Annotated in this window: 29 protein-coding genes; 14 read left to right on the top strand and 15 right to left on the bottom strand. The window is 70.5% G+C overall.

Annotated features, from left to right (window positions below; all coding sequences use genetic code 11):
- Positions 1–150: 150 nt before the first annotated feature.
- Entirely contained in the window at positions 151–1,047 is an 897-nt protein-coding gene (locus tag AB0I18_RS38460; RefSeq protein WP_363110361.1) for an AraC family transcriptional regulator, read from the bottom strand.
- Between the two features lie 146 nt (positions 1,048–1,193).
- Between AB0I18_RS38460 and tkt the strand changes: the two genes are divergently transcribed.
- Genes tkt through AB0I18_RS38425 form a run of 7 tightly spaced genes read left to right on the top strand, consistent with a single transcriptional unit; the run spans position 1,194 to position 10,204 of the window.
- Positions 1,194–3,269 carry a transketolase gene (gene tkt / locus AB0I18_RS38455; protein ID WP_363110360.1) on the top strand — a complete coding sequence of 692 codons (2,076 nt, stop codon included), beginning with the start codon at positions 1,194–1,196 and terminating at the stop codon, positions 3,267–3,269.
- Positions 3,270–3,288: 19 nt separating this feature from the next.
- The gene (gene tal / locus AB0I18_RS38450; protein ID WP_363110359.1) at positions 3,289–4,434 is read left to right on the top strand and encodes a transaldolase; all 1,146 of its coding nucleotides are present in this window, start codon (positions 3,289–3,291) and stop codon (positions 4,432–4,434) included.
- Positions 4,431–6,143, top strand: coding sequence for a glucose-6-phosphate dehydrogenase (gene zwf, locus AB0I18_RS38445; protein ID WP_363110358.1), 1,713 nt, complete (start codon positions 4,431–4,433; stop codon positions 6,141–6,143). The genes tal and zwf overlap by 4 nt, the downstream gene beginning before the upstream one ends.
- The gene (opcA, locus tag AB0I18_RS38440; RefSeq protein ID WP_363110357.1) at positions 6,140–7,075 is read left to right on the top strand and encodes a glucose-6-phosphate dehydrogenase assembly protein OpcA; all 936 of its coding nucleotides are present in this window, start codon (positions 6,140–6,142) and stop codon (positions 7,073–7,075) included. The genes zwf and opcA overlap by 4 nt, the downstream gene beginning before the upstream one ends.
- Positions 7,068–8,717, top strand: a complete 1,650-nt coding sequence (gene pgi, locus AB0I18_RS38435; RefSeq protein ID WP_363110356.1) for a glucose-6-phosphate isomerase — start codon at positions 7,068–7,070, stop codon at positions 8,715–8,717. The genes opcA and pgi overlap by 8 nt, the downstream gene beginning before the upstream one ends.
- Positions 8,718–8,732: 15 nt before the next feature.
- On the top strand, positions 8,733–9,611 hold the full coding sequence (gene gnd / locus AB0I18_RS38430; protein WP_363110362.1) for a phosphogluconate dehydrogenase (NAD(+)-dependent, decarboxylating): 879 nt from the start codon (positions 8,733–8,735) through the stop codon (positions 9,609–9,611).
- 5 nt (positions 9,612–9,616) lie between these two features.
- Positions 9,617–10,204 carry a histidine phosphatase family protein gene (locus tag AB0I18_RS38425; protein WP_363110355.1) on the top strand — a complete coding sequence of 196 codons (588 nt, stop codon included), beginning with the start codon at positions 9,617–9,619 and terminating at the stop codon, positions 10,202–10,204.
- A 36-nt stretch (positions 10,205–10,240) separates the two neighbouring features.
- Here the strand turns inward: AB0I18_RS38425 and AB0I18_RS38420 are convergent, their stop codons facing one another.
- Entirely contained in the window at positions 10,241–11,554 is a 1,314-nt protein-coding gene (locus AB0I18_RS38420) for a lipase family protein (RefSeq protein WP_363110354.1), read from the bottom strand.
- A 340-nt stretch (positions 11,555–11,894) separates the two neighbouring features.
- Here AB0I18_RS38420 and AB0I18_RS38415 point away from each other — a divergent pair, with 340 nt between their 5' ends.
- Positions 11,895–14,774 carry a peroxidase family protein gene (locus AB0I18_RS38415; protein ID WP_363110353.1) on the top strand — a complete coding sequence of 960 codons (2,880 nt, stop codon included), beginning with the start codon at positions 11,895–11,897 and terminating at the stop codon, positions 14,772–14,774.
- Positions 14,775–14,839: 65 nt separating this feature from the next.
- Here AB0I18_RS38415 and AB0I18_RS38410 read toward each other — a convergent pair whose 3' ends face one another.
- The 4 genes from AB0I18_RS38410 to AB0I18_RS38395 form a co-directional block, all read right to left on the bottom strand.
- Positions 14,840–15,802 carry a hypothetical protein gene (locus AB0I18_RS38410; RefSeq protein WP_363110352.1) on the bottom strand — a complete coding sequence of 321 codons (963 nt, stop codon included), beginning with the start codon at positions 15,800–15,802 and terminating at the stop codon, positions 14,840–14,842.
- A gap of 10 nt (positions 15,803–15,812) precedes the next feature.
- Positions 15,813–17,303: an APC family permease gene (locus tag AB0I18_RS38405; protein ID WP_363110351.1), complete on the bottom strand. Its 1,491-nt coding sequence runs from the start codon at positions 17,301–17,303 to the stop codon at positions 15,813–15,815.
- Positions 17,304–17,546: 243 nt separating this feature from the next.
- Positions 17,547–19,343 (bottom strand): TIM barrel protein, encoded by a 1,797-nt coding sequence (locus AB0I18_RS38400; RefSeq protein WP_363110350.1) that lies wholly within the window; start codon positions 19,341–19,343, stop codon positions 17,547–17,549.
- Positions 19,344–19,677: 334 nt separating this feature from the next.
- Positions 19,678–20,550 carry a shikimate dehydrogenase gene (locus tag AB0I18_RS38395; RefSeq protein WP_363110349.1) on the bottom strand — a complete coding sequence of 291 codons (873 nt, stop codon included), beginning with the start codon at positions 20,548–20,550 and terminating at the stop codon, positions 19,678–19,680.
- Positions 20,551–20,727: 177 nt separating this feature from the next.
- Between AB0I18_RS38395 and AB0I18_RS38390 the strand changes: the two genes are divergently transcribed.
- Positions 20,728–21,393, top strand: a complete 666-nt coding sequence (locus tag AB0I18_RS38390; RefSeq protein WP_363110348.1) for a TetR/AcrR family transcriptional regulator — start codon at positions 20,728–20,730, stop codon at positions 21,391–21,393.
- A gap of 240 nt (positions 21,394–21,633) precedes the next feature.
- Positions 21,634–22,986 carry an MFS transporter gene (locus AB0I18_RS38385; RefSeq protein ID WP_363110347.1) on the top strand — a complete coding sequence of 451 codons (1,353 nt, stop codon included), beginning with the start codon at positions 21,634–21,636 and terminating at the stop codon, positions 22,984–22,986.
- 68 nt (positions 22,987–23,054) lie between these two features.
- On the opposite strand, the gene AB0I18_RS38380 is transcribed toward AB0I18_RS38385, so the two are convergent.
- From AB0I18_RS38380 to AB0I18_RS38360, 5 genes are all read right to left on the bottom strand, one after another.
- On the bottom strand, positions 23,055–24,893 hold the full coding sequence (locus AB0I18_RS38380) for a hypothetical protein (RefSeq protein WP_363110346.1): 1,839 nt from the start codon (positions 24,891–24,893) through the stop codon (positions 23,055–23,057).
- 103 nt (positions 24,894–24,996) lie between these two features.
- Positions 24,997–25,896 (bottom strand): carbohydrate ABC transporter permease, encoded by a 900-nt coding sequence (locus tag AB0I18_RS38375; RefSeq protein WP_363110345.1) that lies wholly within the window; start codon positions 25,894–25,896, stop codon positions 24,997–24,999.
- The gene (locus AB0I18_RS38370; protein WP_363110344.1) at positions 25,893–26,804 is read right to left on the bottom strand and encodes a sugar ABC transporter permease; all 912 of its coding nucleotides are present in this window, start codon (positions 26,802–26,804) and stop codon (positions 25,893–25,895) included. The genes AB0I18_RS38375 and AB0I18_RS38370 overlap by 4 nt, the downstream gene beginning before the upstream one ends.
- A gap of 120 nt (positions 26,805–26,924) precedes the next feature.
- On the bottom strand, positions 26,925–28,247 hold the full coding sequence (locus tag AB0I18_RS38365; RefSeq protein WP_363110343.1) for an extracellular solute-binding protein: 1,323 nt from the start codon (positions 28,245–28,247) through the stop codon (positions 26,925–26,927).
- Positions 28,248–28,521: 274 nt separating this feature from the next.
- A complete protein-coding gene (locus AB0I18_RS38360) occupies positions 28,522–29,643 on the bottom strand; it encodes an ROK family protein (RefSeq protein ID WP_363110342.1) in 1,122 nt (373 codons plus the stop codon).
- Between the two features lie 299 nt (positions 29,644–29,942).
- On the opposite strand from AB0I18_RS38360, the gene AB0I18_RS38355 reads away from it, so the two are divergent.
- Positions 29,943–30,872, top strand: coding sequence for a BadF/BadG/BcrA/BcrD ATPase family protein (locus AB0I18_RS38355; protein WP_363110341.1), 930 nt, complete (start codon positions 29,943–29,945; stop codon positions 30,870–30,872).
- Positions 30,873–31,059: 187 nt separating this feature from the next.
- Positions 31,060–32,976 carry a phosphatase PAP2 family protein gene (locus tag AB0I18_RS38350; RefSeq protein WP_363110340.1) on the top strand — a complete coding sequence of 639 codons (1,917 nt, stop codon included), beginning with the start codon at positions 31,060–31,062 and terminating at the stop codon, positions 32,974–32,976.
- Between the two features lie 36 nt (positions 32,977–33,012).
- Here the strand turns inward: AB0I18_RS38350 and tgmB are convergent, their stop codons facing one another.
- Positions 33,013–34,005, bottom strand: a complete 993-nt coding sequence (tgmB, locus tag AB0I18_RS38345) for an ATP-grasp ribosomal peptide maturase (RefSeq protein ID WP_363110339.1) — start codon at positions 34,003–34,005, stop codon at positions 33,013–33,015.
- Between the two features lie 16 nt (positions 34,006–34,021).
- The gene (tgmA, locus tag AB0I18_RS38340) at positions 34,022–34,213 is read right to left on the bottom strand and encodes a putative ATP-grasp-modified RiPP (protein WP_363110338.1); all 192 of its coding nucleotides are present in this window, start codon (positions 34,211–34,213) and stop codon (positions 34,022–34,024) included.
- Positions 34,214–34,645: 432 nt separating this feature from the next.
- Here tgmA and AB0I18_RS38335 point away from each other — a divergent pair, with 432 nt between their 5' ends.
- A complete protein-coding gene (locus AB0I18_RS38335) occupies positions 34,646–35,872 on the top strand; it encodes a serine hydrolase domain-containing protein (protein ID WP_363110337.1) in 1,227 nt (408 codons plus the stop codon).
- Positions 35,873–35,970: 98 nt separating this feature from the next.
- Positions 35,971–37,689, top strand: a complete 1,719-nt coding sequence (locus AB0I18_RS38330; protein ID WP_363110336.1) for a hypothetical protein — start codon at positions 35,971–35,973, stop codon at positions 37,687–37,689.
- Here the strand turns inward: AB0I18_RS38330 and AB0I18_RS38325 are convergent.
- Together AB0I18_RS38325 and AB0I18_RS38320 are read right to left on the bottom strand one after the other, a co-directional pair.
- A complete protein-coding gene (locus AB0I18_RS38325) occupies positions 37,676–39,790 on the bottom strand; it encodes a tetratricopeptide repeat protein (RefSeq protein ID WP_363110335.1) in 2,115 nt (704 codons plus the stop codon). The genes AB0I18_RS38330 and AB0I18_RS38325 overlap by 14 nt on opposite strands.
- A 157-nt stretch (positions 39,791–39,947) precedes the next feature.
- Positions 39,948–40,961: an ornithine cyclodeaminase family protein gene (locus tag AB0I18_RS38320; RefSeq protein WP_363110334.1), complete on the bottom strand. Its 1,014-nt coding sequence runs from the start codon at positions 40,959–40,961 to the stop codon at positions 39,948–39,950.
- Positions 40,962–41,117 lie beyond the last annotated feature (156 nt).

Below are 41,117 nucleotides of genomic sequence, written 5' to 3'. Positions count from 1 at the left end.
CGGAGATGACGGAACTCTTACGGCTCCCCGGGCGCCGCGTCCGGCATGGGCGGCCCGCCCCTCCAAGGCGGCGCCCCAAAGGGGCGCGGGGAACTGCGCGACCAGCCCCCACCGGCCCGCAGATACATCACAGCTCTTCCAGCGGAGCGCTCAGCGCAACTCCGCCCGGAACCCCACCGGCGTCGCCCCCGTGTGCTGGTGGAAGAACTTGGAGAAGTTGGCCGCGTCCGGAAAGCCCACGGCGGCGCCGATGCGGCCGATCGGCATGTCCGTGTGGGCCAGCAGCCGCTTCGCCTCCAGGACGACCCGTTTGTCGATGAACCCCTTCGGCGTCTCGCCCGTCGCGGCGCGGACCGCGCGGACGAGCGTGCGGCGGGAGTAGCCGAGCGCGTCGGCGTAGGCGCTGACGCTGTGGTTGGTGGCGAAGCCCTTCTCGACCGCCTCGCGGAAGAGGGTGAAGGTGGTGTCGGCCTGTTCGCGTGCCGCGTCGGCGGAGGTGGCCGCGAGGTGGGCGAGCCGGAGCAGGAACGCCGCCAGGGTGTGCCGCAGCACCGAGGTGTGCAGGCTGGGCGGCAGGGTGCCCGTGTCGACGTACTCGCGCTCCAGCTGGGCGAGGGAGTTCTCCAGCGCGGCGAGCTGGGCCGGGCCGGGTCTCAGCAGGGGCGGCAGGTCGTAGCGGTAGAGGCCGGTCGCCTCGACGACGGCTCGGGGCAGGAAGCCGGGCTGCATGATCAGGGCGGTTCCGCGATAGGCCGCCGTCGCGGAGAAGCGGTGGACCTGGCCCGGGCGGATCCACAGGAGCTCGCCGGCGCGGACCTCGTACTCGGTGAAGTCGACCATGTGCCTGACGGGGTCGCCGCGGATCAGCATGACCGCGTGGAAGTCGATGCGGTGGACGCGCTCGATCGGGTCCTCCGCGTGCCAGGTGCGGCCGGGCCCCATCGGGCCGACCTGCATGCCTACGCCCCCGACGCTGAGATCGACGGGGAAGGGGAAGGTCCTGATCCCGTCCCAGCCGTCTTCGTATTGGATGCTTGTGTCCGCCATGTCCCTCTCGCGCCGGCTCGGTCCCGCAGTCGTTGTCCCACTTTCACCAAAGGCTGACACAGGGGCACCTTCCCCAGTAAAAGTCTGACTTTTAAGTTTGAACACGTCCGAGCCTTAACCCCGCTCCTATCGAGGACTTCTTGAAGATGAGCGCGCAGACACCTGACAGCTTTGAGTGGACCGAACTGGACCGTCGTGCCGTCGACACGGCCCGTCTGCTTGCGGCTGACGCCGTGCAGAAGGTCGGCAACGGTCATCCTGGCACCGCGATGGCGCTGGCCCCGGCGGCGTACACCCTCTTTCAGAAGGTGATGCGACACGACCCGGCGGATCCCGAGTGGACCGGCCGCGACCGCTTCGTCCTCTCCCCCGGCCACACCTCGCTGACTCTCTACACCCAGCTCTTCCTCTCCGGGTACGAGCTGGAGCTCGACGACCTCAAGGCGTTCCGTACGCACGGTTCCAAGACGCCCGGTCACCCCGAGTACGGGCACACGGCCGGTGTCGAGACGACGACGGGACCGCTCGGCCAGGGTGTCGCCAACGCGGTGGGCATGGCGATGGCCGCCCGCTACGAGCGCGGTCTGTTCGACCCGGACGCCCCCGAGGGCGAGTCCCCCTTCGACCACACGATCTGGGGAATCGTCTCGGACGGCGACCTGGAGGAGGGCATCTCCGCCGAGGCCTCGTCCCTCGCCGGCCACCAGAAGCTCGGCAACCTGGTCTTCGTCTACGACGACAACCACATCTCCATCGAGGGCGACACCGCAACGGCCTTCTCCGAGGACGTGCTGAAGCGGTACGAGGCGTACGGCTGGCATGTGCAGCGGATCGAGCCCTCGGCCGAGGGCGACATCGACGTCCACGCGCTGTACACCGCCCTCAAGGCGGCTCAGGCCGAGACCGGACGGCCCTCGATCATCGCGATGCGCACGATCATCGCCTGGCCCGCGCCGAACGCCCGGAACACCGAGGCCTCGCACGGCTCGGCGCTCGGCGCTGAGGAGATCGCGGCCACCAAGCGCCTTATGGGCTTCGACCCGGAGAAGACCTTCGAGGTCGCCGACGAGGTCCTGAGCCACGCCCGCGGTGCCCTGGACCGAGGCGCCGACGCGCACGCCGCCTGGGACAAGCGGCTCGCCGAGTGGCGTACGGCCGACCCGGAGCGGGCGAAGCTCTTCGACCGTGTGGTGGCCGGTCAGCTGCCCGAGGGCTGGGAGTCCGCGCTGCCGGCGTTCGAGGCGGGTACGTCCGTCGCCACCCGTGCCGCGTCCGGCAAGGTGCTCCAGGCGCTCGGCGGTGTGCTGCCCGAGCTGTGGGGCGGCTCCGCCGACCTTGCGGGCTCCAACAACACCACCATCGACAAGGCGAGTTCGTTCCTCCCGAAGGGCAACCCGCTGCCGGAGGCCGACCCTTACGGCCGCACGGTCCACTTCGGTATCCGCGAGCACTCGATGGCCGCGGAGATGAACGGCATCGCGCTGCACGGCAACACCCGTATCTACGGCGGCACTTTCCTCGTCTTCTCGGACTACATGCGCAACGCCGTCCGCCTCTCCGCGCTGATGCAGCTCCCCGTGACGTACGTGTGGACGCACGACTCCATCGGGCTCGGTGAGGACGGCCCGACGCACCAGCCGGTCGAGCACCTCGCCTCGCTGCGCGCGATCCCCGGTCTGAACATCGTCCGCCCGGCCGACGCCAACGAGACGGCGATCGCCTGGGCCGAGATCCTCAAGCGGCACGCCACCAACCCGGCCCCGCACGGTCTCGCACTCACCCGCCAGGGCGTGCCGACCTACGAGACCAACTCCGAGGCGGCGAAGGGCGGTTACGTCCTGCGCGACGCGTCCACCGGGACGCCCGACGTGATCCTCATCGCCACCGGCTCCGAAGTGCATCTTGCCGTCGAGGCGCGTGAGCAGCTCGAAGCCGACGGTGTGGGTACGCGTGTCGTGTCGATGCCGTCCGTCGAGTGGTTCGAGGAGCAGTCCGCCGAGTACCGCGCGAGTGTCCTGCCGCCGTCCGTGAAGGCCCGCGTGGCGGTCGAGGCCGGGATCGGTCTGACCTGGTACCGGTACGTCGGAGACGCCGGACGCATCGTCTCCCTGGAGCACTTCGGTGCCTCCGCCGACGCCAAGACGCTGTTCGCCGAGTTCGGTTTCACCCCCGAGAACGTGGCCTCCGCTGCCCGGGAATCCATCGCCGCCGCCCGCGGTTGATCCGATCGCACGAAGGAAGATGATCACTGTGACCGAAGCAATCGCAACCGCGGAAATCCTCAAGCGCCTCTCCGACGAGGGCGTCTCCATCTGGCTGGACGACCTGTCGCGCAAGCGGATCGCGTCCGGCAACCTCGCCGAACTCATCGACACCAAGCACGTGGTGGGCGTCACCACCAACCCCTCCATCTTCCAGGCCGCGATCGGCTCGGGCGAGGGTTACGAGGAGCAGCTGGCCGACCTCGCCGTCCGCGGCGTCACGGTCGACGAGGCCGTACGGATGATGACGACCGCCGACGTCCGCGCCGCCGCCGACATCCTGCGGCCGGTGTACGACGCGACCGGCGGCCGGGACGGCCGGGTCTCCATCGAGGTCGACCCGCGCCTCGCCCACGAGACGGCGGCGACGATCGCCGAGGCCAAGCAGCTCTCCTGGCTGGTCGACCGCCCGAACGTGATGATCAAGATCCCCGCGACGAAGGCCGGCCTCCCGGCGATCACCGAGGTCATCGGCCTCGGCATCAGCGTCAACGTCACGCTGATCTTCTCGCTGGAGCGCTACCGCGAGGTGATGGACGCCTACCTGGCCGGTCTGGAAAAGGCGCAGGCCGCGGGCATCGACCTCGCCACCATCCACTCCGTCGCCTCCTTCTTCGTCTCCCGCGTCGACAGCGAGATCGACAAGCGGCTGACGAAGGTCGGCACGGACGAGGCCCTCGCCCTCAAAGGCAGGGCCGCGCTGGCCAACGCGCGGCTCGCGTACGAGGCGTACGACGAGGTCTTCACGGACGGCCGCTGGACCGCCCTCGGCGGGGCCCGCGCCAACAAGCAGCGCCCGCTGTGGGCCTCGACCGGCGTCAAGGACCCGTCCTACAAGGACACCCTGTACGTCGACGAGCTGGTCGCGCCCGGCACGGTCAACACCATGCCGGAGGGCACGCTGAACGCCACCGCCGACCACGGCGACGTCCGGGGCGACACGGTGACCGGCGGCTACGCCCAGGCCCGCGCCGACCTGGCGGCCGTCGAGCAGCTGGGCATCTCGTACGACGAGGTCGTGCGGCAGCTGGAGGACGAGGGCGTCGCGAAGTTCGAGGCCGCGTGGGGAGAGCTCCTGGACGCGGTAGCGACCTCGCTCAGCAGCAAGGGAGTTGACGGGGAATGAGGAAGATCCGTCCCGAGAAGGCAGCACCGGAGGAAGCAGTCGGCACCACGCCGGACACGCCTGCCACGCCGGTCGCCACCACCGACGCGGCCGAGCGGGCAGAGACGGCCGAGACGGCGGCGGACGCTTCCGCCACCGCGGCCGGCCTCACGCCCGAGACCCTCGCCCAGGTACTGGACCTCGCGTCCGACTGGGAGAACCCGCTGCGTGACCCCCGCGACCGGCGTCTCCCGCGGATCGCCGGCCCGTCCGGCCTGGTCATCTTCGGCGTCACCGGTGACCTGTCCCGCAAGAAGCTGATGCCGGCCGTCTACGACCTGGCCAACCGCGGCATGCTGCCGCCCGGCTTCTCCCTCCTCGGCTTCGCCCGGCGCGACTGGGAGGACCAGGACTTCGCGCAGGTCGTCCACGACTCGGTGCGCGAGCACGCCCGTACGGAGTTCCGCGAGGAGGTCTGGCAGCAGCTCGCCGAGGGCATGCGGTTCATCCCCGGTGCCTTCGACGACGACGCCGCGTTCAAGCAACTCCGCGTGGCCGTCGACGAGTTGGACGCCTCCCGGGGCACCAGTGGCAACTACGCCTTCTATCTCTCCGTACCGCCGAAGTTCTTCCCGACGGTTGTGAAGCAGCTCAAGAAGCACGGGCTCGCGGACGCTCCGGAGGGTTCCTGGCGGCGCGCGGTCATCGAGAAGCCGTTCGGCCGCGACCTCACCACCGCCCGTGAGCTCAACCAGGTCGTGCACGAGGTGTTCGACCCGGACCAGGTGTTCCGCATCGACCACTACCTCGGCAAGGAGACCGTCCAGAACATCCTGGCGCTGCGCTTCGCCAACCAGATGTACGAGCCCATCTGGAACCGGTCGTACGTCGACCACATCCAGATCACCATGGCCGAGGACATCGGCATCGGCGGCCGGGCCGGCTACTACGACGGCATCGGCTCGGCCCGTGACGTCATCCAGAACCACCTCCTCCAGCTGATGGCGCTGACCGCCATGGAGGAGCCCATCGCCTTCGACGCCGACTCGCTGCTCACCGAGAAGCTCAAGGTCCTCAGGTCCGTGAAACTGCCGGAGAACCTGGGCGAGCACACCGTGCGCGGCCAGTACGCGACCGGCTGGCAGGGCGGCGAGAAGGTGATCGGCTACCTCGAAGAGGACGGCATCGATCCCGAGTCGAAGACCGACACCTTCGCGGCGATCAAGCTGGAGGTCGACAACCGCCGCTGGGCGGGCGTCCCCTTCTACCTGCGGACCGGCAAGCGCCTGGGCCGCCGCGTCACCGAGATCGCCGTGGTCTTCCAACGTGCCCCGCACTCCCCCTTCGACTCGACCGCCACCGAGGAGCTCGGCGCGAACGCGATCGTCATCCGGGTGCAGCCGGACGAGGGCATGACGGTGCGCTTCGGATCGAAGGTGCCGGGTACGTCGATGGAGATCCGGGACGTCTCCATGGACTTCGCCTACGGCGAGTCGTTCACGGAGTCCAGCCCGGAGGCGTACGAACGGCTGATCCTGGATGTCCTGCTCGGCGACGCCAATCTCTTCCCCCGTCACCAGGAGGTGGAAGAGTCCTGGAAGATCCTCGACCCGATCGAGGACCACTGGGACACGCACGGCAGGCCCGCGCAGTACGCCTCGGGCAGCTGGGGTCCCGAGGAAGCCGACGAGATGCTCGCACGAGACGGACGGAGCTGGCGCAGGCCATGAAGATCGACCTGACCGACACCACGGCAAGCAAGATCAACAAAGCCCTAGTAGCGGGGCGGCGCGCCATCGGCACCCCCGCCGTGGGCATGGTCCTGACCATGGTCATCGTGACCGACGAGGAGAACGCGTACGACTCGATCAAGGCGGCCGAGGAGGCCTCGCACGAGCACCCCTCGCGCACCCTGGTCGTCATCAAGCGGCACGCCCGGTCCCCCCGGGACCGTACGAAGTCGCACCTGGACGCTGAGGTCCGGGTGGGCGCCGACGCCGGCACCGGTGAGACGGTCGTGCTGCGGCTGTACGGCGAGGTGTCCGAGCACGCCGACTCGGTGGTTCTGCCGCTGCTGCTGCCGGACGCGCCGGTCGTCGTCTGGTGGCCGGTGGACGCCCCCGAGATCCCGGTCAAGGACCCGCTGGGCGCCCTCGCGGCACGCCGGATCACCGACATGTACGCGGTCGAGACCCCCCTCGCCGCCCTGGAGGCCCGCGCCGCCTCGTACGCGCCCGGCGACACCGACCTGGCCTGGACCCGGCTGACTCCGTGGCGTTCCATGCTCGCGGCCGCCCTCGACCAGGCCCGTACGAGGATCATCTCGGCGGCCGTCGAGAGCGAGGCCGAGAACCCGAGCGCCGAGCTGCTGGCCCGCTGGCTGGAGGCCCGCCTCCAGGTGACGGTCGAGCGCGTCGTCACCGCCGGGCCCGTCGTCACCGCCGTCCGTCTCGGCACCGAGAGCGGCGAGATCGTGATCGACCGCCCCGAGGGCCCCCTGGCCACCCTGTCCCTGCCCGGGCAGCCCTCGCGCACCCTGGCACTGAAGGTCCGCAGCACCTCCGAGCTGATCGCCGAGGAGCTGCGCCGCCTCGACGCGGACGAGATGTACGCCGTCGCCCTGCGCGGGGACAGCGACGAAAGGAAGAGCAGCCGTGCCTGACACACCGAGGCTCACCGACCGCCCCGAGTGGGCGGCCCTGGAGGAGCACCGCGCGGAGCGGCTGTCCCGCCCCCGGCTGCGCGCCCTGTTCGCCGACGACCCGGAGCGCGCCGAGCGCTACACCGTACGGGTCGGCGACCTGCGCATCGACTACTCCAAGCACCTGATCACGGACGAGACCCTCGCCCTGCTCCGGGAACTGGCCACCGCCACCGACGTGTTCGGCCTGCGCGACGCCATGTTCCGCGGCGAGCGGATCAACACCACCGAGGACCGCGCCGTCCTGCACACCGCGCTGCGCGCCCCGCGCGACGCGGTCGTCGAGGTCGACGGCGAGAACGTCGTCCCGGCCGTGCACGCCGTGCTCGACAAGATGGCCGACTTCGCCGAGCAGGTCCGCTCGGGCAAGTGGACCGGACACACCGGCAGGCGGATCCGTAATGTCGTCAACATCGGCATCGGCGGCTCGGACCTGGGCCCGGCGATGGCGTACGAGACGCTCAGGGCGTTCACCGACCGCTCCCTGACCGTGCGGTTCGTGTCGAATGTGGACGGGGCCGACCTGCACGAGGCGGTGCGGGATCTGGACCCGGCGGAGACGCTGTTCATCGTCGCCTCCAAGACGTTCACCACCATCGAGACGATCACCAACGCCACCTCGGCGCGGACCTGGCTGCTGGCCGGGCTCGGCGGCGACTCGGACGCCGTGGCCAAGCACTTCGTGGCGCTGTCGACGAACGCCGAGAAGGTCGCGGACTTCGGTATCGACACGGCGAACATGTTCGAGTTCTGGGACTGGGTCGGCGGCCGCTACTCGTTCGACTCGGCCATCGGTCTCTCCCTGATGATCGCGATCGGCCCGGACCGCTTCCGCGAGCTGCTCGACGGGTTCAGGATCGTCGACGAGCACTTCCGCACCGCGCCCGCCGAGTCCAACGCGCCGTTGCTCCTTGGCCTGTTGGGCGTCTGGTACGGCAACTTCTTCGACGCCCAGACGCACGCGGTGCTGCCGTACTCGCATTATCTGGCCAAGTTCACCGCCTACTTGCAGCAGCTGGACATGGAGTCCAACGGCAAGTCCGTGGACCGCGACGGGAACACCGTCGGCTGGGACACAGGACCGGTGGTGTGGGGCACGCCCGGCACCAACGGCCAGCACGCCTACTACCAGCTCATCCACCAGGGCACCAAGACGATCCCGGCCGACCTGATCGGCTTCGTCAACCCGGTCGGCGAGCTGAGTGCCGAACTCAAGGCGCAGCACGACCTGTTGATGGCCAACCTGTTCGCCCAGGGCCAGGCGCTCGCGTTCGGCAAGACGCCGGACGAGGTGCGTGCCGAGGGCGTGCCCGAAGAGCTGGTGCCGCACAAGACGTTCAAGGGCAACCACCCGACGACCACGATCCTGGCCGCCGAGCTGACCCCGTCCGTCCTGGGCCAGCTGATCGCCCTCTACGAGCACAAGGTGTTCGTCCAGGGCGCGATCTGGAACATCGACTCCTTCGACCAGTGGGGCGTCGAACTCGGCAAGGTCCTCGCCAAGCGCGTCGAACCCGCCCTCACCCAGGGCACCGAGGTCCCCGGCCTCGACCCGTCCACCGCCGCCCTCGTGGCCACGTACCGCACTCTCCGGAAGAAGTGAACTGACATGACAGGGATGCAGCTCGGGCTCATCGGCCTCGGCAAGATGGGCGGCAACATGCGCGAGCGGATCCGCCGCGCCGGCCACACCGTCATCGGCTACGACCGCAACCCCGATCTCGCCGACGTCAGCAGCCTCGCCGAACTCGTCGACAAGCTCGAAGCCCCGCGCGTGGTGTGGGTCATGGTCCCCGCCGGCGGCCCCACCCAGGGCGTCGTCGACGAGCTCGCGGACCTGCTGGACGCCGGTGACACCGTCGTCGACGGCGGCAACTCCCGCTGGACCGACGACGAGAAGCACGCGGAGGAGCTGGCCGCCAAGGGCATCGGCTTCGTCGACGCCGGTGTCTCGGGCGGTGTGTGGGGTCTGGAGAACGGCTACGCGCTGATGGTGGGCGGCGACGCCGAGCACATCGCGAAGGTCCAGCCGGTCTTCGACGCGCTCAAGCCCGAGGGTGACGCCGGGTTCGTCCACGCGGGCAAGGTGGGCGCGGGCCACTTCTCCAAGATGGTCCACAACGGTATCGAGTACGCCATGATGCAGGCCTACGCCGAGGGCTGGGAGCTCCTCCAGGCCGTGGACTCCGTGACCGACGTCCGCGAGGTCTTCCGCTCCTGGCAGGAGGGCACGGTCATCCGCTCCTGGCTCCTCGACCTCGCCGTCAACGCCCTCGACCAGGACGAGCACCTGAGCAAGCTGCGCGGCTACGCCGAGGACTCCGGCGAGGGCCGCTGGACCGTCGAGGCCGCCATCGACAACGCCGTGCCGCTGCCCGCGATCACCGCTTCCCTCTTCGCCCGGTTCGCGTCCCGCCAGGACGACTCCCCGCAGATGAAGATGGTCGCCGCCCTGCGCAACCAGTTCGGCGGTCACGCCGTCGAATCCGCGAAGTAGGAGTCATGGGTGACCTCCTGCTGGTCCGCCACGGCGAGACCGAGTGGAGCGTGTCGGGCCAGCACACCAGCTGGACCGACCTGCCCCTCACCCAGCACGGCGAGGAACAGGCCAAGTCCCTCGCCCCGCTGTTCGCCGGCCAGTCCTTCGCGCTCGTCCTCACCAGCCCGCTCGGCCGCGCCGTACGGACCGCCGAACTCGCGGGCCTGAGCGGGGCCGTGGCCGACCCCGATCTGCACGAGTGGGACTACGGCGCGTACGAGGGCGTCACCACCGTCGACATCCACCGCACCCGTGCCGACTGGTACCTGTGGAACGACGGTGTGCCGCCCGGCCCCGACGGGCATCCGGGCGAGTCACCGGCCGAGGTGGGCCGGCGCGCCGACCGCGTGCTGGCCCGCGTGGAACGGTCGCTCGGTGACGGTGACGTGGTCCTCGTGGCCCACTCCCACTTCCTGCGCGTCCTGACCGCCCGCCGGCTCGGCCTCCCCCCGGAGGACGGGCGCCTGTTCCAGCTCGCGACGGCGACGGTGAGCCGGCTCTCCACCGAGCACGGGCGCCCGGTCGTCGCGGAGTGGAACATACGGCCCTGACGACGGCGGCAGCACCGGCAACCGCGGCGGCCCGGGCTACAGCACGTCTCCGAACTCGCTCAACACCCCAGGTGGAGCAAGGGCGTTGACGTAGTGGCCCGGGCCGTGGTCGTCGAAGGAGTACTTGAACGGGATGGTGCGGGTCAGCGCCAGGCGGGTCGCGAAGAACGCCAGGGGCGCCACCACGGCGAGGCCCGCGAGACTGTCCATCTGCGGGTAGTGCAAGCCGGGTTCGGTGTACTCCTGCCAGCCCTCGGGGCGGCGCGGTCGCACCAGCGGCCGCAGCGAGCGCCGGACCGCGTCGGCCGTGCGGACCGTCAACTCGCCGAGGTGCGCGGCCGGTTGGCGCAACGGCTTGTTCATCAGAGTGCGCAGCAGGTCGCCCGGCAGGGTCACCGCTTCGAGCGCCGAGTCGGCGGCGAAGGCCAGGGCCGTGTCCATCGCCCCGCGCGACCTGCGGTAGTGGAACTCCCGGCCGAACGGCGCGTACGGTCCGACCGGCCGGGGCGGCAGGGCCGGTACGACGTCGCGGTCGAAGATGTAGCGGATCACGAGGTCCCGCAGCGGACGCACGCCCACGGGGCCGACCGCCTCCTCGCAGGCCCGGGCGAACTCGGGTCCGCCGACCATGGGCTGCCCGAAGGTGTAGACGGCCCGGAGCTTCTCGGCGATGCGGTGGTAGCGGGGCTCGTGCGCCAGCATCACCCCCATCAGCGCGGCCATCGCGCCGCCGAGGCTGTGGCCGGTGATGTACAGCGCCTCAAGACCGTCGCCCCGGACGCCCTTCTCGCCGGGGACCACCGATTCGCCGCGCAGGGCCCGGTCGAGGGCCTCGATGATGAGGTAGCGGGTGGCGCGGACGTTGCGGTAGAAGCCCGCGTGGACCTCGTACCGCCGCCCCTCCAGTTCGACGGCGAGCATCTCGGGCCGCACGTCGGCGTCGGTCAGGATGCTGATGATGTCCTCGGGCTGGGTGCCCCGGTAGCAGAGGATGGCGACCCTGCGGTCCTTGTCCTGGATGAGGTAGGCGGCCGAGGCGATGTACATGGCGTCCACGCGCTGCTCGAACACCTGGCAGTCGTTCTTCTCCAGGCCGAGCCGCGTCATGATCATGGCGACGGTCTCCGGGGCGCTCCGGAACTGGAATCCGGCGTACGAGTAGGCCGCGCAGGTCGCCATGGTGTGCGGCACGACCCCGTCGGGATCGGGCTGGGTCTTGTCCTCCACGAGCCGTTCCACCAGGTCCGGATAGACCGGGAACCCGGTCAGATCCGGTCCGGCGTCCGTGCCGGTCTTGAGCGGGCGCAGATCGGCGAAGCTCGGCCCCTTGGCATGGTCGTCGTCCCGCATGGACGGCCTCCCCCCAGTGTCCCCCGGATCTCCGCGGCGGGCTGGTGAGCACCACACCACCGCGGCCGCGGGCCGTCAACCGCCGGGGCCGACGCTCCCCGGCCAACCCCGTGGTGCCCCGCTGGGGTTGCTGGGGAGCCGGGGCCCCGCGGGGCGTGCGACGGACCGTGACGGTGAGGGGTGAGCCCCCGCCTGACGTGCGTGGAACCGCTGCATGCCGGAATATTCATAGAAGCGACAAGCAGTCACACATCGGCGCGAACCCCCGCTGTGGGTGCCCTGGGCCGCCGGTAGCGTGCTGGCCCCTGTCCCGTACGCATCCGCACGAAGGAAACGACCGATGACCGAGACCGGGCGACAACACGAGCAGCGGTACGAGCGGTACGAAGGCGGCAGTCCCGAAGCGGAACGGCTGGTGTTCGAGCGGCTGGCCCGGGAGTTGATGGAGGTACAGGTCAAGAACCGGCGGGCCGGCGGCGGTGGGCTCGCCCGCGCCTTCCACGCCAAGGCGCCACTGGGCGTGGAGAACGCCCGGCTGCGGTTCCACGACGATCTGCCCGCCGCCCTGCGCGGCGGTTTCGCCCAGCCGGGCGCCGACTATCCGGTGACCCTGCGGCTGTCGAACGCGAGCGGCATCCGGCAGGGCGACGGAACGGCGGATCTGCGCGGCGCGGCCCTGCGGGTGCGGGTCTCGGAGGAGGAGAGCCACGATCTGCTCGCCACCAGCTATCCGGTCTCGCACGCCCGCGACGCCCGGGAGTTCGTCGCCTTCGCCAAGGCCATGGCGGGCGCCCGCAACCCGCTCCAGAAGGCCTTCGGTCTCTTCGTGAAACTGCCGCTCGCGGTAGGCCTGGAGACCGCGAACCGGATGCGCCGCAACGTCCAGGCGGCGACCCGGCACACCGTCAACTCCCTTGCGGGCGAGACGTACTGGAGCCGTGGAGCGATGCTCTGGGGCGAGGCGGGACCGGTGCGCTATCTGCTGCGCCCGGCCGCCGGCAGCCCGCCGGCGCCCCGACCCGACCGGCGCGACCCCGAGTTCCTGCACCGGGAACTGGCCGCGCGGCTCGCCAGGTCCGACGTCGTCTTCGAGCTGTGCGTCCAGCGGTACGTGGACGAACAGCGCACCCCAGTCGAGGACGCCTCGGTGGAGTGGAAGGACGCGGTGTCGCCGCCGGTCTCGGTGGCCCAGCTCACCGTGCCCGGCCAGGACCTGGACAGCGCGGAGGCCCGTGCGGCCGCCCGGCGGGTCGAGGAGCTCGCCTTCAACCCCTGGTACACGACCGACGACTTCCGACCGCTCGGCAATCTGAACCGGGCGCGCAAGGCCGCGTACCAGGCGGGCAGCGCACACCGCCTCGGCCGGCGCTTCGTCACCGAGGAGCCGCTGCGCAACAGGGTCCTCGGCCGGCCGCTGGGGGCCGCCTTCGGGCTGCTGAACCGGTATGTGCCGTGGCACCGGCTGCCGTTGCAGCTGAGCCTGCTGAACCTGGTGTTCCTGCGGAAGGTGCTGCGCCGACTGAACCTGATCGACACCGAGGTCCGCGAGGCACCGCCCCAGGCGCAGCCCGTACCGGAGCCGATCCCGGAGCGGCTGCACACCGAGCGCTCGTACGACGGGACGTACAACGACCTGTCGGCGCCGGACATGGGCGCCGTGGGTGCCGCGTTCGGCCGGAACCTCGAACCCGACTACCGGCCCGACCAGTTCGACACGCCCAACCCGGTCACGGTCAGCCGTCAACTGCTGTACCGCGAGAGTTTCGTGCCCGCGACCTCGCTCAACGTCCTCGCGGCGGCCTGGATCCAGTTCCAGGTGCACGACTGGGTCAACCACCGCCGCTATCCGGCGGGCGGACCCACCGTCGAGGTTCCGCTGCCGCCCGGCAGCGGCCCGTGGCACAACACGCCGGGCGGGCCCGCGGAGAACGTGATGCGGTTCGCCGAGAACGAGGGCCTTGAGCAGCCCGGCAACCGTCCGCCGATCCTCTTCGGGAACACGGCCTCGCACTGGTGGGACGGTTCCGAGGTGTACGGCGGGGACGAGGCGGCGGCGCGGTTCCTGCGGGAGCCCGACGGAGGCGCCAAACTCCGCCTGGAGGACGGGCACCTGCCCGGCGGACAGAACGGGATTCCGCTCACCGGCTTCAACGACAGCTGGTGGATGGGCCTCAGCGCGATGCACACCCTGTTCGCGCGGGAGCACAACGCGGTCTGTGACGCGCTGCGCGCCGAGTATCCGACAATGAGCGAGGAGCGGATCTACCACACGGCCCGGCTGGTCGTCTCCGCGCTGATCGCGAAGATCCACACGGTGGAGTGGACCCCGGCGATCCTCGCCACGAAGGCCATCGACATCGGGCTGAAGACCAACTGGCAGGGCCCGCCCAGCAATTGGCTGAACCAGCTGGGCCTGTGGCTGTTCGAGGCGCACGCGCTGAAGGGCATCCCCGAGACCCTGCCGGACCACCACGGGACGCCGTACTCGCTGACCGAGGACTTCGTCACCGTCTACCGCATGCACCCGCTGATCCCCGACGACTTCGAGCTGCGCGAGCACCACTTCGGGCAACGGCTCGAAACGGTCGGCTTCCTCGACATCCAGGGCGGCGCGGCCGAGGCGCAGATCCGCAAGACGGGGCTCGCGAACGCGCTGTACTCGTTCGGGATCGCCCACCCCGGCGCGATCACGCTGCACAACTTCCCGCGCGCGCTGCAGCAGTTCGAACGGGACGGCGAGATCATCGACCTGTCGGTGGTCGATCTCGTACGGACCCGGCGGCGCGGTGTGCCGCGCTACAACGACTTCCGCGCGGGCCTGCACAAGGAGCGCATCCGCTCCTTCGAGGAGCTGACGGAGAACGCCGAGAGCCTGGCCCGGCTCAAGGACGTGTACGGCTCGGTCGACGAGATCGACACGGTGGTGGGCCTGCTCGCCGAGAACCCGCCGACGGGCTTCGGCTTCAGCGACACGGCGTTCCGTATCTTCATCCTGATGGCGACCCGGCGGCTGCAGAGCGACCGCTTCCTGACCGTCGACTACCGGCCGGAGATCTACACCCCGCTCGGCATCGACTGGGTCGAGAAGGGCGGCATGAACTCCGTCCTCCTGCGGCACTGCCCGGAACTGGCCGCCCTGCTGCCGCGCGACGCGAGCGCCTTCGCGCCCTGGCGGCCGGTACGGCCGATGGACAACGGGAACACTGACGCAACCGGCTGACGGTTTTGGCGTGATGGGGCCCCGGCGGTCATGCCGCCGGGGCCCGGTTCCGGAAGTACCACGATCTAGACACGGTGCTTCGGGTTGTTGCGCCACTTGAGGATCTGTTTCTCCGGGTCGCCCGTGTAGGACCAGGGCGTCCGGGTGGCGCGGCGGCCCAGCAGCCGGAACAGCACGGCGGCGATGTCCGGCACCTCGGCGAGGCACGCGGCGTGCGTCAGGTAGTTGAGGTGCTGCACCTCTCCGGGTTCGACGGGTCCGTCGGGGCGTGCCGCGATCCAGCGCTGCCAGGTACGCCGTACGTCACTGACCGCTCCCTCGTGCTTCCAGTGCTGGCCGATCCCGACCAGGGCGTTCTGCTGTCCCTTCGCCCCGTCCAGCAGGTAGCGGTACTCCTCCACGCGGGCGAACTGCACCAGCACCGGCAGCGCGGAGCCCTGCGGTGCCACACCGGCCGTGTCCCGGGCGAAGTCGTACATGAGGCCGTGCGTGCCGTGCCAGCGTGACGAGTAGTAGTGCAGCACCTGGAGGTGGCCCTCCACGCTGTAGGGGTCGCGCCCGTGCAACTCGTCCCACCAGCGGCCCAGTTCCTGGCGGCGCACCCCGGCGGGATAGAGCCGGGCGACGGCGATGAGGGAGATCCACGGCGTGGGGTCCTCGGGGTACGCGTCGGCGGCGCGGAGGCAGGCCATCACCGCGGTGTCGATGCGGTTCTGGTGGATGGGGACGCCCCGGCCCGCGGCGATGGCGAGGTTGAAGGCCCGCGCCGTCTCGGTCGCCGCCCACAGCACCAGCGCGTCGGGGCTGCGGGGCTCGGCGGCCAGCCAGGACTCCGCCGTCGAGGTGCTCGCGCAGGTCTGCGCGAGCAGCCGCATCCGGTGGCCCCGCGGGAGCCACTCCGGGCCGGTGGTCCGCAGCAGCTGCCGCAGACCCTGCCAGCGGCCGATGACGATGTCCTGCTTGGCGGAGGTCAGCGGCGCGTCCCCGCAGTCGGGGTCGAATTCGGGGGTGAAACGGTCTCGCGCCATCGGGTCCCTCTCAGAAATCGGTGGGGAGACCCTCGTGGACGCGGGCACGCTCGGCCGCCGCGGCGTCGTAGCCGTCGCGGCCGTCCCGTATGTAGTCCGTCTCGACGACGCGGCTGGCGTCCAGTTTCGCCGGACGGTAGTAGTCGCTGCCCTGCCGCCAGTACCAGAACATGGGGATCAGGCCGACGGCCAGACCGCCGATACCGATCGCGATCGACGCGCCGCTCAGATCGCCGAGCGACTCGACGAAGATCCAGAACATGAACAGGGCGCCGAGGAACGGCCACAGCCCGCCGAAGAAGAAGTTGGACGGGGACTTCAGCAGCGTCTTGCGGTAGGCGACGACCACCGCGATGCCCGCCAGGCCGTAGTAGACGGCGATCTGCAGGCCGATGGCCGCGATGGCATCGGAGAGGATGTCGCCGACCGAGCCGAGGGCGTTGGAGGCCACGAACATGCCGAGGGCCACCACGCCGACCACGGTGATGGCCACCCACGGGGTGTTCCACCTGCGGTGCACCCTGCCCAGGGCGCCCGGCATCGTCCGGTCGCGTCCCATCGCGAACAGCGAGCGCGTGACCTGGATGAGCGTGGTCTCCAGGGTGGCGATGGTGGACAGCATCACGGAGACGATCAGCAGTTTGCCGCCCCAGCCGGGCCAGATCTCCTCGCCGAGGACCGCCAGCACATTGGCCTCGTTCTCCTGGATCTGCTCCGTGGAGAGGATGACGTTCACCGCGATGGTGAAGACCTCGAAGAGCAGGAACACGATGCCCAGGCCGATCAGGCCCGCGAAGCCCGTGGTCCGGCGGCTGTCCTTGGTCTCCTCGCTGAGGTTGGAGGTGACGTCCCAGCCCCAGTAGTAGAAGGCGGCGATGAGGGCGCCGGAGGCGAAGCCGCTCACCCCGTCGAAGTGGCTGAAGCCGAGCCAGGACCAGTCGAAGGGCCGGGCGTTGTCGGTGTGCAGGACGGCGCCGACCGCGAAGACGGCCAGGATGGCGAGCTCGACACCGGACATGAGGAGCTGTGCGCGGACGGTGAGCCGGGCCCCGCCGAGTACGACGAACACCATGACCAGGAACCAGCCGGCGCCGACCGCGGTGGACAGCGCGGTGTTGTCCGCGAGCCCCTCGTCGAAGAGGGAGAGCGTCATCGAACCGGCGGGCACCGAGCCGGCCACCATGAAGATGGTCGCGGAGACCACCAGGGCCCAGCCGCTGATGAAGCCGAGGAACGGGTGGAGCGTGCGGCCGACCCAGGAGTAACTGGCGCCCGCGTTGGTGTCGATCCGGCTGAGATAGCTGAACGCCAGCGCGATGCCCAGCATGGGTATCGCGCAGTACAGGAGGGCCGCGGGGCTGGCCAGACCGACCGCGCCGACGAGAACCGCGGTGGTCGCGGCGATCGAGTACGCCGGGGCACTGCCGGCGACCGCCATGACCACCGTGTCGAACGTGCCGAGGACATTGGCCTGTAGCCCTCTGCCCCTGTTGTTGCTCATGGATGCGCTGCTTTCCGTCCTGCACGAAGCGCGGGCAGGCGTGACCGGCCGCGTCATGTTGTACATGGGGGGTGCGGCCGATGCCGTACAGCCGTGGTGATCGGTGGACGGTCGCTCCGTAGACGGAGTGATGATAGCGGTGACGATTGACGTTTCAATGTCAACTGGCGAACAATGTCCGCCTGTTTGCGACACCGGTGCCAGCGGTGATAGGGCGCGGGCCGGGGGCGGGCCCCTCGTTGTTCAGCGCACCGGTCGCCGTGTGTGCTGCGCCGCCAGCCGCACGGGGGCGTTCTGTGCGCCGTAGCCGCGGTAGCCGGTGTCGCGCTGGACCAGTTCGAAGAAGACGCGGCCGATCGTCTCCGTGTAGCAGTGGCGGAACTCGCCGTGCGCGTCCCGGTCGTAGAGGATGCCGAGTTCGCGGTAGGTCGCCAACTCCTCTTCGGCGAACCCGTACTTGGCCGCGAGGTCGTCGTAGTAGTTGGCGGGCATCGGCAGCAGACGGCCGCCGGCCTCCCGGAACCGGCGGGCCGCCGTGACTACATCCTCCGTCGCCAGGGCGATGTGCTGGGCGCGGCCGCCCTCGTCGACGCTCGGGGCGGGTCCGACACCGAGGGCGATGCGGACGCTGCCGTCGGCGTTGGTGACGGCCCGGCTGCGCAGCAGGCCGTACGGATCCGCGACGTCCACGCTCTCCTGGGCGCCGAGTCCGAGGACGCTGCGGTGGAACAGGGCCGCCTCGTCGAACTGGTGCCAGGGCTGGGTGAGGGCCAGGTGGTCGATGCGGTGAACACCTCCGCCGGTGGGCGACTTGTGTGCGACGGGTTCGAAGTCACCCGTCCAGCTCGGGAGTTCGGGCCGGTCGGTGGCGCAGAAGAACAGTTCCGTGCCGTCGGGCGCGGCGACCGCGTCGAGCGGGGCGTCCTCGGGGGCGCGGCGGCGCGGCAGTACGGGGGCGAGCAGGGACTCGGCGCGCCGGGCCGCGCCGGCCGGGTCCGGGGACTCCAGCCCAACGGCGGCGAGCTGGGTGCCGTCGCGGCGGGCGGCCGGACCGGTGTTGAGCAGCACCCGGGCCTCGCCCTGCTGCCACAGGTCGACCGACTTGCTGCGGTGCCGGGCGGTGCGGGCGAAGCCGAGCGCTTCGAGCATCTCCGACAGCGGTTCGACGTCGGGGGTGACCAGTTCGGCGAAGGCGATTCCGGTCGGCACGACGGGGGCGGGCGGCTCGGTGAGACCGACGCTCTCCTGGAGCACGAGGAGCGAGCGCAGGGCGTCGACGGCGGTCGGCCCGGCCTCGGCCTGCCGGAACACGTCGTTGAACACTTCGAGCGACAGCGGCCCCTGATACCCGGCACGGATCACATGCCCGACGAGCCCGGCGATGTCGAAGCCGCCCTGGCCGGGGAAGCAGCGGTAGTGGCGGCTCCACTGCAGCACGTCCATCGCCATCAGCGGAGCGTCGGCCAGCTGAAGGAAGAAGATCTTCTCGCCCGGGATGTCCTCGATGCCCTTGGGGTCGGACCCGCGCGCGAGGATGTGGAAGCTGTCCAGGCAGGTGCCGAGCGCCGGGTGGTCGGCGGCCTCGACGACACGCCAGGCATGGTCGTACGTACTCACATGGCGGCCCCACGCCAACGCCTCGTACGCGACACGGATGCCGAAGTCCTGGGCCAGTTCGGCGAGTCGGCGCAGATGGAAGGCGGCGAGCGCGTCGTCGTCCACCGCGAGCGGGGACACGCTGGAGCACACCAGAACGGTGTCGGCCCCGAGCCGCTCCATCAGCCGGAACTTGTGCGCGGCCCGCCGCAGATTCCGCTCGAACTCGTCCGACGGCACAGCCTCGATGTCACGCATCGGCTGGTACAGATCGATACCCAGCCCGAGATCGGCACAGCGGTCCCGGATCTCCTCGGGCGACAGCGGACTGGCGAGCAGATCGTTCTCAAAGATCTCCACACCGTCGAACCCGGCCCGAGCGGCAGCCGTGAGCTTCTCGGTGAGGGCCCCACTGAGGGAAACGGTGGCAATGGACGTACGCACGTTGCTACTCCTTCACGATCACTACACAGCCACAGCCGATTCGGGCTCTGCCCCGTCGCTTTGGGCTTGGCCTCGTCGATCCGGGCCTTGCCTCGTCGATCCGGGCTTGACCCCCTCGCTCCGGGCTTGGCCCCCTCGCTCCGGGCCTGGCCCCGTCGATTCGGGCCTTGCCCCGTCGATTCGGGCCTTGCCCCCTCGCTTCGGGCCTTGCCCCGTCGATTCGGGGGCAGCCCCCGCCAGGGGGCGCCCCCGAAGGGGCGCGGGGAACTGCGCGACCAGCCCCCACCCCCCGCACCCGCCCAACAACCCGCCCCACCCCACCCACTGGGCGCCCTCAGCCAAAAACCCCCGCCCCGGCCAACTCACCAAGGTCCACCAACATCCGCGCACTGTCCGGCTCCCGCCCCGTGAACAGCCGAAACGCATCCGCAGCCTGAAAAACAGCCATCCCCCCACCAGAAAGCGTGGCGCAGCCCACCCCCCGCGCGGCCCGCAACAACTCGGTCTCCAGAGGCCGATAGACAACCTCGGCCACCCAAAGCCCCGGCCGCAGCAACCCGGCCCCGAACGGCAACCCAGGATGCGCAGCCATCCCCGTGGGCGTGGCATGCACAACGCCGTCGGCACCCCCCACCAGCGCGGCCAACCGCTCCGGCCCCGCGGCCCCCGCCCGCCCCGCACCGAAGTGCCGATTCAGAGAGGCGGCAAGATCGGCGGACCGATCAGGCAACGGGTCCACCACGGTGACGTGCCCGGCGCCGAGCGTGAGCATGGCGTGCGCCACGGCGGCCCCCGCCCCACCGGCCCCGAGCTGCACGACCCGCTCCAGCGGAGCATCGGGCAGCCCGCGCGCGAACGACGCGGCGAACCCGGTGACATCCGTGTTGTACCCGGTCGCACGCCCGTCCTCGAACACGACGGTGTTGACCGCGCCGAGCGCCTCGGCCTGCGGATCGAGCCCGTCCAGGTGCTCGATGACGAGCTGCTTGCAGGGATGCGTGATGTTCAGCCCGTCGAAGCCCAGGTCCCGGGCGGCCCGCACCAGATCGCCCACCGCGTCCGGCGCGACGCCGAGGGTGTCGATGTCGATCAGCCGGTAGAGGTAGCGCAGGCCCTGCCGGTCCGCCTCGCGCTCGTGCAGGGCGGGGCTGAGCGAGGGACCGATGCCGGAGCCGATCAGCCCGACGAGATACGAGTCCTGCGCCACGGCGGACCTCCTGGCTACGGAAATTAATGTACGAACTGGTTCGTTAGTCGTACCACGACGTAGCAGCCCTGGGAAGAGGCGAGGCGCCTCCCGCACCCAGCTCGGCCGGATACGACTCCATGCCCCGGGCAACGGCTTCTACAATCGCGGGCACAGCACCCTGTCCGAAGGAATCCGATGACCACTGTCGAAGAACCGGCGCGACCCGGCGGCCGCATCCGCGACGCCGCCCGCACCAAGGCCGAGATCCTCGACGTGGCGACCCACGAGTTCGCCAGGGCCGGGTTCGCCGGCGCCCGGGTGGACGAGATCGCCGCCCGCACCCGCACCACGAAGCGGATGATCTACTACTACTTCGGCGGCAAGGAACAGCTGTTCACAGCGGTCCTGGAGCGGGCGTACAGCGTGATCCGGCAGGCCGAGCAGGAGCTGGACGTCGAGCACCTGGACCCGGTCGCGGCCATTCGGCGGCTCGCCGAGCTGACCTTCGACCACCACGAGGCGCACCCCGACTTCATCCGCCTGGTCAGCATCGAGAACATCCACGAGGCCGAGCACATCGCCGGCTCCGAGGAACTGGGGAAGATCGGTTCGCCGGCCCTCGACGTGATCGGCCGCATCCTGGAGTCGGGCCGCGGCTCGGGCCTGTTCACGGCCGACGTCGACGCGGTGGACCTGCACGCGATGATCAGCTCGTTCTGCTTCTTCCGGGTCGCCAACCGGCACACCTTCGGCGCGCTCTTCGGCCGTGACCTGGTCGCCCCCGACCAGCGGGAGCACTACCGGACCATGCTCGGCGACATGGTCATCGCCTACCTGACGGCCGACCGCTCGGCGGGCTGAGCGGTCAGGGGAGCGGACTGAGCGATCCAGGGGACAGGCCAGATCCTTCGGCGCGACCTCTTGACACCCGGGAAACGTGAGCGCAACATCCGTAGCCAACCGCTACTAACTATCCAGTGGGTTAATTAGCCGGGCACGCACCCGGCAAGGCCGACCCGCCACCCCCAGGGTTTCGGCTCCTCTCCCCACCGCTCACTCCGTCCCGTCGGAGTACCTTGAGTCCCTTCGAAGGAGCACGCCGTGTCCGTCCCCGCCGCACCCCTCGACGCGCCTCCCGGCCAACCGAAGAAAGCCGCCACGGCCGCCTGGATCGGCAGTGCCCTGGAGTACTACGACTTCTTCATCTACGGCAGCGCCGCCGCGCTGATCTTCCCGGACGTCTTCTTCGACGACTCGGACCCGGCCACCGCGACCCTCCTCTCGCTGGCCACGTTCGGCGTCGCGTACGCGGCGCGCCCGATCGGCGCGCTGTTCCTCGGTCACTTCGGTGACAAGGTCGGCCGCAAGAAGATCATGGTCTTCACGCTGATCCTGATGGGCGTGTCGACGTTCCTCATCGGCTGTCTGCCGACGTACAACCAGGTCGGCACGCTGGCCCCGGTGCTCCTGGTCCTGTGCCGTGTCCTGCAGGGCATCTCGGCCGCCGGTGAGCAGGCCAGCGCCAACTCCATGTCGCTGGAACACGCGCCGCCGGACCGGCGCGGCTTCTTCACCAGCTTCACGCTCAGCGGCACCCAGGGCGGCCAGCTCCTCGCCACGCTGGTCTTCATCCCCATCGCCGCGCTCCCCGAGGACCAACTGCTCTCCTGGGGCTGGCGCGTCCCGTTCTGGATGAGCATCGCGGTCGCCGTCGTCGGCTACGTCATCCGCCGCACGCTCCACGAGACCCCGACCTTCACCCAGCAGGCCGCCACCGAGGGCGTCCCGAAGATGCCGCTGGCCGTGCTGCTTCGCGACCACTGGGCCGACGTCCTGCGGGTCGTCGCGGGTGCCCTCGTGGCCTCGGTCAGCACGATCTTCACCGTGTGGGCGCTGGCGTACGCGACCAGCGACTCGGTCGGCATGGACCGTACGTCCATGCTCTGGGTGGGCGCGCTCGCCAACCTCGTCGCCCTCGCCGCGATCCCGCTGTGGGCCGTGCTGTCCGACCGCATCGGCCGCCGCCCGGTCTTCCTGATCGGCGCCGCGGGCAGCGCCGTGATGATGTTCGTCTACCTGTGGGCCATCTCCACGGGCTCGTACCCGCTGATCATGGTCCTCGGCATCGTCACCTTCGGTGTCGTCTACAGCGCGGCGAACGGTATCTGGCCGTCCTTCTACGGCGAGATGTTCGCCACCCGGGACCGGCTGTCGGGCATGGCCATCGGCACCCAGATCGGCTTCGCCATCGCCGGGTTCGCGGTGACCTTCGCCGCGCAGATCGCAGGCCCGGACGGCGACGACTGGATGGCCGTGGCCCTCTTCACCGCCGCGCTGTGCGTCCCGCCGGTGATCGCGGCGATCACCGCCCGCGAGACGCACAAGGTGCCGACGGAGCAGCTCGGCGAGCGGGACCTCCAGAAGTCGTCCGGGCGGGAGAAGGTGTCGGCCTGAGCCGCCCCCTCCACGCACACGGACGCGACTCGGCGCCGACCGCACCCGCGGTCGGCGCCGAGCCCCTGTCAGCGCCCGGCGGCCCGCAGAGTGAGCTGCGGTTCGCCGTGCGCGTCGGGTCCGCCGAGCAGCGCGGTGAAGGACTCCGTCCGCAGGACGAGGCCCTCCTCCGCACGCTCACAGACCACGTTCAACTGCCGGTCGCCTTCCCCGTAGCGCACGGCGAAGACGTCGAGGCCTTCCGGTGCGTCGGGCGCCGGCCCCACTTCCAGGGCGGTCGTCGTCCGTACGTGCCGCCAGCCGGCGTCGGGATCGCCGTACCCGCGCGGGTCGGCGGCCAGTGCGAACGCGGCCTGTTCCTGGGTGAGTTCGCTCCGCGCGTCGAAGGAGTCCGGGCTGCCCTCCTCGGGGTGCGTCAGCCGCAGCTCCCCGGCGGCCGCCACCAGGGGGAAGTCGCCGACCCGGCGGAACCGGTCACCCTCCGCGGTGACATACGGCATCCCGGCGAGCAAGTACCGCTCCCCGTCCAGCCGTTCGAGGACGACGGTCATCCACAGCCGCGTGCCGTCCGTGACATACAGCGACTGGAGATGGCGCAGGACATGGTCCCGGCCGACGACGGGCTTGCTCACGAGCTTGGCCGCGAGGCCCCCGACGCGGTGGTCCGCGACCCGTACCGCCCCCATCGGGCGGCACAGCAGGAAGCCGTCCGTCACGGGCCCGAATCCGTGCTGCCGGTTCACCGCGGCCGCGACGAGCGCCGTACCGCCCGCCTCGATCACGGACGGGGTCATCCGGTCGTCGAACGACACCGTGACCGTGCCGGACCGCAGTTGGTGGCAGGCGGGGGCGGTGGCCGGTGTGCGGTGCCAGTTCGTGGTGTCCTGGATCTGCCAGACGAGCATGAACGCGAAGTGTCCGTCGACGCCTCCGTCGGCCCCGACCGCGTGCCGGGCCCAGCGCGCGTCCCCGGCGTAGCGGCCGAGGTCGGCGCCGATCCGCCGGCCGAAGTACCGCAGCCCGAGCACGGATTCGAAGGCGGAGTGCTGCTCGCTGTAGCGCGGCCCGCCGATGTCGAAGCCGCTCCCGCAGAGCCGTGCGTCGATGTAGCGGGCGAGCGTGTCACCGTCCTCCGCGAACATCTCCTCGCCGCTGACCCGGTGGGCCTGGGCGAGGAAGGAGAGGGAGATCGGCCCGTAGTTGTTGTCGTACGCGCCGCCGTGCTCGGGAGGCAGCGGCGCACCCCGGTCCCGTACCCGACGGGCGCGGATCTCGTCCGCGTACAGCCCGAGGGCCCGCCGCCGGACCAACTCCCCCTCTTCGGGCCGGAGATGGCGGGCGAGCATCAGCCCGCCGACGACACATCCGATGGCCTGGTTCGCGGCGTCCTGCGGGTTGAAGACGGTGGCCTCGGTCAGCCAGCGCCAGTAGCCGTGCCCCAACTCGACGACTTCGTCACGCAGTTCGTCGTCGAGGAGGCCGTCCGCCGTCTCGATGACGTTGACCAGCTGCAGCAGCGCCCACACCGTGCTCGGCCAGTCACCGATGGGGTGCGCGCCGGGAGCGAGTACGTAACGGGCGTACGGGAGACCCGAGTTGAGGACCGTCAGGTTCGGGTAGCCGGGGTTGTCCTCGGTGTAGACGCGTGCGCGCAGGTGGAAGGCGAGGCTGCGGCGGACCGCGTCCGGCAGGCGTGGGTCCTTGGTGCGGTGCCAGGCCAGTGCGAGCAGGGAGGTGATGCCGAGCGAGGTGTCGCCGACGTCGTCGGTGGCGGCGGGGTGTTCCAGGCTGCCGTCCGGGGTGAGCCGGGCCAGCGCCTGCTCGGTCACGTCGGCCAGCACACGGTCGTACGCGGCCGGATCGTCGGCCAGGTCGTGCAACTGGCCGCGCTGATGCGGGAGATACAAGCTGTTCAGCCCTTCATGCCGGAGGTCGCCATCGGGGCGGCCGGCCGGTCGACGGCGCGGGCCGCCGCGCGGACGAACTCCTGGTCGAGCGGGGTGGGCACGGTCAGTCTTTCAGTCCGGCGTTGATGTCGGCGTTCATGACGTAACGCTGGAACACCAGGAAGACGACGATCAGCGGAATCATCGTGATGACCGAGCCGCCGAGCACCACCGACCAGTTGATGTTCTGCGCGCCGACGAGGCTCTGGATGCCGATCTGCACGGTGAACTTGTCGGGGTCGTTGAGCATCAGCAGCGGCCAGATGTAGTCGTTCCATCGCCACTGGAACGACAGGATGGCGAGGGTCAGCATGATGGGCCGGGAGATCGGCACCATGATCCGCAGGAAGATCGACAGTTCACGCGCCCCGTCGATGCGGGCGGCCTCGACGAGCTCGTCGGGGACCGTCAGGAAGAACTGGCGGAACATGAAGCATCCGGTCGCCGTGAGCAAGGCCGGGAAGATGATGCCGGCGAGCGAGTTGAACAGGCCCAGGTCGCGGGCCACCAGGAACTGCGGGGCGAGCATGACCTCGCCCGGCAGCATCGTCGTGGCGAGGATGCAGATGAAGAACACCTTGAGCCACTTGTTGTCGTACTTGGCCAGCGCGTACCCCGTGCAGCAGCTGACTCCCACCGTGAGGATCGTCGCGATCACCGACACGATGGTCGTGTTGATGAAGTACTGGGAGAAGTTGGCGCTGTCCCATGCTGCCTTGTAGCCCGACAGGGTGGGGTCGTCCGGAAACAGCGTCAGCGAGGTGAAGAGGTCTCCCGCCGGTTTGAAGGAGCTGAGGACGAACCACAGCACGGGAAACCCGTAGACGGCCGCCAGGACCCACAGCAGTGTCGTCGCGGGCACCGCGCGCCGAAGCCCACCGCCGGCCGCGCCGCGGGGCCGCTTCCTGGGAACCGCCCCTCCGGGCTCGGCGTCGACCGGGCGTGGCATGTCTGTGGTTGTCATCGGTTCTCCACCCGCCGGTTGACGATCATCTGGATGATCGCGACGGCCATCAGGATGAGCATGAGCACGAACGACGCGGCGCTCGCGTAGCCGATCTGGCCCCGGTCGAAGCCGGTCTGGTAGATGTACTGGACAAGCAGGTTGTTCGAGGTTCCAGGTCCGCCGTTGTTGAGGGCGGCGAACAGCGGGTATTCCTTCATCCCGTGGATCGTGTTGAGCAGGATGACGATGAAGGAAGTGGGCGCGATGCTCGGCAGTGTGATGCTGATGAACTGGCGCCACGGACCGGCGCCGTCGAGCGAGGCCGCCTCGTAGTACGACACCGGTACGTTCTTGATCGCCGCGATGAACAGCAGCATCGAGAAGCCCGTCCAGGCCCAGGATGCCGCCACCACCACGATCAGCAGCGACAGGTCCGCGTTCGACTGCCACGGAACGGCACTTCCGCCGAACTTCTCGATGACGTGGTTGACCAATCCGAAGTTCTCACCGAACAGCCACCGCCACAGGACGCCCACGATGATGGGCGACAGAAGCCACGGGATGAAGAAGAAGACGCGGGCGACCGATGCGCCCTTGGCGTGCTTGCTCACCACCACGTTGGCGACGAGCAGCGAGAACACGAAGTTCAGCGGAACGAAGAGCACGGTGTACAGCAGCGTCCGGGTCAGCGCGTCGAAGAAGGCGGAGTCCCCGGCCAGGTTGCTGTAGTTGTCCAGTCCGACGAACTGGAACGCCCCCACGCCCGTGTAGTTCGTGAAGGAGTAGACGAGCCCGATCACCGCCGGCCAGGCGAAGAACAGCGCGAAGAGCACGACATTCCCCGCGATGAGGACGAGCGGCGCAAGGGTGTACTTGCTGCGTCTCCTGGGCGGGCTCACGGACACGTCCGGGGCGCGATTGGTCATCTTCCTGACTCCGTGCTGGTGGAATGGGTTCGTGCGCTCAGGCCATGAGCCCGGCATCGCGTGGGTCCCGAGGCCGGGCGGCGGTGTCTCGACCCCGCCGCCCGGCCCGTCGGCCTACGATCAGCCGCCGACCTGCTCGTTGTAGCCGGCCACGATGTTCTCCAGGGCCTTGTCGGTCGACTGCTGGCCGTTGATCGCCTTGCCGAGCTCCGTCTTGGTCGGGTCCTCGGTGAGGGTCTTGCCCTTCAGCGCCCAGCCCGTCTGCGCGGTGTTGAAGGAGCCGGAGATCGGGGCGTACAGCGGGATCGACTCGTTGTACAGCTTGAACGCCGCCTGCGCCGCCTCGGACTTGAAGGGGTACTTCGGGTTCAGACCGGTCTCGACGGGCAGGAAGCCGGACGCCTCGCACAGCGCCTGGTAGTTGGCCGGCTCGTACAGCCAGGACAGGAACTTCTCCGCGGCGGCGGCCGCGTCGCCGTTGTTGTTGAAGCCCACCGTCATGCCGCCGCTGTTGACGTCGCTGGCCTGCACCGGCTCGGCGGGAGTCGGGACGCTCGCCCACTCGAACTTGGTGATGCTCTCCGCGTAGGCGGCGACCTGCCACACGCCGGAGAAGTAAGCGACGACGTCACCGCTCTGGAACATGGCCGACGGGTCGGCGCCGCTTGTCCACACCGACTTCGGCATGGTCTTGTCGTCGTTCATGTCGACGAAGCGCTTCACGGCCTTCTTGGTCGCGGCGTCCACCGAGAACTTGCCGGAGGAGTCCGCCTGGACGTACTTCCCGCCGAGCTCGTACACCATGGCGCGGAGCCGGGACGGCGACTGGTCGAACGTCAGGGAGTACTTGGCGTTGGTTTTCTCCCGGACCTCGTCCGCCGCCTTGATGAACTCGGTCCAGGTCCAGGTCTTGTCGGGCGAGGTCGGGTAGTCGACGCCGGCCTTCTCGAAGAGCGACTTGTTGATGAACATGCCGGACGCGGTGATGTCCGAGGGGATGGACAGCACCTTCCCGGACGAGTCCTTGGCGACGAAGTTGCCGTTGATCTTGTTGCTCTTCTTGTTGGCGATGGAGCCGAGGTCGATCAGCTTGTTCGCCCAGATCGGGTCCAGCTTCGGCACTGACGCCACGTCGGGCAGGGAGTTCGCCTGCGCGGCGTTGCGCAGCTTCGCGTCGTAGCCGTCGTAGGGAATGTTGACGAGCTTGACCTTGACGCCGGTCTCCTTCTCGTACTGCGCCACCATCTTCTTCCAGCCCGCGTCCTGCCCCGGAACCGTGGAGATCCAGAACGTCAGCGACTTGGAAGTCCCGCCCGAGCCGGAGTCCGACCCGCAGGCGGAGAGCAGCAGGGCACCTGCCGTGGCCACGGCAGCGAGGGGGACCAGGCGGCTTATGCCGCCGCGGCCGAGTCGGCGGGAGCGCCGCACACCCACAGTGGTCATCTTCGATCCCTTTTCGTGGTAGGGGACGGAGCACGGCGCCGACGGAGGCGGCACGGGTGCATTGTGCAAGAAAGTTCGCTCCCCGAGGGCGCGGCCTCGCCCGGCCGCGTCATCCTGACGGGCGAGGGTCCCCGGCCACTGTGGCCGTCGCCGCACAAGCACGCCCTGGTGCGGTTGCCGTACGTCGAGTACGGGCGGGACGCTCGCCCCAAGCCGGCGTCCCGACCGACTTAGAAAGCGCTTGTCCGGACATTGGCAGACCAACGGGTCTCCGTCAATGCTTGACTGACGTCCCACCGGTCACGGTTTGAATTCCACGCTCTACGGCAAAACGGCTCGCGCCCGCCACAGTGCCGCTGTCGCCGACCGTGCTGCTGACCACCTCGGTGGGCCAGCTCAGCCGGGCCAGTTCGGCCCGCACACCGGGCACGAGCTGCGGATACGTGCCGGTGCCGCCCCCCAGCACGATCAGTCCCGGGTCCAGCACGGCGGCCACGGCGGCGGCGAGCCTGCCCACGTCGGCCGCATGCCGGCCGACCACCGTGCCGGCCGTGGCATGGCCCTCCTCGGCGAGGGCGAAGAGCCGCTCGGCGGTGCCGGGGCAGGGGCCGTCGGTGTCCTGCCAGGCCTGCGCGGCCCTGTGCAGGAGGGAGCGCGATCCGATGCGCTCCTCCAGGGCCTCCTGGCGCGGTTCGCGGCCCTCGTCCCACGGGTAGGGCAGCCTGGCCACCTCGCCGGCCGCGCCGTTCGCTCCTCGCAGCACCTGGCCGCCGATGACTATGCCGAGGCCGATGCCCACGCCGATCCGCAGATAGCCGAAGGTCTGGCGGCCGCGGGCGGCGCCGTCGTGCAGTTCGGCGAGTGCCGCGCAGTTGACGTTGTTCTCCAGGTGGACGGGCACATCAGGCGGCAGTGCGACGGCCATGGCGTCGAAGGCTGGGCCGGCCTTGGCGGTCGCGGGGTGCATACCGGCGCCCTCCTCGTCCTGTGCGATGACGTCGCCCACGGCGACGACGATGGCGCGCAGCGGGGCGCCCACCGGCAGCGCGTCGAGGGCCTTGCGCACGGTGTCGGCGGCCGCCGCCCGGGAGCCGGTGCCCTCGGCGAGCAGAGTGCCGTCCAGGGCGCAGCCCCGCACCCGGGTGTGGGTGGGGCCGAGATCGACGGCGAGGACGGCGCCGGCGGCGGGCCCGAGACCGTAGACCGCGGCGGAGCGGCCGGTGCCGCCGGAGACGGTGCCGGAGTGGGCGGCGAGCTCGGCGGCCTCCAGCTCGGCCACGGCGGACGAGACCGTCGGCTTGGACAGGCCCGCACCGGCCGCCAGCTGGGGGCGGGTGGCCGTGCCCGCCGCCGCCAGTACGGCGAACACCGCGCGGGCACTCTCGCTCAGGTTCATGCTCTCCCCCAGGTCGTGCCGCAGCGTCTGGTCGCAAGGTTTTACGGCAAAGGGCTTTACGGCAACGGGCTGTACGGCGCCGGGTTGGGCGGACCCGGATTCCGAAACTCTTGACGCACCCTACTTCGTTAGTTAACTTCCTAACGAACTCACGCGGTACTCGCCTGCCGCGCTCATCAGAAGCCCGTCCCGGGGCTTCCCTACCGCTGGTCGGCGCTCACTGGCGCATGTCCAGAGAACACGGTTCGCCCACCGTTCGCTTCGCATCAGCAGGACCGCGCAACGACGAAAGAGGCTCCGTGCAGGACTTCACGCCCATCGCCGTCGGGATTGACGTGGGCGGCACAAAGACGCACCTCCGCGCGGAGACCGGGGACGGTTCAGGTTCCGGCTCGGGCTCCGGGCGGAGTGCGGTCGCCGATCACGTGCGTACGAGCGAGGGCTGGCGGCCGCACGAGCCCGTGGCCGCCGCCGCATGGCTGGCCGCGCTGATCGACGAGGCGCTGCCCACGGGCACGCGCCCGGCCGCGGTGGCCGTCGGCGGGCACGCCTGCGAGACACCTCGCCAGTGCGAGGAGATCCGCTCCGCACTCCACTCACTCCTGGGCATCCCCTGCCTCGTCGTGGGCGACGCCGAACTCCTCGTACCGGCCGCCGGTCTGGACAAGGGGGTCGGTCTCGTCGCCGGCACCGGATCGGTCGCGGTGGGCCGGCTCGCCGACGGCCGCACGGTCCAGGTCGGCGGCTGGGGTGCGGTGCTCGGCGACGAGGGCGGCTCGGCCGGTCTGGTGCGCGAGGCCGCGCGGGCGGTCTGGGCCGCGCATGATCGCGCCGACCCGCCGGATCCACTCACGGACCGACTGACCGCCGCCTTCGGCGTGCCCGAAGTACCGGCTCTGGGCGCGGCGTTGGAGAGCGCGACGCATGTCTCCGCCGAGTGGGGGCGGCACGCGCCCAGTGTGTTCGCGGCGGCCGAGGACGGTTCACCGCTCGCCCGCCGGGTGATCGCCGAGGGCGGCCGGGCACTGGCGTCACTCGTCGTACGGCTCGCCGGGCGCGGCGTCCCGGTGGACGACGTCGTGGTGGCGGGCAGCACGGTGCTCGTCCAGCCACCGCTGTACGAGGCGTTCACCGCCGCGCTGGCCGAGGCGCTGCCCTCGGCCCGGCCCCGGCCGCTGCGGGTGCCACCGGTGCAGGGTGCCGTGGCGCTGGCCCGGTCGCTGCTGTGAGACAGCCCGAACCGGGCCCGGCTCCGAGAGTGTCCGGTTCCCGACTCCCGGATGGACTCATGAGTTCAGCTTCCGTTCAGAAGTCCGGGTTCAGCTCACGTGATCACCTCGAATTCATCACCCGTGTCATGAATCGCGTCATGAATCAGCCGTAAGTCCTGTCATAACTCCAGAAGGAGAGACCCGCATGCCCGGTCAGCACCCCCGTCCCCGTCCCGGCCGAACCGGCATCGACCGGCGCGTGTTCCTGCGGAGTTCCGTGGGCGTCTCGGCCGGGCTGGTCGCGGCCCCCGCGGTCGTGGCCTGGCCGGCGGCAGCGGCCTCGTCGGCCACGAACGCGACCGCCGCGTTCGTCGACTCGTACACCACCAACGTCGTCGCCAACCTCACGCCCGAGACCAACGCGGCCGTGCACATCCTCGACGGCTTCGCGCGCATCTGGAAGACGGGCGACGCCTGGGACACCGGCACCCCGCTCATGCCGGAGATCCTGCGCGCCAACGTGCGGTACTCCGTGCGTGTCACCACGCGCCGCACGGACGCCGAGGCGAAGACCGCCTTCATCTACGACCGTCAGCACCAGAGTTACGCGATGATCGGCGGCCTGGGCCCGCTCGCCGACCTCTACCGGAGCGGGGCGAAGGCCGTCACCGGCATCACCTCCGCGCCGGACGGCACTCCGTCGGGCCGGATCAGCGACGCGCTCCCTGCCGACGCGCCCGCGGGCTCCGCGCTGGGCGCCGGTGCCCACGACTCGGACCTCGGCAAGGTGGCCCAGCTGGTCGACACCGTGCGCGGTCCGTTCGCCTCGAGCAACCCCTCCAAGTTCTCCTACCAGTACCCCCGCCCGTGGCGCATGAACGAGGACAGCGAGGCCGTCGACACCGGCAAGAAGGACGCACTCGGGTTCCCGGTCTACGAGTCCGACGTCGTGGTCGCCCCGCAGCTGCTGTGGCAGCGCAGCGCCACAGCGGACGACGACGGCGGCTTCCCCAGCGGACACTCCAACGCCTTCTACCTCGCGGCGCTGGCGCTGGCGTACGCGGTCCCCGAGCGGTTCCAGGAGCTGGTGGCCCGCGCCTCCGAGCTCTCGCACACGCGCATCGTGGCGGGCATGCACTCCACCGTCGACGTGATCGGCGGCCGCGTCCTCGCCACGGCCCTCGCGGCCGCGGCCCTCGCCGACCCGAAGAACGCCGACCTCAAGGCGGCGGCCCGCGCCCAGGCCGCCGCGTACTTCCAGGAGAAGACCGGCACGACCGCCGACACCCTGTACGCGTACGCGCACTCGGCGAGCCCGGGCACCGACCCGTACGCGGACCGCGCGGCCAACTCGGCGGCGGTCGGGCCCCGGTTGACGTACGTCCTGCCCAAGCGGCACGCCTGGGACCGCATGACCGTGCCGAAGGGCGCCGAGGTCCTTCTGGAGACGCGGCTGCCGTACCTCTCCGCGGCCCAGCGGCGCGAGGTGCTGCGCACGACGGCGCTGCCCGCCGGGTACGTCCTGCTGGACGGCTGGGAGAAGTGGGGACGGCTGAACCTCTTCGCCGCCGCCGACGGTTACGGGGCGTTCGACGCGGATGTGCACGTCACCCTGGACGCCGCGGCCGGCGGCTTCGGCGCGGCCGACGCCTGGCGCAACGACATCGACGGCCGGGGCGCGCTGGTCAAGCGGGGCAGCGGCACGCTGACCCTGACCGGCTCCAACGACTACACCGGCGGCACCACGCTGGAGGCGGGTGTCCTCGCGACCGGTTCGCGGTCCGCGCTGGGCTGCGGCGACGTACGGGTGAAGGGCGGCACCCTGCGGACGGACTCGCCGCTCCGGGTGCGGGGCGCGTACACCCAGTCGTCCGGTACGACCCTCGACGCCACGCTCACCGACGACGGCGCACCGGCCCTGAAGGTGAGCCGCCGCGTGCTGCTCGACCGGGGCAGCGCGCTCGTCGTCCGGCTCGACGAGTCCCTCTCCCCGAAGCGGGGCATGACGCTTCCGGTCATCGAAAGCCGGGCCCTGCAGGGCCGGTTCGGCAGCATCACGGTCGACGGCTTCCGCGCCGAGCCGGTCTTCACCGCGCGCGGACTCTCCGTACGACTGTCGTAGTCGTGTCCGGCGCCGGGACATGACCCGGCGCCGGTGTCAGCCGTGCCCCTCGGCGACCCGGGCCCTGCCGCCGTTGGCCGGCGGGGTGTCCGGTCCCGGGGCGGCCAGCCAGTCCGCGACAGCGCGCGCGATGGGCTGGCCGGTCTCTATCTGTATGAATCCGAACTGGCCGGACTGGTTGCACTCCAGAAACCACCACATCCCGTCGGCGTCCTCGGCGAAGTCGAAGGCGCCGTACGCGAGTTCGGCCTCCCGGAGATAGGTGTGCACGCCGGTGACGATGTGCGGTGGGGCGTCGACCGGGCGCCACGGGGTGTCGGAGGTGGCGAACCGTACGTCCACCTCCTCGGGGTCGGCGTCCGGTCCGACCGCCTTGCGGGCGGCGTGGATCCGGTCGCCGACGCAGGTGAGCCGGATGTCGGCCCGTTTGGCCACCCGCCGTTGGAGCAGGGTCGGGCCGAAGGCGACGGCCGCGAAGTCGGTCTCGGGCGCGACCCTGCTGGTGGGGACCGCCCTCGGCGGTTCCTGCGGGTGCGCGCCCGACACGGGCTTGACCACCAGGTCCGGGAAGCGGTCCGCGAAGTCGCGGGCGGCCTGCGGGAACGTGGTGATCAGGGTGGCGGGCACGGGAAGCCGGCTGCGCTGGGCAAGGTGGAGCTGCCAGGGCTTGTGGCGGGCCCGGCGGGCCGCGTCGGGGTGGTTCATCCAGCGCGCGTCGGTGGAGCGCAGCATGCCGTAGAGCGCCTGTCCGGCCTCCTCGGTCAGCCAGTCGGACGACTCGGCGACCCGGCTCGCGGGAACGCCGGGCCTGCGGACCCAGACGGACCGCAACCCGCTCATACTCACCAGCCGGCCGCCGGCGGACAGATGCCCGCGGAAGACGCCGTGCACGTACTCACCCGACAGCGCCACGGCGCCGGGCAGATCCGCGGGGTCCAGGCGGACGACCGGGACGCCACTCCCGTCCAGCTCCGCCACCACCATGTCCGCGGTCACATCCTGTTCGCACGTCAGGATCAGAACCGTCATCGTCGCGGGTCCGTCTTCAGTCGTCGAAATGGGTCTTCGAACCCGCGGTGGAGGTGGTGGCTCCCAACTCCTGCAACAGGGCGTAGTCATGCGCGGCGAGCCGTCCGTCCGGCAGGACGTTCAACTGCAGTCTGGGGTCGTACGCATACGGAACGCTGACCTCCAACTGCTGGGCCGGACGAGCGTAGTTGAGCGCGAACGGTCGCATCGGTTCTCCTTGCTCGGTGCTTACCCGGCCAAGCGGATCGTGACGCTCCGGCGTCAAGCCGCCCGGCGGGCCTGCTGGGCTTCCACGGAGATATACGAATCGAACTGGCGAATGGTTGCCTCACGCTGCGTAGTCACTGGAACCGTTCGGTCGGTAACTCCTTGCGGCTCGGCCGTTTCTCCGTGCATGGGGCAGCCATTCGCCTCCTATGACGTAGGACCCCGGGTTACGGATCCAGGGTTGCGCCGCAGTTCAGCGCACTGGCGCACGCCGTGGTCCGGCGAACGCTCCGTGCGCCTCTCCGGCGCCCGGGTCCGGTGGGCAGTGCGCTCGCCGGATCGCGGGCTGTCGCATGTTTTCGGCCGCGGCCATAGATTTCACTCGGGGGACACCTCCCTCGTACCTCCCACGGACGTCTACAGGAGGCATGCGGTGAATCAGCTGCGACAAGAGGTGGATCCGGCCGAAGTCGGCCTGAATCCGGTGGCACTGGACCGGATGAACCGCTACTTCGCCCGCCGCGTCGACGACGGTCTGCTGCCCGGGTACCTCGTTGCCGTGTCCCGTCACGGCCGTGTCGCGCATCTCACGTCGTACGGTCTGCGCGACCGCGAGGCCGGTCTCCCGGTCGGGGCGGACACCGTGTGGCGGCTCTACTCGATGACCAAGCCGGTCGTGTCCGTCGCCGCGCTGACGCTCCACGAGGAGGGCCTGCTCGACCTCGACGACCCCGTCGCGCGCCATCTGCCGGCCTTCGCCGATCTCCAGGTCTACGAGAGCGGCACCGGCCAGGACGTCAGGACCCGCCCGGCCGAGCGCCCCGTCCTGATCCGGCACCTCCTCACCCACACCGCCGGCCTGACCATGGCCGCCTACGGGACCCACCCCGTCGACGCGCTCTACCGGGCCGCGGGCATCGACGTCCATTCGCAGGCACCGAAGGACGCGGACCTGGCCGAGGCCTGTGAGGTGTACGCGAGTCTGCCGCTCCAGTTCGAACCGGGGACGGAGTGGAACTACTCCGCCGCCACCCATGTGGTCGGGCGGATCGTCGAGGTGGTGTCGGGCCGGCCGCTCGACGCGTTCCTGACCGAGCGGGTCTTCGGCCCGCTCGGGATGACGGACACCGGCTTCTGGGTCCCGCCGGAGAAGGCGGGCCGGCTGGCCGCGCTCCACCAGGAGGACGAGGACGGCCGGATCGCCCCGGTCCCGGGCCCGCCCGTGCACGAGCGCCCGCGCCTGCTGTCCTGCACCGGTGGACTGCTGGGGACGGCCCGCGACTACCACCGCTTCATGGAGTTCCTCCGCGGGCGCGGCGAACTCGACGGCGTCCGCCTCCTCTCCCCCGCCACCGTGGACACCATGGCCGCCAACCACCTCCCCGGCGACCTCCACACCTTCGGCAGCGGCCCCCTCCACAACCAGCCCTTCAACGCGGGCGTCGGCTTCGGCCTCGGCGTCTCGGTGGTCGTGGACGCGGACCGCACGGAGTCGCCGGAGACGGTGGGGTCGTACGGGTGGAGCGGTGCGGCCGGCACGACGTTCTGGGTCGATCCGCGCAACGACCTGACCGTGCAGTTCATGTCGCAGCTGCGGCCGGCCGGGAGGCCGTCGCTCCGGGAACTGAAGGGGTTCGTGCGGGAGGCACTCGGCGGCTGAAGCGTGCGGGCCGGCTCATCGGCCGCCGACCCATTGACTATCGTTGCCCGATCGCATGGATGGTGCCCGATGGGCAGGTGTCTTCGGGAGGGCGCGGGATGGACTCGGGGCGGGACGGCTGGATACGGGTGCCGGTCGGCGACGACGCGGCCCGCTGGGCCACCCGGGCCGGCAGCCTGCCCGTCCTGCTGGTCGCGCACAACGTCACCGCGGCGACCCGGCTCCTTGACGTCATCCCGCTGTTCCACGACGACTTCCGGATACAGCTCCTCGTGACCACTCCCGGTTCCTCCGCATTCCGCGCGGGCCTCGCCGAGCTGTTCGCGGAGGTCGACGTACCGGTCGTCCCGTGGGAACAGGCGATCCGCACACCGGTGAAGCTGGCCGTCTCGGCGAGTTTCGGGGGTCAACTGGACGCGCTTTCAGGCAAATTGACCGTATTGCCGCATGGGGTGGGATATACCAAGAGGCTTGCGACACCGGGGAGCCGACCAGCCGGAACCCCGGGGAGCGTGCCTGTGTTCGGGCTTTCTCGGGAGTGGCTTCTCTCTGGCGACGGGACACCGGTCACAGACGCGCTCGTGCTGTCGCACCCAGAGCAGTTGGACCGGTTGCGCGCCGCCTGTCCGGAGGCGGTACACACGGCGGTTGTCGCCGGAGACCCCTGCTTCGACCGCATGCTGGCCGCGCGCAAATATCGCGAACGCTACCGCCGGGCACTCGGTATCCATCCGGGCCAGCAGCTGGTCCTCCTCAACTCCACCTGGCACACGGAGTCCCTGTTCGGCGACGGCGGTGACGACGTCCTGCCGTCGCTCCTCCCCCGGCTGACCTCGGAACTCCCCGCCGACGAGTACCGCGTCGCCGCCGTCCTGCATCCCAACATCTGGTACGGCCACGGCCCCGGCCAGGTACGTATCTGGCTCGACCGTGCCCGCCGCGCCGGCCTCACTCTGATCGACCCCCTCCACGGCTGGCGTCAGGCGCTGCTCGCCGCGGACGCCGTGATCGGCGACCACGGCTCGGTCACGTACTACGCCGCCGCGCTGGGCACCCCCGTACTCCTGGGCGCGACGCCCCTGTCGGCACTCGACCCGGACGCACCGATCTCCGGCTTCGTACGCGAGGCCCCTCGCCTCGATTCCACGGCTTCCCTGCGCCCGCAACTTGATTCCCTGCTGGCAGGGCACCACCCCCTGCCAGGCCCCGCAGAGTTCACCACCTCGCTCCCCGGCGAGTCGGCGGCCCGGCTGCGCCGCCACTTCTACGAGCAGCTGGACCTTCCCGAGCCGGAGGGGCCCGCCCTCCTCGAACCGCTCCCTCTGCCCCCGTACGAACCCCCATCCCGGACCGCCCCGTTGAGGGTGCTGACGCGACTCGCGGGCGCAGGCGAGGTCGCGATCGAGCGGTACGCCGACCCGCGCTGCGAACCGCCCGGCGACGGTGAGGAGCACCTGGTCGTGCATGAGGACACCCGAAACCCGGCCCACCTCGCCCTCGCCGACGTGGTGTTCCGCGAAGGATTCGCCACCGATCCCCGCTTCGGCTCACCTGCGCAGTGGACGGCTGAGACTCTCGCCCGCCACCCGCACTGTGCCCTGGCCGCATACGTCACCGCGTCCGACGCCTGTACGGTGCGCACGCGAGCGGGCCAACTTCTCCGCCTCACGGCCGAGTCGACGGCCGACCCCGCTGGGTACGCCTCAGCCCTGTACGCCTGGCTGGCGGCGGGCAAGGCGCTGGAGGAGCTGACCGCCGAGGGCCTGATCGTTCATACCGGCGCGGCCGTTCACCACATACGGGTCACACCAGCCTGACGCCGCACCTCTCCCGCAGGACCCGCAGATACGCGAGGTGATACTCGGCCTTCTCCGGCGTGAGCGCCTCGATCGCCTCGTCGATGAGCGGCAGCGCCTCCGCGAACTCCTCGCCGTCCAGCCAGGTTTCGGCGAGGTCGGTGAGGATGCGTGCTGTGTTGTAGGCCTCGTCGGTCTCCCTGAAGAACACCAGCGCCCGCTCCAGCCGCTCCCGCGCCTCCTCCCGCCGCTGAAGACCCCGCAGGGCCCGACCGCGGTGACGCTCCAACAGGGCGAGAGCACGCGGCAGATCACGGGCGCCTTCGTCCTCGGGACCGATGCCGCCGTAGATCCCGTACGACTCCTCGAAACAGTCGTACGCCTCCCGGCACCGCCACTCCCGCAGCCGCAGCAGCCCCAAGAATTCGACGGCGGAAGCATGGCCACGCAGGTGCCCGGCCGCCCGCTCGTCCCGCGCGGCGGCGAGCGCCTGGCACTCTGCCTCGTCCCACAACCGCAACTCGGTGAGGGTGTGGGCAAGTTGGGCATGAAGCGCCCCTGCCTCGCGCGTGCGGGGGAACCGCTCGTCGGCGACCCTCACGGCGATGCGCAGAGCGGGCAGCAGCACGTCATGGTGGCCGGCCTTGAGCTGAAGTGGCCACAGTGCCCGGCCCAGCCGTACCACGGTGTCGCCGTCCCCGAACTCGTCGGCGAGGACCGCCACCCGCACCAGGTTGCCTGCCTCGGTCGCGAGCGAGTCGAGTGCCTCACCCCGGTCGGAGTACGGCACCGCAACCACCCCGGCGGGCAGCTCCGGAATCCGCCAGCTCTCCGGCAGTGCCGCCCTTGCCGCGCTCAGGGCCAGCAGCAGATACCCCTGCACCGTCCGGTTCATGGCTGCCGAGCAGGCGACGATCCCGTCCTCCCGGGCAGCGGCCGCCTCGGCGTGCGCGCGCACGCCTTCGCGGTAGCGGTAGTGCCCGTCGCCCAAGCGCTCCAGCAGCATGGCGTCGGCGAGTTCTTCCAACCACCTCCCCGCCTCGGTCTGCTGGATGGCGGCGGTCTGCGCGGCACCCACCGCGTCCAGCGCGGGTAGATCACACAGCGCGGCCAGCCGGTAGAGCCGAGCCGCACCGGGCGCCAGCAGCCGGTACGAGTCCTCGGCGGCGGCGCGTACCGGATCGGCCTCGGGGGTTACGGTCGGGGCCTCCCGCGCGGACACGGAGAGACGGGGCACGACGGCCTTGATGGCATACGGCGAACCGGCGCAACGGGCCAACAGGGCGGGCATCGTGGCACGGGCGGCCGCGATCGCGGACCTGTCCACGAGGGCGGCCAGCAGTCGCTCCGAGTCCCGATAGGTGAGCGGCTTCACCTGGATCGACAAGGCGTCGAGCCCCGTGAGCCGACGCCGGGCGCCGACGATCGTGAACACCCCGGGCGCGGAGCCGATCACCGGCTCGACCTGGGCGGCGGACCACGCGTGATCCAGGATCACCAGCAGCCGCCGGTCTGCCGCGTACCGCCGAAACAGCTCTTGTCGCCCGACGAACGAGGGCGGCACCTCCTCGCCCGGCAGCCCGAGTTGCCGTAGCACCTCGCCAAGTACCCACCTCGCGTCAAGCACCGTGCCCGTGCCGCCGCGCAAGTCCACATAGATCTGGCCGTCCGGGAACCGTGCGGCCGCCCGAACTCCCCAGTGCTTGGCGAGTGTGGTGATACCCATTCCCTCGGGCCCGTACAGCAGAGCGACCCGCGGCCGACCGTCGGCGTTGCGCCGGGCCTCCTCGTCGAGACGCTTCATCGCGTCCCGACGATCGGTGAAGGACCGTATCGAAGGGGGCAGACAGGGGCGACCCACGAGACCAGGAGCCCGCACTCTGCCCGCGAACTCCGCCCAGACGCCAACAAGTTGGGGATTCCTCCGCAGGCCCTCGTACACGGCCCTCGCCACGACGTCCAGCTCCTCCGGGTTCCTCGGCGCGACCACCTCCCGCCCGGCGATCCTCCGCACGAGCGCGCCGGCCGACTGCCACGTCCACTTCCCGGCCTCGTTGGCCATCCCGGACCAGACGGCCCCGAGTACCCCGGCCACGGCGGCCACCGACATGGGTTCTAACATCCCCGCTCCCCTTCCCCCAACGCCCCTTGGAATCCACCGCATTGACAGTGTCGGCGGGTTCTGTCAGGCAGGATCGCCTGTCCGCAGCGTGAAGTCGACCCCGCCCCGGCCGAGTTCGGCGAGCCACTCCTCACGAGTGCACGTCCAGGCTCTCCGGTCACGCACGCGGCGCCCCTCCGCGAGCGTGTCCCAGTTCCCCTTCCCCCTCCCGTTCCCGTGCGGCGTCGATCACCGCCCAGGCCGCCGCCGCGTCCTGGATGCCGAGGCCGACGCTGTTGTAGTAGACGATGTCCTGCGGGGCCGTACGTCCGCCGGACCGCCCCGTGAGGACACCGCCGAGCGGAATCAGGTCCTCGTAGGCGAGCGTCCCGGAGCGCAGCGCGTCCACCACGGGCCCGGCGTGCCCCGCCGCGGTCGCCGGGTCGTCGACGACGACGGCCGCGGCCCGCCGTACGACCTCCGCGTCGACCTCGCTCCGGCTGGGCTCGAAGGAGCCGACGCTCACGACCGTGCAGCCGGGCGCGAGCCACTCGCCCCGCACGACGGGCGTGCTGCTGAGGGTGCAGGCGGCGACCATGGGCAGTCCCGCCACGGCTTCCTCCGCCGAGTCGACGGCCTTGACGGGGATGCCGAGTTCGGTCGCCAGCAGCCGCGCCGCCCGGGCCCGCCGCTCCGGGGTCGGGCTCCACACCCGTACGGCCCTCAGGTCCCGCACCCGGGCGACGGCCCGCGCGTGGGCGAGCGCCTGGGTCCCCGAGCCGATGAGGCCCAGTTCCGCGCTGTCGGGGGTGGCCAGCGCGTCGAAGGCCACGGCGCTGCCGGCGGCCGTGCGCAGAGTCGTCACCGCCGTGCCGTCCATGACGGCGGCGAGCTGCCCGGTGACCGGGTCGAGCGCGTTGATCACGGCGTGCACGGTCGGCAGTCCGGCGGCCGCGTTGCCCGGATTGACGCTGCCGAACTTGGCGACGGCTCCGGTGTCCGCGGACAGCCGTGCGAGGTACGCGAACATGACGCTGTCGTCGAACCGGCTCGGATGCATGATCTTCCCGGGCAGCTCGGCGGTGCCGTCGCCGAGCGCGGTGAAGGCGGCCCGCTGGGACCGGATCGCCGCGTCGGTGTCCAGCAGGGCCGTCACCTGGTCGCGGGAGAGGTAAAGGACGTCGTCGCTCATGCCTGTCACCTTTCCGCTTCCGGGCCGGTCTCACCACGGACGCGCCGCGCGCCGCCGGGGATGATCGGCGGCCACGACCCACCCTCGGCGCGTCTGAAGGCACTCGGCCTCCTCGGCATGCTGGCCGGGACCCTGCAACTCTCCCGCGCCCTGACC

It is taken from the genome of Streptomyces sp. NPDC050704 (genome assembly GCF_040654355.1).
Classification (GTDB): domain Bacteria; phylum Actinomycetota; class Actinomycetes; order Streptomycetales; family Streptomycetaceae; genus Streptomyces.
This window is presented reverse-complemented; position numbering and strand designations above follow the sequence as displayed.

Coding starts and splice junctions, on each gene's coding strand:
- AB0I18_RS38460 (WP_363110361.1), bottom strand. CDS start 1,047: ATGGCGGACACAAGCATCCAATACGAAGACGGCTGGGACGGGATCAGG.
- tkt (WP_363110360.1), top strand. CDS start 1,194: ATGAGCGCGCAGACACCTGACAGCTTTGAGTGGACCGAACTGGACCGT.
- tal (WP_363110359.1), top strand. CDS start 3,289: ATGATCACTGTGACCGAAGCAATCGCAACCGCGGAAATCCTCAAGCGC.
- zwf (WP_363110358.1), top strand. CDS start 4,431: ATGAGGAAGATCCGTCCCGAGAAGGCAGCACCGGAGGAAGCAGTCGGC.
- opcA (WP_363110357.1), top strand. CDS start 6,140: ATGAAGATCGACCTGACCGACACCACGGCAAGCAAGATCAACAAAGCC.
- gnd (WP_363110362.1), top strand. CDS start 8,733: ATGCAGCTCGGGCTCATCGGCCTCGGCAAGATGGGCGGCAACATGCGC.
- AB0I18_RS38425 (WP_363110355.1), top strand. CDS start 9,617: ATGGGTGACCTCCTGCTGGTCCGCCACGGCGAGACCGAGTGGAGCGTG.
- AB0I18_RS38420 (WP_363110354.1), bottom strand. CDS start 11,554: ATGCGGGACGACGACCATGCCAAGGGGCCGAGCTTCGCCGATCTGCGC.
- AB0I18_RS38415 (WP_363110353.1), top strand. CDS start 11,895: ATGACCGAGACCGGGCGACAACACGAGCAGCGGTACGAGCGGTACGAA.
- AB0I18_RS38410 (WP_363110352.1), bottom strand. CDS start 15,802: ATGGCGCGAGACCGTTTCACCCCCGAATTCGACCCCGACTGCGGGGAC.
- AB0I18_RS38405 (WP_363110351.1), bottom strand. CDS start 17,303: ATGAGCAACAACAGGGGCAGAGGGCTACAGGCCAATGTCCTCGGCACG.
- AB0I18_RS38390 (WP_363110348.1), top strand. CDS start 20,728: ATGACCACTGTCGAAGAACCGGCGCGACCCGGCGGCCGCATCCGCGAC.
- AB0I18_RS38375 (WP_363110345.1), bottom strand. CDS start 25,896: ATGACAACCACAGACATGCCACGCCCGGTCGACGCCGAGCCCGGAGGG.
- AB0I18_RS38370 (WP_363110344.1), bottom strand. CDS start 26,804: ATGACCAATCGCGCCCCGGACGTGTCCGTGAGCCCGCCCAGGAGACGC.
- AB0I18_RS38365 (WP_363110343.1), bottom strand. CDS start 28,247: ATGACCACTGTGGGTGTGCGGCGCTCCCGCCGACTCGGCCGCGGCGGC.
- AB0I18_RS38360 (WP_363110342.1), bottom strand. CDS start 29,643: ATGAACCTGAGCGAGAGTGCCCGCGCGGTGTTCGCCGTACTGGCGGCG.
- AB0I18_RS38350 (WP_363110340.1), top strand. CDS start 31,060: ATGCCCGGTCAGCACCCCCGTCCCCGTCCCGGCCGAACCGGCATCGAC.
- tgmB (WP_363110339.1), bottom strand. CDS start 34,005: ATGACGGTTCTGATCCTGACGTGCGAACAGGATGTGACCGCGGACATG.
- tgmA (WP_363110338.1), bottom strand. CDS start 34,213: ATGCGACCGTTCGCGCTCAACTACGCTCGTCCGGCCCAGCAGTTGGAG.
- AB0I18_RS38330 (WP_363110336.1), top strand. CDS start 35,971: ATGGACTCGGGGCGGGACGGCTGGATACGGGTGCCGGTCGGCGACGAC.
- AB0I18_RS38325 (WP_363110335.1), bottom strand. CDS start 39,790: ATGTTAGAACCCATGTCGGTGGCCGCCGTGGCCGGGGTACTCGGGGCC.
- AB0I18_RS38320 (WP_363110334.1), bottom strand. CDS start 40,961: ATGAGCGACGACGTCCTTTACCTCTCCCGCGACCAGGTGACGGCCCTG.